50 protein-coding genes and 1 other RNA gene (2 of these 51 running past the window's edge) are annotated in these 56,959 nt (G+C 66.4%); 20 read left to right on the top strand and 31 right to left on the bottom strand.

Annotation, left to right across the window (positions count from 1 at the left end):
* The 6 genes from ACM14_RS10330 to ACM14_RS10305 form a co-directional block, all read left to right on the top strand.
* Positions 1-542 carry the 3' portion of an SDR family oxidoreductase gene (locus ACM14_RS10330; protein ID WP_065346096.1) on the top strand. Its footprint begins 244 nt before the window's first position, so 542 of the gene's 786 nt are visible here — the last part of the coding sequence; the start codon falls outside the window, past its left edge; the stop codon is at positions 540-542.
* A gap of 65 nt (positions 543-607) precedes the next feature.
* Positions 608-1,744 (top strand): GTP 3',8-cyclase MoaA, encoded by a 1,137-nt coding sequence (moaA, locus tag ACM14_RS10325; protein WP_012206684.1) that lies wholly within the window; start codon positions 608-610, stop codon positions 1,742-1,744.
* A gap of 85 nt (positions 1,745-1,829) precedes the next feature.
* A complete protein-coding gene (gene mobA, locus ACM14_RS10320) occupies positions 1,830-2,525 on the top strand; it encodes a molybdenum cofactor guanylyltransferase MobA (protein ID WP_065346095.1) in 696 nt (231 codons plus the stop codon).
* A gap of 52 nt (positions 2,526-2,577) precedes the next feature.
* Positions 2,578-3,924, top strand: coding sequence for a gephyrin-like molybdotransferase Glp (gene glp, locus ACM14_RS10315; protein WP_065346094.1), 1,347 nt, complete (start codon positions 2,578-2,580; stop codon positions 3,922-3,924).
* 12 nt (positions 3,925-3,936) lie between these two features.
* Positions 3,937-4,269, top strand: a complete 333-nt coding sequence (locus ACM14_RS10310) for a thioredoxin family protein (RefSeq protein WP_012206687.1) — start codon at positions 3,937-3,939, stop codon at positions 4,267-4,269.
* 46 nt (positions 4,270-4,315) lie between these two features.
* Complete coding sequence (locus ACM14_RS10305; RefSeq protein WP_225970995.1) at positions 4,316-5,047, top strand: TetR/AcrR family transcriptional regulator; 732 nt, start codon at positions 4,316-4,318, stop codon at positions 5,045-5,047.
* 53 nt (positions 5,048-5,100) lie between these two features.
* Here the strand turns inward: ACM14_RS10305 and ACM14_RS10300 are convergent, their stop codons facing one another.
* From ACM14_RS10300 to ACM14_RS10270, 7 genes are all read right to left on the bottom strand, one after another.
* Positions 5,101-6,078 (bottom strand): tripartite tricarboxylate transporter substrate binding protein, encoded by a 978-nt coding sequence (locus ACM14_RS10300; protein ID WP_013801486.1) that lies wholly within the window; start codon positions 6,076-6,078, stop codon positions 5,101-5,103.
* Between the two features lie 53 nt (positions 6,079-6,131).
* On the bottom strand, positions 6,132-6,953 hold the full coding sequence (locus tag ACM14_RS10295; protein ID WP_012206690.1) for a TauD/TfdA family dioxygenase: 822 nt from the start codon (positions 6,951-6,953) through the stop codon (positions 6,132-6,134).
* Positions 6,954-6,993: 40 nt separating this feature from the next.
* On the bottom strand, positions 6,994-9,243 hold the full coding sequence (locus ACM14_RS10290; protein WP_065346093.1) for a xanthine dehydrogenase family protein molybdopterin-binding subunit: 2,250 nt from the start codon (positions 9,241-9,243) through the stop codon (positions 6,994-6,996).
* Positions 9,221-9,667: a (2Fe-2S)-binding protein gene (locus tag ACM14_RS10285; protein WP_012206692.1), complete on the bottom strand. Its 447-nt coding sequence runs from the start codon at positions 9,665-9,667 to the stop codon at positions 9,221-9,223. Before ACM14_RS10285 ends, ACM14_RS10290 begins: the two co-directional genes overlap by 23 nt.
* Positions 9,668-9,718: 51 nt before the next feature.
* Positions 9,719-10,804 carry a porin gene (locus ACM14_RS10280; protein WP_065346092.1) on the bottom strand — a complete coding sequence of 362 codons (1,086 nt, stop codon included), beginning with the start codon at positions 10,802-10,804 and terminating at the stop codon, positions 9,719-9,721.
* Between the two features lie 225 nt (positions 10,805-11,029).
* Positions 11,030-11,476, bottom strand: coding sequence for a ribonuclease HI (gene rnhA, locus ACM14_RS10275; RefSeq protein ID WP_012206694.1), 447 nt, complete (start codon positions 11,474-11,476; stop codon positions 11,030-11,032).
* A complete protein-coding gene (locus ACM14_RS10270; RefSeq protein WP_013801481.1) occupies positions 11,473-12,303 on the bottom strand; it encodes a class I SAM-dependent methyltransferase in 831 nt (276 codons plus the stop codon). Before ACM14_RS10270 ends, rnhA begins: the two co-directional genes overlap by 4 nt.
* Here ACM14_RS10270 and gloB point away from each other — a divergent pair.
* Positions 12,302-13,075: a hydroxyacylglutathione hydrolase gene (gene gloB / locus ACM14_RS10265; protein WP_065346091.1), complete on the top strand. Its 774-nt coding sequence runs from the start codon at positions 12,302-12,304 to the stop codon at positions 13,073-13,075. The genes ACM14_RS10270 and gloB overlap by 2 nt on opposite strands.
* Complete coding sequence (locus ACM14_RS10260) at positions 13,075-14,610, top strand: transglycosylase SLT domain-containing protein (RefSeq protein ID WP_065346090.1); 1,536 nt, start codon at positions 13,075-13,077, stop codon at positions 14,608-14,610. Before gloB ends, ACM14_RS10260 begins: the two co-directional genes overlap by 1 nt.
* A 67-nt stretch (positions 14,611-14,677) precedes the next feature.
* Here the strand turns inward: ACM14_RS10260 and ACM14_RS10255 are convergent, their stop codons facing one another.
* The 5 genes from ACM14_RS10255 to dnaX all read right to left on the bottom strand — a co-directional run bounded on the left by ACM14_RS10255 (position 14,678) and on the right by dnaX (position 19,644).
* Positions 14,678-15,706, bottom strand: coding sequence for an ABC transporter substrate-binding protein (locus tag ACM14_RS10255; protein ID WP_225970996.1), 1,029 nt, complete (start codon positions 15,704-15,706; stop codon positions 14,678-14,680).
* Positions 15,707-15,858: 152 nt separating this feature from the next.
* Positions 15,859-16,290: an MAPEG family protein gene (locus ACM14_RS10250; RefSeq protein ID WP_065346089.1), complete on the bottom strand. Its 432-nt coding sequence runs from the start codon at positions 16,288-16,290 to the stop codon at positions 15,859-15,861.
* A 45-nt stretch (positions 16,291-16,335) separates the two neighbouring features.
* Positions 16,336-16,926 (bottom strand): recombination mediator RecR, encoded by a 591-nt coding sequence (gene recR, locus ACM14_RS10245; RefSeq protein ID WP_012206700.1) that lies wholly within the window; start codon positions 16,924-16,926, stop codon positions 16,336-16,338.
* A gap of 145 nt (positions 16,927-17,071) precedes the next feature.
* On the bottom strand, positions 17,072-17,404 hold the full coding sequence (locus ACM14_RS10240) for a YbaB/EbfC family nucleoid-associated protein (protein ID WP_012206701.1): 333 nt from the start codon (positions 17,402-17,404) through the stop codon (positions 17,072-17,074).
* 47 nt (positions 17,405-17,451) lie between these two features.
* Positions 17,452-19,644: a DNA polymerase III subunit gamma/tau gene (gene dnaX / locus ACM14_RS10235; protein ID WP_065346088.1), complete on the bottom strand. Its 2,193-nt coding sequence runs from the start codon at positions 19,642-19,644 to the stop codon at positions 17,452-17,454.
* Between the two features lie 100 nt (positions 19,645-19,744).
* Between dnaX and ffs the strand changes: the two genes are divergently transcribed.
* An RNA gene (gene ffs, locus ACM14_RS10230) (signal recognition particle sRNA small type) lies at positions 19,745-19,841 on the top strand.
* Positions 19,842-19,906: 65 nt separating this feature from the next.
* Here the strand turns inward: ffs and ACM14_RS10225 are convergent.
* Entirely contained in the window at positions 19,907-21,283 is a 1,377-nt protein-coding gene (locus ACM14_RS10225; protein WP_065346087.1) for a TIGR03862 family flavoprotein, read from the bottom strand.
* Between the two features lie 271 nt (positions 21,284-21,554).
* Between ACM14_RS10225 and trxA the strand changes: the two genes are divergently transcribed.
* Positions 21,555-21,887: a thioredoxin TrxA gene (gene trxA / locus ACM14_RS10220; RefSeq protein WP_012206704.1), complete on the top strand. Its 333-nt coding sequence runs from the start codon at positions 21,555-21,557 to the stop codon at positions 21,885-21,887.
* Positions 21,888-22,153: 266 nt separating this feature from the next.
* Positions 22,154-23,416, top strand: coding sequence for a transcription termination factor Rho (gene rho / locus ACM14_RS10215; protein WP_012206705.1), 1,263 nt, complete (start codon positions 22,154-22,156; stop codon positions 23,414-23,416).
* Between the two features lie 73 nt (positions 23,417-23,489).
* Here the strand turns inward: rho and ACM14_RS10210 are convergent, their stop codons facing one another.
* Entirely contained in the window at positions 23,490-24,899 is a 1,410-nt protein-coding gene (locus ACM14_RS10210; RefSeq protein ID WP_065346086.1) for a CoA transferase, read from the bottom strand.
* Positions 24,900-25,000: 101 nt separating this feature from the next.
* On the opposite strand from ACM14_RS10210, the gene ACM14_RS10205 reads away from it, so the two are divergent.
* From ACM14_RS10205 to ACM14_RS10190, 4 genes are all read left to right on the top strand, one after another.
* Positions 25,001-26,194 carry a citrate synthase family protein gene (locus tag ACM14_RS10205; RefSeq protein ID WP_065346085.1) on the top strand — a complete coding sequence of 398 codons (1,194 nt, stop codon included), beginning with the start codon at positions 25,001-25,003 and terminating at the stop codon, positions 26,192-26,194.
* Between the two features lie 114 nt (positions 26,195-26,308).
* Positions 26,309-26,554: a type B 50S ribosomal protein L31 gene (locus tag ACM14_RS10200; protein ID WP_013801474.1), complete on the top strand. Its 246-nt coding sequence runs from the start codon at positions 26,309-26,311 to the stop codon at positions 26,552-26,554.
* Positions 26,555-26,709: 155 nt separating this feature from the next.
* Positions 26,710-28,449: a hypothetical protein gene (locus tag ACM14_RS10195; protein ID WP_065346084.1), complete on the top strand. Its 1,740-nt coding sequence runs from the start codon at positions 26,710-26,712 to the stop codon at positions 28,447-28,449.
* A complete protein-coding gene (locus tag ACM14_RS10190) occupies positions 28,446-29,813 on the top strand; it encodes an MATE family efflux transporter (RefSeq protein ID WP_065346083.1) in 1,368 nt (455 codons plus the stop codon). The genes ACM14_RS10195 and ACM14_RS10190 overlap by 4 nt, the downstream gene beginning before the upstream one ends.
* A 30-nt stretch (positions 29,814-29,843) precedes the next feature.
* On the opposite strand, the gene phoR is transcribed toward ACM14_RS10190, so the two are convergent.
* The 7 genes from phoR to pstS all read right to left on the bottom strand — a co-directional run bounded on the left by phoR (position 29,844) and on the right by pstS (position 36,639).
* On the bottom strand, positions 29,844-31,238 hold the full coding sequence (gene phoR, locus ACM14_RS10185) for a phosphate regulon sensor histidine kinase PhoR (protein ID WP_063325285.1): 1,395 nt from the start codon (positions 31,236-31,238) through the stop codon (positions 29,844-29,846).
* A 117-nt stretch (positions 31,239-31,355) separates the two neighbouring features.
* Positions 31,356-32,051, bottom strand: coding sequence for a phosphate regulon transcriptional regulator PhoB (gene phoB, locus ACM14_RS10180; protein ID WP_012206712.1), 696 nt, complete (start codon positions 32,049-32,051; stop codon positions 31,356-31,358).
* A 20-nt stretch (positions 32,052-32,071) separates the two neighbouring features.
* The gene (phoU, locus tag ACM14_RS10175; protein ID WP_012206713.1) at positions 32,072-32,773 is read right to left on the bottom strand and encodes a phosphate signaling complex protein PhoU; all 702 of its coding nucleotides are present in this window, start codon (positions 32,771-32,773) and stop codon (positions 32,072-32,074) included.
* A 13-nt stretch (positions 32,774-32,786) separates the two neighbouring features.
* On the bottom strand, positions 32,787-33,569 hold the full coding sequence (pstB, locus tag ACM14_RS10170; protein ID WP_012206714.1) for a phosphate ABC transporter ATP-binding protein PstB: 783 nt from the start codon (positions 33,567-33,569) through the stop codon (positions 32,787-32,789).
* Between the two features lie 38 nt (positions 33,570-33,607).
* A complete protein-coding gene (gene pstA, locus ACM14_RS10165) occupies positions 33,608-34,471 on the bottom strand; it encodes a phosphate ABC transporter permease PstA (protein ID WP_034398840.1) in 864 nt (287 codons plus the stop codon).
* Between the two features lie 17 nt (positions 34,472-34,488).
* Positions 34,489-35,427 (bottom strand): phosphate ABC transporter permease subunit PstC, encoded by a 939-nt coding sequence (pstC, locus tag ACM14_RS10160; protein ID WP_012206716.1) that lies wholly within the window; start codon positions 35,425-35,427, stop codon positions 34,489-34,491.
* A 171-nt stretch (positions 35,428-35,598) separates the two neighbouring features.
* Entirely contained in the window at positions 35,599-36,639 is a 1,041-nt protein-coding gene (pstS, locus tag ACM14_RS10155) for a phosphate ABC transporter substrate-binding protein PstS (RefSeq protein ID WP_012206717.1), read from the bottom strand.
* A 245-nt stretch (positions 36,640-36,884) separates the two neighbouring features.
* Between pstS and ACM14_RS10150 the strand changes: the two genes are divergently transcribed.
* Positions 36,885-38,369, top strand: coding sequence for a Ppx/GppA phosphatase family protein (locus ACM14_RS10150; RefSeq protein ID WP_065346082.1), 1,485 nt, complete (start codon positions 36,885-36,887; stop codon positions 38,367-38,369).
* 68 nt (positions 38,370-38,437) lie between these two features.
* Here the strand turns inward: ACM14_RS10150 and ppk1 are convergent, their stop codons facing one another.
* Complete coding sequence (gene ppk1, locus ACM14_RS10145; protein ID WP_065346081.1) at positions 38,438-40,891, bottom strand: polyphosphate kinase 1; 2,454 nt, start codon at positions 40,889-40,891, stop codon at positions 38,438-38,440.
* Between the two features lie 212 nt (positions 40,892-41,103).
* Here ppk1 and ACM14_RS10140 point away from each other — a divergent pair, with 212 nt between their 5' ends.
* Positions 41,104-42,084, top strand: a complete 981-nt coding sequence (locus ACM14_RS10140; RefSeq protein ID WP_065346080.1) for a Ppx/GppA family phosphatase — start codon at positions 41,104-41,106, stop codon at positions 42,082-42,084.
* Between the two features lie 119 nt (positions 42,085-42,203).
* Positions 42,204-44,057, top strand: coding sequence for an EAL domain-containing protein (locus ACM14_RS10135; protein WP_065346079.1), 1,854 nt, complete (start codon positions 42,204-42,206; stop codon positions 44,055-44,057).
* Positions 44,058-44,164: 107 nt separating this feature from the next.
* On the opposite strand, the gene glmM is transcribed toward ACM14_RS10135, so the two are convergent.
* The 4 genes from glmM to ACM14_RS10115 all read right to left on the bottom strand — a co-directional run bounded on the left by glmM (position 44,165) and on the right by ACM14_RS10115 (position 49,247).
* A complete protein-coding gene (gene glmM, locus ACM14_RS10130) occupies positions 44,165-45,508 on the bottom strand; it encodes a phosphoglucosamine mutase (protein ID WP_065346078.1) in 1,344 nt (447 codons plus the stop codon).
* A gap of 16 nt (positions 45,509-45,524) precedes the next feature.
* Positions 45,525-46,361, bottom strand: coding sequence for a dihydropteroate synthase (folP, locus tag ACM14_RS10125; protein WP_065346077.1), 837 nt, complete (start codon positions 46,359-46,361; stop codon positions 45,525-45,527).
* Between the two features lie 139 nt (positions 46,362-46,500).
* Positions 46,501-48,423 (bottom strand): ATP-dependent zinc metalloprotease FtsH, encoded by a 1,923-nt coding sequence (ftsH, locus tag ACM14_RS10120; protein ID WP_016447469.1) that lies wholly within the window; start codon positions 48,421-48,423, stop codon positions 46,501-46,503.
* 170 nt (positions 48,424-48,593) lie between these two features.
* On the bottom strand, positions 48,594-49,247 hold the full coding sequence (locus tag ACM14_RS10115) for an RlmE family RNA methyltransferase (protein ID WP_043819011.1): 654 nt from the start codon (positions 49,245-49,247) through the stop codon (positions 48,594-48,596).
* A 31-nt stretch (positions 49,248-49,278) separates the two neighbouring features.
* Between ACM14_RS10115 and ACM14_RS10110 the strand changes: the two genes are divergently transcribed.
* Complete coding sequence (locus tag ACM14_RS10110; protein ID WP_013801462.1) at positions 49,279-49,752, top strand: YhbY family RNA-binding protein; 474 nt, start codon at positions 49,279-49,281, stop codon at positions 49,750-49,752.
* 13 nt (positions 49,753-49,765) lie between these two features.
* Entirely contained in the window at positions 49,766-50,560 is a 795-nt protein-coding gene (locus ACM14_RS10105; protein ID WP_063325290.1) for a hypothetical protein, read from the top strand.
* 77 nt (positions 50,561-50,637) lie between these two features.
* Here the strand turns inward: ACM14_RS10105 and ACM14_RS10100 are convergent, their stop codons facing one another.
* The 5 genes from ACM14_RS10100 to ACM14_RS10080 form a co-directional block, all read right to left on the bottom strand.
* Positions 50,638-51,081, bottom strand: a complete 444-nt coding sequence (locus ACM14_RS10100; RefSeq protein WP_063325291.1) for a DUF4149 domain-containing protein — start codon at positions 51,079-51,081, stop codon at positions 50,638-50,640.
* Positions 51,082-51,125: 44 nt separating this feature from the next.
* Positions 51,126-51,602, bottom strand: a complete 477-nt coding sequence (gene greA / locus ACM14_RS10095) for a transcription elongation factor GreA (RefSeq protein ID WP_012206729.1) — start codon at positions 51,600-51,602, stop codon at positions 51,126-51,128.
* 254 nt (positions 51,603-51,856) lie between these two features.
* Positions 51,857-55,105 carry a carbamoyl-phosphate synthase large subunit gene (gene carB, locus ACM14_RS10090; RefSeq protein WP_013801459.1) on the bottom strand — a complete coding sequence of 1,083 codons (3,249 nt, stop codon included), beginning with the start codon at positions 55,103-55,105 and terminating at the stop codon, positions 51,857-51,859.
* A complete protein-coding gene (gene carA, locus ACM14_RS10085; RefSeq protein ID WP_065346076.1) occupies positions 55,098-56,270 on the bottom strand; it encodes a glutamine-hydrolyzing carbamoyl-phosphate synthase small subunit in 1,173 nt (390 codons plus the stop codon). The genes carB and carA overlap by 8 nt, the downstream gene beginning before the upstream one ends.
* Before the next feature lie 174 nt (positions 56,271-56,444).
* Positions 56,445-56,959: the 3' portion of an RNA methyltransferase gene (locus tag ACM14_RS10080; protein ID WP_065346103.1), read on the bottom strand. Its footprint extends 277 nt past the window's final position; only the last 515 of its 792 coding nucleotides appear in the window; the start codon falls outside the window, past its right edge — the gene reads right to left on this strand; its stop codon occupies positions 56,445-56,447.

Here is a 56,959-nt window from a genome sequence, read left to right as displayed (position 1 = left end):
GGCTCGACGCCTTCGTCAACAACGCGGGCTGGACGCACCGCAACCGCCCCATGCTCGAAGTCAGCGAGGCCGAGTTCGACCGCGTCTACGCCATCAACGTCAAGAGCATCTACCTCTCTGCCGTGCACGGCGTGCCCGCCATGCGCGCCAACCCGGCGCTGGCCGATGGCCGCCCTGGCGGCGGCAGCTTCATCAACATCGCCTCCACGGCCGGCCTGCGCCCTCGGCCGGGGCTGACCTGGTACAACGGCTCCAAGGGTGCCGTCATCATCACCAGCAAGTCCATGGCGGCCGAGCTCGGGCCCGAGAACATCCGCGTCAACTGCATCAACCCCGTGTTCAACCCGGACACCGGCCTGGCCGCCGAGTTTGCCGGCGGCCCCGTGGACGAGGAGCGCCGCGCGCGCTTTCTGGCGACCATTCCGCTGGGCCGCTTCTCCACCGCAGGGGACGTGGCCAATGCCGCGCTGTATCTGGCCAGCGACGAGGCCGCCTTCATCAGCGGCACCTGCATCGAGGTGGACGGAGCGCGCTGCGTCTAGACACAGATCAAGAACTGCAGGCTTGCGCAGTGCCTGGACATAGGCATTCGGGCAAAATCGCAGGCATGGCAGAACGAGTGATCCCCCTGGTCGACGAGCGCGCCCCCACGCGCCCGGCCGCCGTGCCAAGTCTGCTGCAGACGCCCACCGGCGATCTGCAGGACAGGCTTGGCCGGTCGCTGCGCGACCTGCGCATCAGCATCACCGACCGCTGCAACTTCCGCTGCAGCTACTGCATGCCCAAGGAAGTCTTCGACAAGAACTACAGCTACCTGCCGCACGGCTCGCTGCTGAGTTTCGAGGAAATCACGCGCACGGCGCGCCTGTTCGTGCAGCACGGCGTGCAGAAGATCCGGCTGACGGGTGGCGAGCCGCTGCTGCGCAAGAACGTGGAAACGCTGGTGGAGCAGCTCTCCGCCCTGCGCACGCCCGGCGGCCAGCCGCTGGACCTGACGCTGACCACCAACGGCTCCCTGCTGGCCCGCAAGGCCCGCGCGCTCAAGGACGCCGGCCTGAACCGCGTCACCGTGAGCCTGGACGGGCTGGACGACGCGGTGTTCCGCAGCATGAACGACGTGGACTTCCCGGTCTCCGACGTGCTGGCCGGCATCGAGGCGGCCCAGGCCGCAGGCCTGACCAACATCAAGGTCAACATGGTGGTCAAGCGCGGCACCAACGAAGACCAGATCCTGCCCATGGCACGCCACTTCCAGGGCACGGGCGTGACCTTGCGCTTCATCGAATACATGGATGTGGGCGCGACCAACGGCTGGCGCATGGACGAGGTCCTGCCCTCCGACGAGGTCATCGCCCGGCTGCGCGCTGAACTGCCCCTGGTGCCGCTGCAGCCCAGCGCCACCGGCGAGACGGCCGTGCGCTGGGGCTATGCCGACGCGCGCGGCCTGCACGACCCGTCGCTGGGCGAGGTCGGGGTGATTAGCAGCGTCACCCATGCCTTTTGCGGCGACTGCAACCGCGCACGCCTGTCCACCGAAGGCCGGCTGTACCTGTGCCTGTTCGCCTCCGAAGGCTGGGACCTGCGCAGCCTGCTGCGCAGCGGCGCCAGCGATGCAGAGGTCGCCTCCGCGCTGGCCCCCATCTGGCAGCAGCGCAGCGACCGCTACTCCGAGCTGCGCGCCAGCCTGCCGGCCAGCACGGGCACGCAGCGCAGGCGCATCGAGATGAGCTACATCGGCGGCTGATCCGTGCGGCGTGCGCGGGGCGTCGGCGCCCTGCCATCGCCGCCCCGCCCCCTACTCCTTTTCCCGCTGCTCCCTCCCGCCCCACATGCCCCCTTCTTCCCAGCCCGCTGTCCAGCCCGCCCCCCTGCCCCTGAACGACATCACGGGCTGCGTGCTGGCAGGCGGGCGCGGCATGCGCATGGGCGGCATCGACAAGGGGCTGCAGCCCTTTCTGGGCCAGCCGCTGGCGGCCCATGCGCTGGACCGCCTGGCGCCCCAGGTCGGGCATCTGCTGATCAACGCCAATCGCCATGCCGAGGCCTATGCGCAATTGGGCGCGGCCCACGGTGCGCCGGTCTGGCCCGATGCCGAACCCGACTATCCCGGCCCGCTGGCCGGCTTCCTGAGCGGCCTGATGCACTGCCGGACGCCCTGGCTGGTCTGCGTGCCCTGCGATACGCCGCTGTTCCCGCTGGACCTTGTGGAGCGGCTTGTGCAGGCGGCGCTGTCGCAGCAGCCTGCGGCCGACATCGTCGTCGCCCATGGCTGGGAGCACTCGCTTGACGCAGATCAATCCCTGCTGCGGGCCCAGCCCGTGTTCTGCCTGATGCGGTCATCGCTGCGTGATAGTCTGCAATCGTTCATACGCTCGGGCGGCCGCAAGATCGATGCATGGACGGGCCAGCACCGCTGCGCCACGGCCCTCTTCGACCGTGCAGGCGACAGCCCGCTGGCCTTTGCCAACGCCAACACGCAGCAGGAGCTGCAGGCGCTGGCGCGCGCCGCAGCCACCCCGTCGTAGTGCCCCGCGCCGCCGGCCCGCACGCCGCCTTGCCCAACCGGATTCCGTTCTGATGACAGCATCCTTCCAGCCCGCATCCCCCACCACCGCATCCACCCAGGACCTGAGGGTCGATCAGGCCCTGTCACAGCTGGCCAGCCTGCTGCAGCCCCTGGGCCCGGTGGCAGAGGTGGAGACGCTGGCGCTGGCCGATGCGCTGGACCGCGTGCTGGCCGAAGACATCGTCTCCCCCGTCGATGTGCCAGCGCATGACAACGCCGCCATGGATGGCTATGCCTTCGATGGCGGCCAGCTGCAGGCTGCTCACGCCGGTTCGCCCGCTGCACCGCTGGTGCTGCGCGTGGTCGGCCAGGCCCTGGCCGGCAAACCCTGGCACGGCACCGTGCAGGCGGGCGAGTGCATCAAGATCATGACCGGCGCCGTGTTGCCTAGCGGGCTGGACACGGTGATCGCGCATGAACGCACCGTGTCCGCAGGCACTGACCACATCGGCATTCCGGCAGGCAGCGTGCGTGCCGGGGACAACCGGCGCCTGCGCGGCGAGGACCTGAGCCTGGGCCGCGTGGCCCTGGCGGCGGGCCAGCGCCTGCATCCCGCGGCCCTGGGCCTGATTGCAAGCCTGGGCCAGCCCCACGTGCGCGTGCGCAGGCGGCTGCGCGCGGCCTATTTCTCCACGGGCGATGAAATCCTCCACCCCGGCACGGCGCCGCGCGAGGGTGCGGTCTACGACAGCAACCGCTTCAGCCTCATCGGCCTGCTGCAGCGCATGGGCGTGCAGGTGCTGGACCTGGGCGTGGTGGCCGACGAGCCCGAGGCCCTGCAGGAGCGCCTGCGCGAAGCCGCCTCCCTGGCCGACGTGGTGCTGACCAGCGGCGGCATCAGCGCAGGCGAGGCCGACCACACGCGCGCCATGCTGCAGCGCATGGGCTGCGTGCACTTCTGGCGACTGGCCATGCGGCCCGGCCGGCCGCTGGCCGTGGGCCTGCTGCAGCCCGATGCGGGCACGCCGTTTGCCGCAAGCCGCACGCCTGCACGCACCACGGTGCTGATCGGCCTTCCTGGCAATCCCGTGGCCGCCATGGTCAGCTTTCTGGTCTTTGTCCGTCCGGCGCTGTTGCAGCTCATGGGCGCTGCGCAGGCAGTTGCCGAGGCGGCCGCCCTGCCCCAGGCCGTGGCTGCCCATGCGCTGTCCAAGCGGCCGGGCCGCACCGAGTACCAGCGCGGCCTTCTGTCCACAGGCGCCGATGGCCGCTGCCTGGTGCGCACCACTGGGCCGCAGGGTTCGGGCGTGCTGCGCTCCATGGCCGAGGCGGACTGCCTCATCGTGCTCGAACATGAGCGCGGTGCCGTGCAAGCCGGCGAAACCGTGTCCATCCTGCCGCTGCAGGCCTTTCCCTGACAGGAGATTCCCATGCCCTTCCAGTCCAAGCACCTGACCGACGCCCCCGATCGCAGCACCGTCGACACGCTGCCCGGCGCTACCTTGCTGGAGTTCGGCACCGCCTGGTGCGGCCACTGCCAGGGCGCGCAACCGCTGATTGCCCAGGCGCTGGAGGCCGCCCCGCAGGTGGCCCACATCAAGGTGGAAGACGGCCCCGGCCGGGCCCTGGGTCGCAGCTACCGCGTCAAGCTCTGGCCCACCCTGATCTTTTTGCGTGACGGGCAGGAGGTGCAAAGGCTGGTGCGGCCCCAGCAGGCCCGCGAGATCGCGGACGCGCTGGCCCGCATCACCGCCCAGCCCTGACGCTTGCGGCGCGGCCGCTGCCTGTGTATCGCCGACAATGGCCCGCATGCCGCCTCAAAAGAAGCCAACCGAATCCGCGCCCAAGAAGCCCCGCCGCAACAGCGGCCGCCCGCTGGCCGACGATGCCGTGGGACGGGACATCATCCTGCAGACCACGGTCAACCTGCTCAAGACCCGCACGCCGGAGCAGCTGAGCATTCTGGAAATCGCGGCGGCAGCCGGTGTCACGCGTGCCCTGGTGCGCTACTACTTCAGCAGCCTCAAGGGCTTGCTGCAGGAGGTGACGGAGTCACTGATGCGCGAGTTGCAAAACCGCATGGAAGTGGCGCTCAGGACGCAGGGCACGGTGGAAGAGCGCGTCTACCAGCGCCTGCTGCTGCGGCTGGATTTCATGCGCGAGCACCCGCAGTTCGAGCGGCTGGCGCTCTCCGAGATCTACCACTACGAAAGCGAAGAAGAGCCGCCGCCCTCGGGCACGCCGCTGCAGCGCATCACGCGGCGCGGGCTGGAGCTGACCTCGACCATGCTGATGGACGGAGCACAGGCCAGCCACCCGGCACAGGTGGACCCGCGCTTCATCCACCTGGCCATCCTCAGCATTTCGGCCTTCCTGCCCACGGCACGGCCGCTGCTGGCCGAACTGTTCGGTGAGGGACCCGAGGCAGACCAGCAGATCGAGCGCTACCTGCGCTTCATGTCCCACCTGCTGGCCGAGCGCATCAGGCAGGATGCGCCGGCGCAAGACCACCCTCCTTCCCCGGGCCACCACCCGGGATGACTTGCGCCGGCGCCCGCTGCTTCCTCCCTCCTTTCGTTCAGCGCCTGTTCAATCTAGTCCGGCTGTATGCCCAGCTCCTTGACCAGCCGCCCGAAGCGCTCGAAATCGCCGGCATTGGTCTTGCCCAGGCGCTGGGGCGGGCCGCCCACAGGGACGGTTCCCAGCGTGGCCATGCGCGCCACCACGTCGGGCATCCTGAGGATCTCGTTGAGGTGCGTATTCAGCAGCTTGACCACCTCGGCGGGCATGTTCCTGGGGCCGAACAGGCCGTACCAGGCGGTCAGCTCCACGTCCTTGTAGCCCAGCTCGGCCAGCGTGGGCACGTCGGGCGCCAGCGGTGAGCGCTGGGCATCGGCCACGGCCAGCGCCACCAGCTTGCCGCCGGGCAGATAGGGAGCGATGGAGCCCAGCGTGCTGTAGGTGAAGGGCACATGGCCGCCCACCACATCGGTGACGGCCGGGGCCACGCCCTTGTAGGGTATGGCCTCGAAGCGGGCGCCCGTGGCGCGCCGGACCATCTCGCCGAGGAAGTGCATGGGCGAGCCGTTGCCCGGCGTGGCATAGCCCAGCGAGCGGCCTTGGCTGGAGGAGATGGCCTCCTTGAAGCTGCGCACGCCCGCACCGGGCCCGGCGACGAGGAACAGCGAAGTGGAGCCGACCTCGATCACGGGCGTGAAGCCATTGAGCACGTCGTAGCCGTGGCCCGCGCCCAGCTTGAGCACCAGTTGGGCCATGGCAAAGGTATTGGGCGCCAGCAGCAGCGTGTAGCCATCGGCCGGTGCCTTGGCCACGAAACTGCTGCCTATGGTGCCGCTGGCGCCCGCGCGGTTGTCCACGAGCACGGACTGGCCGATGCGGGCCGACAGCTTCTCGCCCAGCAGCCGCGCCAGCGCGTCGGTATCGCCGCCTGCGGGGTAGGCCACGACGATGGTGACCGGCTTGTGGGGGTAGGTCTGGGCCTGCGCCGGACCGGCGAGCAGCGCCAGGGCCATGGCCGCGCCCAGGGCGAGCGTTCTGCGTTTCGCTTTCATGGAGAGGGCTTTCATCGTGGTTTTTTCATTGTCAGCAAAGGTCGTTGCCGGGCTCAAGCCTGGCGTATCGCCACACGGTGCATCCGCCGCGCTGCGGGGTGGTAGTCATTGACCGCGTAGTGCTGCGTGGCCAGGTTGTCCCAGATGGCCACCGAGCCCTTGCGCCAGCGAAAGCGAACCTGCCATTCAGGCACCTTGGCCAGGCCGCTGAGCATGGCGATCAGGGCCGCGCTCTCGTCGCTGGTCACGCCTTCTATGTGCGTGGTGTAGAGCGAGTTCACAAAGGCCACGGGCAGCCCGGTGACCGGGTGCTCCAGGACCACGGGCTGCTCCAGCGGCGGATGCTTGAGGCGGGTGGCGCGATAGGCCTCGCCAGACGGATCTCGGCGCATCAGGCTTTGCCTGAGCGCTGGCGCCTCCCAGTTGTGGGTGGCGCGCAGCTTGCGCAGATAGGCCTGCAGCTCGGGCGCCAGCGAGGCGAAGGCCGTGGTCATGCTGGCCCACATGGTGTCGCCGCCCGTGGGCGGCACGTCCACGGCGTAGAGGCAGGCACCGGCGGGCGGCTTGGTCTGCCAGGTCAGGTCGGCATGCCAGATGTCGGTGCCGGTGCGCGTGCCCTGGCTGATCAGCAGCTCGACATGGGGATCGTCCGGGTGCGAGGGAAAGGTGGAGGACACGGGCTCTACCTTGCCGAACACCTGGGCCACGCGCACCTGCTGCGCAGGGTCCAGCGTCTGGTCGCGGAAGAAGATGACCTGGCGCTCGGCCAGCAGCCGGCGCAGCGCGTCCGCATGGTCATGCACCTGCGCCGGGTCCGAGAGATCGATGCCGTAGATCTCCGATCCTATGCACGGGGTGATGTGTTCGACTTGCATGAAATTCCTTTTCTCGAAAAAAGCGGGGTTGGAGTGGTGATCAGGTGGACGCGATGTCCTGCGGCAGCGGCATGGAGCGGAACCGGCGGCCGGTGGCATGGAACAGGGCCGTGGCCACGGCAGGCGCCGTGGGGCCCAGGGCCACTTCGCCGCAGCCCTGGGGCGGCCGGTCGCTTTCGACCAGGACCACCTCCACGCGGGGCATTTCGGACAGTTGCAGCAGCGGGTAGTCGTGGAAATTGCTTTGCTGCACCACGCCCTTGTCAAAGCCCAGCCGGCTCTTGAAGGTGTTGGTCAGCGCAAAGCCGATGCCGCCTTCGACATTGGCCTTGACCAGTCCCGGGTTGACCACGCGGCCCGCGTCGATGGCGCAGATGGCGCGCTCCAGCCGCACGCGGCCTTCCACAACACGCAATTCCATGACCAGCGCGACGAAGGTCTGGAAGCTCTCGCCCCGCCCCGTGTAGACGTTGAAGGTCATGGCGCGGTGCAGGCCTGCCGGCGCGGGCTGCTCCCAGCGCGCGGCCTTGGCCGCCGCATCCAGCACGCCCAGCGCCAGCGGCTGGCCGGCCAGCAGGCGGCGCCGGTACTGGTAGTCGTCCACGCCTGCCGCATGGGCGAGTTCGCTGATGAAGCTCTCCAGGAAGAACACGCTGGACGTGGTGCCCACGCTGCGCAGATAGCTCAGCGGTATGGGCTGCTGCACGTCCACGGCATCCACCAGCAGGTTGGGCACGCCGTAGATCAGGTCGTAGATGGACTCGACCATGGTCTCGTCCCAGCCGCCGGCATCGGCCATCTTCTTGGGGTTGATGGCGCCGTACAGCGATTGGCCCGAGATGCGCGCATGCAGCGCGGCCGGCAGGCCGTCGGCGCCCAGCACGGCACTCAGCCGCCCCGAGGCACCGGGCCGGTAGTAGGAATGCCGTATGTCGTCCTCGCGCGAGCGGATGACCTTGACGGGCCGGCCCACGGCCTTGGATGCCGCTGCCGCATGCAAGGCGAAGTCGGGCATGTACTTGCGCCCGAAGCTGCCTCCGAGGAAGGTGGTGTGCACGATGACCTTGTCCGCAGGCACGCCGCAGGCCTTGCCCAGTTCGCCACGCAGGAAGTCCTGGCCCTGGTAGGGCCCCCAGGTCTCGACCTCACCGTCGCGCACATGGACAGTGGCGGCCAACGGCTCCATGGTGGCGTGCGTGATGTAGGGCGAGTGGTAGTCGGCCGTGATCGGCTTGCCCGCCGCCAGCATTTCGCGCGGCTTGCCCAGGCTGCGGGCAACGACGGCCTTGTCGCTGGCCAGGCCTGCGACGAACTGCGCATGGATGCGCTCGCTGTCCACGCCGGCCGCCGCGCCGGCGTCGAATTCGATGTCCAGCGCGTCGGCGGCCTGCTTGGCGATCCAGTACGAATCGGCCACCACGACCACGGTGCTGGGCTCGGGGTCGGGCCACTGCGTGGTGCGCACGATGGCATGCACGCCGGGGCGCGCGCGCACCTCTGCCTCGTTGCGGATGCGCACGATGCGCCCCGTCACGCTGGGCGCCATGCGCACGGCGCCGATCAGCATGCCGGGCACCTCGACATCGATGCCGAAAACCGCGCTGCCATCGACCTTGGCCGGGGTGTCCACCCGGCGCAGGTTGCGGCCGATCAGGCCCTGCTCGGAAGCCGACTTCATGCGCGGGCGCGCGGCGATGGACAGCCTGGAGGCATCGGCCACGATCTCGCCGTAGCCCACGCTGCGGCCCGTCGCGGAGTGCAGCACGCGGCCGGCGCGCGTGCTGCACTGGGATGCCCGCACGCCCAGCCGGGCCGCGCCGGCACGCAGCAGCACATCACGGGCCTGGGCACCGGCCAGGCGCATGCGCTCGTAGAAATAGTTCATCGACATCGACGCGCCCACGAACTGCTGGAACGGCATCTCGCCCGCATCGTTGCGATAGGCGTCGCGCCCCGTGACGAAGCGCACGGTCACGCTGGCCCAGTCGGCATCGAGCTCGTCGGCCAGCACCTGGGGCAGGCCCGTGTAGATGCCCTGGCCCACCTCGCACTGCGACACGCCGATCACCACCTGCCCCGAAGGCTCGATCCAGACCCAGTCGCCGATGGAGGAGGCCGTTGCTGCCGCTGCACCGGCCTCCGCTGGCGCGGCCTGCGCCAGCGGAATCAGCAGGCTGCCGGCAGCAGGCGCCACCAGCAGCGCAGCAGCGCTCTGGAGCAGATGCCTGCGCCGCAGCGAGATGGCAGAGCCGGCCGTGCGGCCCCGTTCATTGCTTGGACGCTGCGGCATGGATGGCCTCCCGGATGCGGTGGTAGGTGGCGCAGCGGCACAGATTGGTCATGGCCTCGTCGATCTGCGCATCGGTAGGCTGTGGATGGGTCTTGAGCAGCGCGGCAGCGGCCATGACCATGCCGGACTGGCAGTAGCCGCACTGCGGCACGTCCTTGTCCATCCAGGCCTTCTGGATAGGGTGGGAACGGTTGCTGGACAGCCCTTCGATGGTCGTGACCGCCTTGCCGCCCACCGTCGAGACGGGCAGCACGCAGGAGCGCACCGGCTCGCCATCGACATGGACCGTGCAGGCCCCGCACATGCTGATGCCGCAGCCGAACTTGGTGCCGGGCAGCTTGAAGTGATCGCGCAGCACCCACAGCAACGGGGTCTGCCCGTCGCCGTCAAAGGCCACGCTTCGGGAATTGAGGGTGAATTTCATCGTGGGGTCTCCAATGCGCCCGCATCGACCGGGCTGCATGTCTCATGCCTCTCAGAACGAGTGGTGTATGCCTGCCGCAATCACGGTCTGCGTGCGCCCGCTGGCAACGCCCACGGAGTTCATCGCCGCCACGCCATCCGAGGCGCGCTGGTGCGTGACCGAGGCATGCAGCTGCGTGCGTTTGGAGAAGGCGTAGCGCGCGCCCAGGTGGACCTGGTTCCACTTCGTCTGCTCGAAACGGCTGAAGGAGTAGCCCGTGTTGATGGTCACGGACTGGCTGGTCTGCCAGGCCAGGCCCAGGTCGAGCGCGCTCATGTTGCTGGAGGCTGCGCCGTACTTGAGCGTGGAGCGCGTCAGCAGCGCGTTGAGCCGGACCGGAAGCGCATCGAGCTGGTAACCGCCGCCGATGCCCAGCACCTGGAAGGTGTCGAGCACCAGCGGCCGGCCCGCCACCAGGTCCTGGCCCAGCGCGTTCGCCAGGCCCGTGCGCCCGGCGATATCGAAGGCACGCCCACGCGCATCGGTGTAGGCCACGGCCAGATTGAGCTTGGCACTGGAATAGCTGCCCATGACGCTGTAGGTACGGTTGGCCTGCGAGCGGCCCGGCACCTCGCCAAAGCCGTACTGCGCGCCGAACTGCATGCCGCCCATCCTGGGCGTCAGGTAGACCACGGAGTTGTCCACGGGGAACTGGCTGGACAGGCCGTCCAGATTGCCCGGGTGGTACAGATAGAAGTTGTAGAGCTGATAGCCGTTGCCCCACTGGCTCAGCGTACCGGCCGTGAAATCGACCTGGCGACCCAGCCGCACCGAGCCCATCGACGCGCTGTCCAGACCCACCCAGGAAGCCCGGTTGAAGTAGCTGGTCGGCGAGATCGGCGAGCCGATGTCCGTGAGGAATCCGTTCTCCAGCTGGAACGAGGCCTTCATGCCGCCCCCCAGATCCTCCGACCCGCGCAGGCCCCAGAGGTCAGGCTGGGAAATGGCCGAATCCATGCGCGTCAGCCGGCTCCCGCGCACATCGCTGATCCAGGGCATGGTCAGGTCCATGCTGCCGTACAGCGTCACCGAACTCTGGGCCAGCGCCGCTCCCGCGCCGCCCAGCATCGCCAATGCGGCAATTGCTTTGTATTTCATCGCAAGGCTCTTTCATCGTGAGATGGTTTAAAAATTCCACAAGTGGCAATTTTGAACACCACGCCACGGAAGATGCCTGGCAAGGCGCGAACTAATTTCCACTTATGGAAATATTAGCTGCGCGGGCCGAATTCTGGTTCTGGGGTTTTCATCTACCGCGTTGTAGGTAGGTCTCGGGAGGTGGAAGCAAGGGACGGGCATTGCACCCGCCCCCGCACCAGGCGCTCAGCGCCCCAGTGCCTGGTCCACACCCTTGTTGGCCAGGGCGTCTGCCCGCTCGTTGCCAGGGTCGCCTGCGTGGCCCTTGACCCAGCGCCAGTCGATGCGGTGGCCGCCGCCCTGGACCAGGGCGTCCAGCCGCTGCCACAGCTCGACGTTCTTGACCGGCTCCTTGGAGGCCGTCTTCCAGCCCTTGGCCTTCCAGCCATGGATCCATTCGGTGATGCCCTTGAGCACGTACTGGCTGTCGATGTAGAGCACCACATCGCAGGGCCGCCTGAGCGCGGACAGCGCCTCGATCACGGCCATCATCTCCATGCGGTTGTTGGTCGTGTTCAGCTCGCCGCCGAACAGCTCTTTCCTGGCGCTGCCGGACTCCAGCACTACGCCCCAGCCACCGGGACCCGGATTGCCCTTGCAGGCACCGTCCGTGTAGATAACAACTTGATTCAAAAAATTTCCTTGGGTTGAATGGCCCGGCCTTCAGGCCGGTTGGAATGCGGATCGCTGCCCTGCACCGCCTGCGCCGGCATGCGGTGGGCCACAGGCACGGAGGCGCCCGACACGGCTGCGCGGCCACGCCAGGCAGGCTCCAGCATGCGTGCGCCCGGCACGCGCTTGACGGCCACCACGCAGTACACGCCGCCCAGCATGGGCCAGCCCAGCCGCCCCACGCGGTCCATGAACTGCCAACGGCGCAGCCAGCGATCCGTCTGCACGGCAGGACGATAGCAGCCGAACTGCACGGCCTCGATCTCGAAGGCCAGCAATCGCAGCCAGTCGCGCAGCCGCCAGTAGCCCACGCCCCAGCCCACATCGGGCAGATACACGCCGCGCTCGGCACGGCGCTGCACGCCCAGCAGACTGGCGGGGTTGAGCCCGCACACGACGATACGGCCCTCAGGCATCAGCACCCTGGCCGCCTCGCGCAACACGGCATGCGGGTCCGGCGAGGTCTCCAGCGTATGGGGCATGACGACGAGGTCGAGGCTGGCCTCGGAAAACGGCAGCGCGGCCGGATCGGCCAGCAGCGCCACGGGCACCTCCAGCGGCGGCACTGCCTCGGCTGGCACCGCATCCTGCATGGAATCCAGTGCCAGCCAGCGATGCGGCATGCGATTGGCGCGCAGGCCCTGGAGCATGGGCATGCCCAACTGCAGGCTGTGATAGCCGAAAATATCGGCCACCGCCTCGTCGCAGCGCTGCTGCTCCCATTCCAGCAGGTAGTGGCCGAGGGCAGATTGCGTCCAGTGATGCGTCCCTATAATTTTGCTGCTCATGAACCTGTTGCCCATCCCCGCTTTTTCCGACAACTACATCTGGCTGCTGTACGACGCAGGGCAGGCCCTGGTCGTCGATCCCGGCGATGCAGCGCCCGTGCTGGCCAGCCTGCGCCAGCTGGACTTGCAGTTGCAGGGCATTTTAGTCACCCACCACCATGCCGATCATGTCGGCGGCGTGGCGCAGCTGCGCCAGGCCACGGGCGCCCAGGTCTGGGGCCCCGCCTACGAGCAGTTGCCCGAACCCGTGCAGCGTGTGCAGGGTGGCGATACCGTGCAGGCCCTGGGCGGCCCCTGGCAGGTCATTGACGTGCCCGGCCACACCAGCGGCCACATCGCCTTCTACAGCACGGCGGCGCAGGCGCAGCCCGTGCTGTTCTGCGGCGATACGCTGTTTTCAGGGGGGTGCGGGCGCCTGTTCGAAGGCACGCCGCAGCAGATGCAGCAATCGCTGGACGATCTGGCCGCGCTGCCGGACAACACCCTGGTCTGCTGCGCACATGAGTACACAATGTCCAACCTGCGCTTTGCGCAGGCCGTGGAACCAAAAAACCAGGCCCTGGCTCACTACCAGAGGCATTGTCAGGCGTTGCGCGAGGCCGGCCGGCCCACGCTGCCTTCCCTGATGGAGACCGAGCGCTCCATCAATCCCTTTCTTAGAACGCGCGAATCCGCAGTGGCCGCCGCCGCCGCAGGCTTCGACGCACAGGTGAGACAGCAGGACCCCGCCAGCGTGCTGGCCGGCCTGCGCCAATGGAAAAACGTCTTCTGATGAAACTGCTACACACCCTGCTGCTGGGCAGCCTGCTGGCTCTTGCGGGCTGCGCCACCACCAGCAGCCCGGACCTGGCCAGCACGGCCCCCGCCCCCAGCACCGCACCGCACTCCCCGATGTACCCCAACGGACCGCTGAGCCCGCTGGGCACAGGCAGCGCCGGCAACGGCGGCGTGGCCTCGCTGGAGACCACGGGCGATCTGTGGGTACGCATTCGCCAGGGCTTCGCCATGCCCGACCTGGACCAGGATCTGGTCAAGGACCGCGAGCAGTGGTATGCCAGCCGGCCCGACTACATACAGCGCATGACCGAGCGCTCCAGCAAGTACCTGTTCCACATCGTCGAGGAACTGGAGCGGCGCAACATGCCCACCGAGCTGGCGCTGCTGCCCTACATCGAGAGCGCCTTCAACCCGCAGGCCGTCTCCACCGCCAAGGCGGCCGGCATGTGGCAGTTCATGCCGGCCACCGGCACCTATTTCGACCTCAAGCAAAACGCCTTCCGCGACGACCGCCGCGACGTGCTGGCCTCCACGCGCGCCGCGCTGGACTACCTGCAAAAGCTCTACGACATGTTCGGCGACTGGCACCTGGCCCTGGCCGCCTACAACTGGGGCGAAGGCAGCGTGGGCCGCGCCATCAAGCGCAACGAGAAGCTGGGCCTGCCCACGGGCTACACCGACCTGCAGATGCCGGCCGAGACCCGCATGTACGTGCCCAAGCTGCAGGCCGTCAAGAACATCGTGGCCAACCCCGATGCATTCAACACCGAGCTGCCGCTGATCGAGAACCACCCCTACTTCCAGACCGTCACCATCACCCGTGACATCGACGTGGAACTCGTGGCCAAGCTGGCCGACGTGTCGACCGATGACTTCAAGGCGCTCAATCCCAGCTTCCGCAAGCCGGTGATCTTTGCGGCCGGCACGCCGGAAATCCTGCTGCCCTGGGACAACGCCAAGGTGTTCCGCCGCAACATGCAGGCCTTCGACGAAGGCCAGTACGCGAGCTGGACCGTGTGGACCGTGCCTTCCACCATCAGCGTGGCCGAGGCGGCCCAGCGCGTGGGCCTGGGCGAGTCCGACCTGCGCGCCCTCAACAACATCCCCCCGCGCATGCTGATCAAGGCCGGCTCCGCGCTCATGGTGCCGCGCGGCGCCAACGTGCGTGCCGACGTGGCCGGCCACGTGGCCGACAACGGCCAGATCAGCTTTGCCCCCGAGATCGTCACGCGCCGCACCACCATCAAGGCACGCAAGCGCGACACGCTGATCAGCGTGGCCAACCGCTACGGCGTCAGCGCATCCAATCTGGCGGACTGGAATGACCTGAAGTCCTCCGCCACCCTGCATGCCGGCCAATCGCTGGTGGCCTACCTGCCGGTGCGCGCCAGCAGCGGCGGCAATGCCCGGGCGGCCAAGTCCACCGGAACCGCGCGCAAGGTGGCCGTGCAGCCGCAAAGCCGCAACGCCAAGGTGTCGGTCACCACGGCGCCGCGTGGCGGCAAGCCATCCAAGGTGAAAAAGCGCTGAAGGCGCCAACACTGCACTCCTCCAAAGAGCCCGCTTTCGCGGGCTCTTTTGCGTGCGGCCCGGGGGCTCAGGTGTGGAAACGCTGGCGGGACTGCCGCACGAATTCGTTGGTGAACGAGCGCTCCAGGTCGATACCGCTGCGCGCCAGCGCAGGGTTGAGCCGGACCAGGGCGCGCAGGGCCGTGGCAGGCCCGTCATCGGGCATCAGGCCATCAGGCGAGATCGTGGTGCGCATGTGCTCGAAGGCCGACAGATAGGCGCGCCGCGAGCCCAGCAGATAGGGTGCAGGCACGGCCCTGAGCACATCCATGGGCGCGGCGGTCTGCAGCCACTTGAGCGATCGGACCATGGCATTGCTCAGCGCCTGGGCCTTGGCAGGGTTCTTGCGCAAAAAGGCCTGGGTCGCGTACAGCGTGCCCGAGGGCATGGAGCCGCCGTACAGCTGCGCGCTGCTGCGCAGATCACGCAGGTCTCTGACGATGCGCACGGCTCCCTTGTCCTCCAGCACGCTCATCAGCGGGTCCGCATGGCAAAGCGCATGCACGCGCCCGGTGCGCAGCGCCTCCATGGCGTCAGGCCCCGAGCCCACACCCACCAGTTGCACCAGATCGGCCTCCAGACCATCGCCCAGCAGCATCAGTTGCACGGCCCGGGCCGTGGATGCGCCCAGCGAGGACACGCCCACGCGCCGCCCGCGCAGGTCGGCCAGCGTCTGGTAGCGCGGCATCCAGCGCGAGGACACGCCCAGCGCAATCTGCGGCGCACGCCCCTGCACGACAAAGGCACGCAGCACACTGCCGCGCTGCTGCGCGACAAGCGTGTGTTCATAGGCACCCGCGCACACATCGGCGGCGCCCGATTCCAGCGCCTGCAGCGACTGAGACCCGCCCGGATAGTCATCGATGCGCACGGTCAGGCCCTCGGCCTCGAAGTACCCCAGTTGCTGGGCAATCACCAGTGGCAGGTAATACAGCAGGCCCTGACCGCCCACGGAAATCGTCACCAGCTCGGCCGAACCGAGGGAAGGAAACGACCAAAGGGAACCCAGCCCCATGAGGCTCAACAAGGTTCGGCGATCAAGCACGTGGGAAGACATGGTGGTTATTTTGCTGCAGTGCAACACGATCATGCCCAGAGCCCGCATGCACAGCATCGGTGCTTGCCCGTATGTGAAACACCGTAGGCTTCAGGGCCAGCACGGCGCGCGGTGAACACGCGCCCGGCCCTCACCCAGGTCTCACCCAGGCCTCAGCGGTAGCCTGCGAAAAACAGCAGCAGATTCACCACCAGCGCCAGCGCCCAGGCCAGACTGCGCAGCGTGGCGCGGTCCGTCACATAGAGGGCGATGTAGGCAATACGCAACACAACAAAGGCCACGGCCAGGCCATCGACACGCGCGGACGGTGCACCCAATTGCCAGGCAACCAGCAAGGCGCCAATGAAGAAAGGCAGGCACTCGAAGCTATTGGCCTGCGCCGCGTTGGCCCGTGCCTGGTAGCCCGTCTGCTGCGCCAGCCAGGCCCGGGGTTCGTGGTTGTCGAAACCGCGCTGCCCCGGCCGGTGCTTCATGCCGGGCGCCTTGGCGATGTAGGCGCAGGCCAGCGGCAGCAGGGCCGCCACCAGCAGGCACCAATGCGCTATGGAGAAGCCGCCAGGCGGCAGGATGACAGAGGTCGGCATACAGGCTCCTGATGAAAAGACAAGAAACGCCAGCCGCCTCGGCCACTACCGGCGGTCCACCAGCGCATGGGCGATCGTACCCAGGTCCACGTACTCAAGTTCGCTGCCTATGGGCACGCCGCGCGCCAGCCGCGTCACATGGATGCCGCGCGCCTTCAGGGCCTCGCTGATCGCATGGGCCGTGGCCTCGCCTTCCGCCGTGAAGCTGGTGGCCAGGATCACCTCCTGCACCTTGCCGTCCCCGGCACGCTCCAGCAGGGATGACAGGTTCAGATCGCGCGGACCTATGCCGTCGAGTGGCGACAGCCGCCCCATCAGCACGTAGTAATAGCCCTGGTAGGCACCCGTGCGCTCCATGGCCGCCATATCGGCGGGCGCCTCCACCACGCACAGCCGGGCCGCGTCACGCCCTTCATCCTGGCAGATGGAGCAGATGCGGCCTTCGGTGAAGGTATGGCAGCGCTCGCAGTGGGTGACCGACTCCACGGCCGTGGTCAGGGCACGGGCCAGCTGCCGCGCGCCGTCCTGGTCGCGCTGCAGCAGGTGGAAGGCCATGCGCTGCGCCGACTTGATGCCCACACCCGGGAGCCTGCGCAAGGCCTCGATCAGGCCATCGAGCGATTGCACGTCCGACATGGCAGCTTCCTTTCAATGGAGAAGGTTCTCAGAAAAAAAGCGATCTGCAGGGGCAGATCGCTCGATGGCCACTCCACACGAGTGGGCAGCTGGAGAAGCCGGCATGGCCTCTCCAGGCTGTTCGGCACAACCGCTGGGGCCTGCCTCAGAACGGGAACTTCATGCCGCCCGGCAGGCCGGGCATGCCGGCCGTGAGCTTGCCCATCTTCTCGTTGGAAGTCTCTTCGGCCTTGCGCACGGCGGCGTTGAAGGCGGCAGCCACCAGGTCTTCCAGCATGTCCTTGTCTTCGGCCAGCAGGCTGGGGTCGATGGTGATGCGCTTGACGTCGTGCTTGCAGGTCATGACCACCTTCACGAGGCCCGCGCCCGATTCACCTTCCACCTCGATGTTGCCCAGTTCATCCTGGGCCTTCTTGAGGTTGTCCTGCATGGCCTGGGCTTGCTTCATCAGGCCGGCCAGTTGTCCTTTGTTGAACATGTGAGTTCCTTCTTCTGTAGGGTAAAAACGAAACGCTCTAGAGCGTGTCAGGGCTGAATGGATACGGGCTTGATACTGCCGGGCACGATTTTCGCGCCATGGCTGCGGATCAGGGTCTGCACCAGAGAATGATTCATCACGATGTCTTCTGCAATGCGCTGGCGCTCATGGCTGGCCACCGCATTGCGCCGCGCGGGGCTGTCCACCACGGCGCCCTGCTCCACATGCAGTTGCCGCGCCAGGCCAGCGGCCTCCAGCGCCGCACGCAGGCGCTCGCGCGTGGCGGGCTGGGCCAGCGAGCTGCTTTCCACGCGCAGCGTCCATGCATCGCCATCGCGCGCCACCAGTTGCGACTGCAGCGCCAGTTGCCGTGCCAGCGCCGTGACGGCCTCGGCCTGCACCAGTTGCTGGACGGCAGCGTGCCAAACATCGCCATCGGGCGTGCGCTCCACGGTCGGCGCGGGTGGCGCACCGGGGGACTGGCGGCCACGTTCGGGAGCGAAGTCCTGCGCATCGATCTGAGTGTCGATCTGCGGTTCGGCCTGCCGTGCCACGGCAGCGGCAGGCGGCTCCAGGGCCAGATCTCCGTCATCGCTCCAGCGGCCTTCGTCGGCCCAGCCTTCATCGGGCATCCCGGCCCAGGCACCCTCGTCGGGCGCATCGGTATCCTGCGCCTGCGGCGCCTCATCGGCAGAAGAGTCTTCGTCTTCCTGCACATCGTCCACGGGCTCATCCAGGGGCTCCTGGGCGACACCGGCGGCCGGCTTCACCTCTGGAGCAGCGGAAGGCCTGGCCTCCTGGACAGGCGCAAGCACGGGTTCCGGCCTGGCAACTGCGGCCACGGCCACGGGCGCCTGAACAGGCGCTGGAGCCGCAACGGCTTGCACCACGGGAGTGACCACGGCGGGCGCAGCGGTCACGGGAGATGCGACAGGCGCGACAGGAGCAGGAGGCGCGACCGGGACGGGCATGGCCGCCTTGGCTAGGACAACAGGAGCCTCGGGCACAGCGGGAGCCTCAGGCACAGCGGGCTGTGCGGGCCGCGCCTGCGCCACGGGCGCGGGAGATTCAGGCTTCGCCGTGGAGGGGGTCAGCGCTGGAGTTTTTTTTTCAGCCGCGCCCGGGGCGGGCTCTGCAGATTGCGGCTTGAACGCCAGCAGCCGCAGCAGCGCCATGGTCAGCGCCGCGTACTCGTCGGGTGCCAGGCCCAGTTCGGCCCGGCCATGCAGGCAGATGCTGTAGAGCAGCTGGGTTTCGTCGCGCGGCATCAGCACCGCAAGGCGGGCGATCTCTGCGGCTTCTGGATCGCTGGCGTCAGCGGCCATCTGCGGCACGGCCTGTGCCACGGCCATGCGCTGCAGCACGGCGCACATTTCCTCCAGCGTGGAGGCGGCGGACAGGCCATTGCGGCGCAGCGCGTCGGAGGTTTCCACCACCACCTGGCCGTCGGCCTGGGCGAGTGCCTCGATCAGGCGGAACACATGGCTGCGGTCCACGCTGCCCAGCATCTGGCGCACCGTGGCCTCCTGCAGCTGTCCGCTGCCAAAGGCAATCGCCTGGTCGGTCAGCGACAGCGCATCGCGCATGGAGCCACGCGCGGCGCGCGACAGCAGGCGCAGGGCCTGGGGCTCGGAGGCCACGCCTTCCTGCCCCAGCACCTGGCCCAAATGCTCCAGCACGGTCTCGGGCGCCATGGGCCGCAGGTTGAACTGCAGGCAGCGGCTGAGCACGGTCACGGGCACCTTCTGCGGATCGGTGGTGGCCAGCACGAACTTCAGGTATTCGGGCGGCTCCTCCAGCGTCTTGAGCATGGCGTTGAAGGCCGTGTTCGTGAGCATGTGCACTTCGTCGATCATGAAGACCTTGAAGCGTCCCTGCACCGGCTTGTAGACAGCCTGCTCCAGCAGGCTCTGCACCTCGTCCACGCCACGGTTGGAGGCAGCGTCCAGCTCCGTGTAGTCGGGAAAGCGCCCGCTGTCGATTTCGGTACAGGCCGCACAGACGCCGCAGGGCGTTGCCGTGATGCCGCCCTGGCCATCGGCGCCCTGGCAGTTGAGCGACTTGGCCAGAATGCGCGAGACCGTGGTCTTGCCCACGCCGCGCGTGCCGGTGAACAGATAGGCATGGTGCAGGCGCTGCTGCGTCAGGGCATTGGTGAGCGCCTGAACGACATGCTCCTGCCCCACCATTTCAGAGAAATTGCGGGGGCGGTATTTGCGGGCCAGCACAAGATAAGACATCCCGCGATTCTACGGGGCTGGGCGCCCTTGCCCGAGGCCACCCGGGTTTGGCCGGCCATGTCGTCCGGGCGGCCCGGTGTTTGCCCCTATAATCGAGAGTGACGGGCCTCCTCGCATGGGGAAGCGGCCAACCGGGTCAGGTGGGGAACCAAGCAGCCCTAACCGTGAAACCAGTGCCGAGGGCAAGGCTCGTCACCTTCATTGAACAGCAGGCCCTGCGGGCGCCTGCCCCGTCCAGGCCCGCTGCGGCACCCTCTTCTCCTTAACGCTCTGCGCCATCCGCCTTGAGATAGCGCGCAACGCCTTGCGCCGCCTGCAGGCCGCTGGCCATGCACGCCGTCAGCAGGTAGCCGCCCGTGGGAGCCTCCCAGTCCAGCATCTCGCCGGCGCAGAAAACGCCAGAAGCGGCTGCGCACATGCCGTTGGCGTCCAGAGCTTCCAGCCGCACGCCACCTGCCGTGCTGATGGCCTCGTCAATGGGTCGGGCCGCCACCACGGTGATGGGCAGGGCCTTGATGGCATGGGCCAGCCGCACAGGGTCGGCCACACCTTCCTTGCCCAGCACCTCATGCAGCACGGCGGCCTTGATGCCGTCCAGGCCCAGGCGCCCCTTCAGATGGCTGGCCAGACTGCGCGAGCCGCGTGGATGGCGCACTTCCACCAGCACGCGCTCGGGCGTCAACTGGGGTAGCAGGTCGAGATGGACGGTGGCCTGCCCATCGCGCGCAATGGCTTCGCGCAACGCCGCAGAGACGGCATAGATCAGGCTGCCTTCCACGCCCGCGGTCGTGGCAACGAATTCGCCCTTGCGCGAGAAAACGTGGCCCTTGCCATCATCAAAGGACAGCGCCACCGACTTGAAGGGCTGGCCCGCAAAGCGCTCGGTGAAATAAGGACTCCAGCCGCGCGCAGGCTGGGGGCTGGCACCCAGCAGCTCGGCCATGAACTCCCGGCGATCGATCTGTCCGCCCGAAGCCGCGCCATCCAGACCCACATCGAACCCGCAGTTGGAAGGCTTCAACGCAGCGACTTCAACACCGCGCTGCTCCAGCAAGGGCAGCCAGGCGCCATCCGAGCCCAGGCGCGCCCAGCTGCCACCGCCCAATGCCAGCACCACGGCCCTTGCCCGCACCTGCAGCCGCCCTTCGGGTGTATCAAAGCCCAGCGCATCGCCGTCCTGCCAGCCCACCCAGCGGTGGCGCGTGTGCAGCACCACGCCCTGGGTCTGCAGACGCACCAGCCAGGCACGCAGCAAGGGCGCAGCCTTCATGTCCTTGGGGAATACGCGGCCCGAACTGCCCACAAAGGTTTCCACGCCCAGTTCACCAGCCCAGGCACGCAGTTGATCCGGCGACAGCAGCTCCAGCCAGCGCGACACCTCGGCACTGCGCTCGCCGTAGCGGGAGACAAAGGCGGGCAGGTTTTCGGAATGGGTCAGGTTGAGCCCGCCCTTGCCTGCCATGAGGAACTTGCGCCCAGCGGAGGACTTGGCCTCGAACACATGGACATCCAGCCCCTTGCCGGCCAGCCCTTCGGCCGCCATCAGGCCCGCAGGCCCCGCACCGATCACCGCCACATCGCAGTCCATCGTGCGCGCTGCCGCACCGGGTTCAAAAGCATCCATCACATCAGTTTCCATTCCATGCTCGCATTCAACTTGGCGCTGCCGGCCGGCACATATGCCTGCAGCGCGGGCGCGCAGAATACCCTGCCGCAGGCCGGTCTGCGCGCAGGCGCCACTAATTCCCGGAGTCCCGGCAACCCTGTCGCCACCCCATAAACAGCTATGACAGTCATAGCATTGAGCTACCGCCCATACGGTGCAGCAGGTGATAGGTTTCTGTCACAATCTTTTTGCGGTGCGGATTTTCCTGCGCCTTCCTCATTGCGAAAAATCAAGGACTCCACCCATGGCCAGCGAACTGATCAAACACATCTCCGACGCAAGCTTTGAAGCCGACGTCTTGCAGCCTGGCACCACGGTGCTGGTCGATTACTGGGCCGAATGGTGCGGCCCCTGCAAGATGATCGCCCCCATCCTCGACGAAGCAGCGCAGACCTACAAGGAAAAGCTGTCCATCGCCAAGATGAATGTGGACGAGAACCGCGAGATCCCTGCCAAGTTCGGCATCCGCGGCATTCCCACGCTGATGCTGTTCAAGGATGGCCAGCTGGCCGCCACCAAGGTGGGCGCCCTCAACAAGGCACAGCTGTCCGCTTTCCTGGAACAGCACCTGGCCTGATTCCCCCGACGGCCCCGCACACGGGGCCGTCACAGATGCGGGCCGGCGTTGGCCGCAGCACCGCATCGCACTGGCGCATAAACGAGGCGCCAGCGCAAATTTCCCTGTGACCTTCGGATTTTTTCCTGTCATAATGCCCTTCATCACCGGCCTTATGCATTGAAGGCCGCGCTGAGACCCTCAGGCAAGCCAGCCCACTTCCACAGTGTTTCGCTTGGCTCAACGCCTTCCCCTGGTTTCTTTCCACTCCGTTCTGGAGTCACTCCATGCACCTTAATGAACTCAAGGCACTGCACGTGTCTGAAGTCCTGAAGCAGGCCGAAGCGCTTGAGATCGAAAACGTCGGTCGCATGCGCAAGCAAGAGTTGATGTTCGCCATCATCAAAAAGCGAGCCAAGGCAGGCGAACAAGTGTTCGCCGACGGCGTGCTGGAAATCCTGCCGGACGGTTTCGGCTTTCTGCGCAGCCCCGACACCAGCTATACGGCCAGCACCGACGACATCTACATCTCTCCCAGCCAGGTCCGCCGCTTCAACCTGCACACCGGCGACATGATCGAAGGTGAAGTGCGCACGCCCAAGGATGGCGAGCGCTACTTCGCACTGACCAAGCTCGACTCCGTCAACGGCGGCTCGCCCGAGCAGAACAAGCACAAGGTGCTGTTCGAGAATCTGACCCCCCTGTTCCCCACCCAGCAGCTGCGCCTGGAGCGCGAGATCAAGGGTGAGGAGAACATCACCGGCCGCATCATCGACATCATCGCCCCCATCGGCCGCGGCCAGCGCGCGCTGATCGTCGCACCGCCCAAGAGCGGCAAGACCATGATGATGCAGAGCATCGCCCATTCCATCACGGCCAATCATCCCGACGTGCACCTGATGGTGCTGCTGGTCGATGAGCGCCCCGAAGAAGTGACCGAGATGCAGCGCTCGGTCAAGGGCGAAATCATCGCCTCCACCTTCGACGAGCCCGCCACGCGCCACGTGCACGTGGCCGAGATGGTGATCGAACGCGCCAAGCGCCTGGTCGAGCTCAAGAAGGACGTGGTCATCCTGCTGGACTCCATCACCCGCCTGGCCCGCGCCTACAACAACGTCGTGCCCTCGTCGGGCAAGGTGCTGTCGGGCGGCGTGGACTCCAACGCCCTGCAGCGTCCCAAGCGCTTCTTCGGCGCGGCACGCAATGTGGAAGAAGGCGGCTCGCTGACCATCATCGCCACGGCCCTGGTCGATACCGGCAGCCGCATGGACGAAGTGATCTTCGAAGAGTTCAAGGGCACGGGCAACAGCGAACTGGCCCTGAACCGCCGCCTCTACGAAAAGCGCGTGTTCCCCGCCATCGAACTCAACAAGAGCGGCACACGCCGCGAAGAACTGCTGCTGGCTCCCGAGATCCTGCAAAAGACCCGCATCCTGCGCCAGTTCATGTACAACATGGACGAGATCGAGGCCATGGAGCTGATGATCAAGAACATGCGGGCCACGAAGACCAACGTGGACTTCTTCGACATGATGCGCCGCGGCGGCTGATCGCACAGATCCAACCCACGGCACCCACAGACGCCTCGCTCACGCGGGGCGTTTTGCATTCCAGCCGCCCGTCTCACCACGCTGCGACAGACGTGCCCAGCGCACAGGCCGCGCGCTCCCAATGCATGGGCGCACCCGCCACCTCCACCGGCGCCCGCAGACGCCGCGCCGCGCCCCAGGAGGTCGCCTCGATCGCCGCGCTGAAATCCTCGGCACCGTTCACCGGCGCCAGCGGGCAGGCATCCGGGTCGCCCACGCCGTGCCCTGCCAGAAGATGGGCCGTGCGCGCCAACGAGGCGCGCACCGTGCTGCCGCCCTGCCCCTGCATGCGCCGCACCAGCGCCATCACCACGGCGGCAGCCATCAGATAGCCGGTGGCGTGGTCCAGCGCCTGCAGCGGCAGCGGCGTGGGTCGGTCACGGCCCAGCCGGTGCATGCCTGCATCGGCAATGCCGGCGCTCATCTGCACCAGGCTGTCGAAGCCGCGCCGCTGCTGCCAGGGCCCGCTCCATCCATAGGCGTTGAGCGACACATCGATGAGCGAGGGATTCAGCCGACGGCGCCACGCGGCCCCGAATCCCAGCCCCTCCAGCGCACCGTCCCGGTAACCATGGGCCAGCACGTCGGCACCGGCCAGCAGTTGCTCGAACACGGCACGATCCTGGGGCGCCCGCAGGTCCAGCCGGGCGCAGCGCTTGCCCAGCGTGACTTCAGGCACCGTACCCGGCTCCTCCCAACCGGGCGGATCGATGCGCAGCACCTCGGCACCATGGCCCGCCAGCCAGCGCGTGGCGGCGGGACCGGCCAGGATGCGCGTCAGATCCAGCACGCGCAGCCCCTGCAGCGGCCGCTGCGCCGATGGCTGCCACGCACCAGCACTGAAACTGAAGGGCTGGCCCTGCTGAGAATGCACCTGCCACGCCAGCAAAGGCTCCTGCTGCACGGCCTGCCCCTGCGGATGCGCAGCCCAGACAGCCAGCCCGCGCATGGCGGCGGCACAGCCACCCTGCGCGACAACGGCCGACTCCAACTCATGCGCCGCCCAGCGCCTGACCGCCGTCGCTACAGCCTCCCGATCGGCCGGCGTGTCGAGCACGGCCAGCGCCGCTGCGCGGTGGTGGGGCGCATTGGTATGCAGGCGGATCCAGCCATCGGCCGTGCGGTAGTCACCGGCCACGGCGTCCCACAGCGCGGGCATCTCCCAGCCCAGTGGATGCAGGCTGCTGCCGAACCACAGGGACGCGAGCCTGCGGTCCACCACCACCTGCGGCGCGGCAGCGCCGCATTGGGCCACCAGCTCGGAGATGGCAAGGCCTGCCACACCCAGGCTGGCCGCCGCCAGATCAGAGACCGGAAACACCGAGGCCAAGGCGCCTTGCCCGCGCATCTCCAGGCGGTGCAGCGCGCCGTGGGCACCTTCCAGTGCCGCCCAGATCTGGGCGGCGCAGTGATCAAAAGCGGAAGAGGATGGAAGACTGGACATGGAGCACTCCTGGCAACGGAAACAAGGGTTGGAACTCGCACCATAGATTTCCAGAAAATATTGTCAATATTGATTAAATAAATCAACATATCATCACACCCATGCCCGACTACCTGAACTCGACCGAAGCCACCGCACTGCTGGGCGTGAGCCGCGCCACGCTGTATGCCTATGTCAGCCGGGGTCTGCTGCACGCCCATGCGGCAGACACGCCGCGCGAAAGCCGTTACCTGCGCGAAGAGGTCGAGCAGCTCGCGCGCCAGCGCGGCCAGGGCCGCAAACCCCGCGAAGTCGCCCAGGCCGCGCTCAACTGGGGCCTGCCGGTGCTGGAGTCATCGATCACGCTGATAGAACAGGGCCGCCTCTACTACCGTGGCGAGGACGCCGTGGACTGGGCACGCTCGCACACGCTGGAAGAGACCGCCGCCCTGCTCTGGCAATACCCGGCCGATGCCGCCTTCGCCGCACACGCCGTGGAGGCCGCCCCAGTGTTGCCCGACCTGCAGCAGCGCATGGCCGGCCAGCCTTGCGAAAACACATTGCTGGCCCTGTTCACCGTCGCCAGCGATGATGCGGCCACCGCCGCATGGCAGCAATCGCCAGAACGGCTGGCGGCAGGCTGCGGAGCGCTCCTGCGCCTGCTGGCGGCCTGCCTGCTGGGCACGGCGCCGGACAAGACCCCCATCCACCTGCAATGCGCCCAGGCCTGGGGTCTGGACGCACAAGGCGCCGACCTGGTGCGCATGGCCCTGGTGCTGTGCGCCGACCATGAACTCAACGCCTCCGGCTTCACGGCGCGCTGCGTGGCATCCACGGGCGCCAGCCTGCGGGCGGCCGTGGTGGGAGGCCTTGCCGCCCTGACGGGCGGGCGCCACGGCGGCACGACCGCGCGCGTCGAGGCGCTCTGGGACGAGCTGGGCGAGGCGCAGGCCCCGGCACGCCTGCGCCAGCGCCTGGCGCGCGGCGAGACCCTGCCCGGCTTCGGCCACCACCTCTACCCCGAAGGCGATGTGCGCGCCGCCCTGTTGCTGGAAATGCTGCCCAGGCAGGGACCGGCGGCGGCCCTGGCGGCCGAAGTGATGGCACTCACCGGCCTGGCCCCTTCGGTCGATTTCGCATTGGTGGCCCTGCGGCGGCACCTGCAGTTGCCAGCGGGCAGCGCCTTCGGGCTGTTCGCGCTGGGCCGCTGCGCAGGCTGGCTGGCACAGGCGCTGGAGCAGCGCGCCACACGGCAGATCATTCGGCCACGCGCGGCGTACACAGGGCTCAGGCCCGCCGGCTTGGCACGCAATTGAGCACTATGCGATAATGCAGGGCTTTTTCTTGCGGAAAGTACGCTTGATTTGAACCGCTACAAAGGTTGCAGCGGGTCAGGCACGGCTACCGCACTTGCATCAGAAGGAAAGATCATGAAAGAAGGCATCCACCCCAACTACCGCGAAGTTCTGTTCGTGGACCTGTCCAACGGCTTCAAGTTCGTGACCCGCTCCTGCGTGAACACGAAGGAAACCGACACCTTCGAAGGCAAGGACTACCCCCTGTTCAAGCTGGACACCTCGTCCGAGTCGCACCCGTTCTACACCGGCACGCAAAAGTCGGTGGACAACATGGGCGGCCGTGTGGAGCGCTTCCGCAACCGTTTCGGCAAGAAGTAAATCCTGCTTCTCCGGCCAGAAGGGCAGCACGGGCAACCGCGCTGCCCTTTTGTTTTTCGCAGTCCGGCCAATCCATGGCGGCCCGGCATGCCCCATTCTTTTCGAGGCCTTTGCTTCGCGTATTCTTGCGCCCTCCGTTGCAGAAAGTCCTGTGAGTGAACCAGCCCACCCCTGCCATCGTTGCCCAAAGCGCCGTGCGCCGCCTGCCCCGCTGGTCGCTGCTGCTGCTGTGCCTGGCCTATGTCGTGCCCGGATATGTGGGGCGCAGCCCCTGGCGCATGGCCGACATGGAGGCCTTCGGCTACATGCGGGAGCTGGCCCTGGGCCATACCTCGTGGCTGGCACCGCGCATGGCGGGCCTGCTGCCCGAATCCGAGGGCCTGCTGTCGTACTGGCTTGGCGCACTGGCCATGCAGGGAGCGCCTTCCTGGCTGCATCTGGAGATGGCGGCACGCCTGCCCTTCATCGCCATGCTGGTGCTCACGCTGACGGCCACCTGGTGGGGCGTGTACTACCTGGCGCGCACGCCGGGCGCGCGCCCCGTGGCCTTTGCCTTTGGCGGCGAGGCACAGCCCACCGACTATGCGCGCGCCATGGCCGATGGCGGCCTGCTGGCCCTGGTGGCCTGCCTGGGCCTGGCCCAGCTTTCCCATGAAACCACCAGCTACATGACCCAGCTCGGCTGCGCGGCCCTGCTGTTCTTTGCCGCCGCAGCCATGCCCTACCACGGCCGCACCGCCATGCTGGCGCTGCTGCTGGGCCTGCCGGGCCTGGCGTTGAGCGGCGCGCCGACCGTGGCCACGCTGTTCGGCCTGGGCGGTGCGACCATGGCGTTTTTCTCGCGCACCTGGGGTGACGAGCCCTCGCCCGCGCCGCGCGAGGCGCGCATCTGGACCGCGCTGTGGCTGGGCGTCACGCTGCTGGCGGCTGCACTGTCCTTGTGGCTGGACCAATGGGCCTGGCGCCTTGTGGACAGCGGCACCGCCAAGGAATGGCAAAGCCTGGTCAGGCTGCTGCTGTGGTTCAGCTGGCCGGCCTGGCCGCTGGCCATGTGGACCCTGTGGGTCTGGCGCCGCCAGATCGCCGCGCCTCGCCGCTATCCCCATCTGGCGCTGCCGCTGTGGTTTGCCGTCATTCCGGTGATCGCTTCGCTGAGCACGCTGCCTGCGGACCGCGCCCTGCTGCTGGGCCTGCCCGCCATCGCCACGCTGGCAGCCTTTGCCCTGCCGACGCTGCGCCGCAGCATCAGCGCCTTGATCGACTGGTTCACCCTGCTGTTCTTCAGTGCCGCCGCCATTGCCATCTGGGTGATCTGGCTCTCGCTGCAGACGGGCGTTCCCGCCAAGCCGGCTGCCAATGTGGCCAGGCTGGCTCCGCAGTTCACGCCGGAATTCTCGGTGTTCTCCTTCGCCGTGGCGGTTGCCGCCACCTTGGCCTGGTGCGTGCTCGTCGCCTGGCGCACATCGCGCAACCGCGCCGCCATCTGGAAGAGCCTGGTGCTGCCGGCCAGCGGCGCCACGCTGGGCTGGCTGCTGCTGATGACGCTGTGGCTGCCGCTGCTGGACCACGCGCGCAGCTTCGAGCCGCAGATGCGCCAGGTGCTGGCCGAACTGCCCAAGGACGGCAGCTGCGTGCAAACCTATGGCCTGCCCCGCGCCCACATTGCGGCGCTGCGCTACTACGGCGACATCGACACCCAACGCCTGAGCATGGCCGGCGCCGCACGCTGCGACTGGATGGTGGCCGAGGAAGAAACCTGGCTGGATCCGCACAGCGCGCGCCTGCAGGGCACCTGGGAAACCGTGGCCCGCGTGGTGCGCCCCACCGATCGCAAGGACTTCCTGCTGGTCTTGAAGCGCAGGCCCGAGCCGAGCCGCGCCCAGGCCAGGCCATGAGCCAGCCCGCGCGCGCACCACTGGGCACCGAACGGCGCACCATCGCCCAGCACGCGCTGACCGTGCTGGCCGGGCAGCTGGCGGTGATGGCCTTCGGCGTGACCGACACCATCGTGGCGGGCCGCTACGCCGAAGAAGCGCTGGCAGCGCTGTCCGTGGGCTCGGCCATCTTCGTGAGTGTCTATGTCTCGCTGATGGGCATCTTCCAGGCCCTGCTGCCGCTGTGGGCCGAGCATCGCGGCGCCGGACAGCCCGAGGCCATAGGCCGCACGCTGCGTCAGGCCATGTACATGCTGCTGGCCGCCTGCGCCCTGGGCATGGGCGTGCTGCTGTTTCCCGATGCGCTGCTGCGCTGGGCCGATGTGCCGCCACCGCTGCAGGTGGAGGTGCGGGCCTATCTTTCGGTGCTGGCCTGGAGCCTTCCGGCCGCGCTGCTGTTTCGCATCTACAGCACACTGAACCAGGCGCTGGGCCATCCCCTGCTGGTGACCTGGCTGCAGCTGCTGTCGCTGCTGCTGAAAATCCCCCTGTCGATCTGGCTGGCCTTTGGCGGCGCCGGCCTGCCTGCGCTGGGCGCCGAGGGCTGTGCCTGGGCCACGCTGGTGGTGAACTACGCCATGGTCGCCCTCGCATTCGTGCTGATGCGCAGCCAGAGCCTGTATGCGCCCCTGGCGCTGTGGCAGCGCATGGAGCCCCCGAACTGGCCGCAACTGGCGCAGTTCGCTCGACTGGGCGTTCCTGCAGGGCTGGCAATTTTGGTGGAGGTGACCTCGTTCACGCTGATGGCCTTGTTCGTGGCGCGCCAGGGCACGCTGTCATCGGCCAGCCACCAGATTGCTGCCAATCTTGCGGCGCTGTGCTACATGGTGCCCCTGTCGCTGGCGATTGCCACCAGCGCGCGGATCAGCTACTGGCGCGGCGCGGGGGACGAGGCCATGGCGCGCCGCCTTGTCACCATGGGCTGGCGGCTTGCGGCAACGGGTGGACTGGTGCTGGCCTCGGCACTGTTCCTGTCCCGCGAGGGCCTGGCCCGCATCTACAGCAGCAACCCCGAGGTGGTGGCCACTACCGCCAGCCTGCTGGCCTGGGTGGCTGCCTACCATGTGGCCGACGCCGTGCAGACCTTCTGCCTCTTCGTGCTGCGCTGCTACCGCATCACCGTGGCGCCGCTGGCCATCTACTGCCTGCTGCTGTGGGGCGGCGGACTGGCCGGCGGATACTGGCTGGCCTACGGCACGGACAGCGCCCTGCCCGCCTGGCTGCACCATGGCACGCCCGCCCCGTTCTGGGCCAGCAGTGCCTGTGCGCTGCTGGTGACGGCCCTGGTGTTCAGCGCCATCGTGCGCAAAGCCACAAGCCGCTGAACGGCAACGGCCGTTCACACGGGGACACGCCTATGCGGCGCGGCTTTCGCGGGCCTCGCCGACTTCGCGTGCGCCTGGGGCCGCGATGCGGACACGGCTGGCCGGAAAGGTCACGGAAAACTCCGACCCCTGGCCCGGCGCGCTGGTGATGCCCAGCTTAGCGCCATGGCGCTGCAGCACATGCTTGACGATGGCCAGGCCCAGGCCCGTGCCGCCGGTGTCGCGCGAACGGCTGCGGTCCACACGGTAAAAGCGTTCTGTCAGACGCGCCAGGTGCTTGGGTTCGATGCCTGGCCCGGAGTCCTGCACGGCAAAGCGTGCCGATCCATCAGGCAGGCTCTCCCAGGTCACCTCGATGCGCCCGCCTGCCGGCGTGTAGCGCATGGCGTTGGCCAGCAGGTTGGAGAAAGCGCTTTGCAGCTCGGCGCTGGCGCCGGCCACCTCACCGGCCTGCGCCAGCATCTCGGCCGACGGAAAGCTCAGCGCATGCGGCAGGGATTGCTTGCGCGTGAGCATGGAAGACAGGCCGCGCGCCTCGTTCTCGCAGCGCTGCATCAGCTGGGCCACGGGCACCCATTCGTTGCTGCTGGGCAAGGGGCTGCCCTCCAGGCGCGACAGCGCCAGCAGGTCTTCCACCAGATGCTGCATGCGCTCGGCCTGCTGGGCCATCAGTCCCAGGTAGCGGTTGCGCTCCTCGGGCTCCAGCGGCAGGTTCTGCAGCGTCTCCACAAAGCCCACGAGCACGGTCAGCGGCGTGCGGATTTCATGCGAGACATTGGCCACGAAGTCTCGGCGCATGGCCTCGGCCTGCTCCACCGCGGTGACATCGCGCGCCAGCAGCAGCTTGCGCCCTTCGCCATAGCCATACAGCTGCACCGACAGCTTGACGGGCCGCGAGGCCGTGCTTTCGCGGCCCTGCATGACCAGGTCGCGTGAGAAATCCTGGGTGGCGAAATAGGCGCTGAACTCGGGGTCGCGCACCAGGTTGCCAATGCTTTGCAGCAGGTCGCGTTCGGCATCGAAGCCGAACTGCCGCGCCGCGATCTGGTTGCACCATTCGATGCGCCCATCGGCGTCCAGCAGGACCACGCCATTGGGGCTGGCCTGCAGGGCGGAAAGAATGTCGTTGAGGCGCTGATCGCCCTGCTGCACCTGCTGCACGCTCTGGCGCAGCCACCGGCGCATGCGCACGCTGGCTTCCCCCCAGATGCCGCTGAGCTCGGGCGCCTCCCGCAGCTCCGACTGGCGCAGCCAGGACAGCAGGCGCATGGCGTTCCAGCTGTCCACCAGCCACCAGATCCAGCCCGCGCACAGCGCCCCCGTCAGTGCCGCCACGGCCTGGGCGGCCATGCCGGGGCTGGAGGCGGACATGACGCCCCAGAGCCACCAGCCCAGCAATGCGCCCGCGATCTGGGACGCCAACAAGCGAAAACCTCGCCAACCCATACTTGCGCCTTCTTTGCGTTGTATTCGCTGCCCGGGGCAGCGGCGCCCTGGCATGACCCGTGAAGGCCATGCGTGGATTCATGCGGAAAAAAGGCCTCAGGCCAGCGCCTGCGCGCTGAGCCGGTAGCCGGCGCCGCGTACCGTTTCAATCAATGCCCCGGCCATGCCCAGCGCCTCGCGCAGCCGCTTGACGTGCACGTCCACCGTGCGCTCCTCGATGAAGACGTGATCGCCCCAGACCTTGTCCAGCAACTGGGCACGGCTGTGCACGCGCTCGGGGTGCTTCATCAGGTAGTGCAGCAGCTTGAACTCGGTGGGGCCCACCTTGATCATGTCGCCCTGCCAGCTCACGCGGTGCGCGGCGGCATCGAGCACCAGCTCGCCGATATTGACCTTGTCCTGAATCTGCTCGGGCGCACGGCGCCGCAGCACGGCACGGATGCGCGCGAGCAGCTCCTGGGTCGAGAAGGGCTTGGTGATGTAGTCATCGGCGCCCGCATCGAGCCCCGCCACCTTGTCGGGTTCATCGCCGCGCGCCGTGAGCATCAGAATGGGCACGGCCTTGGTGCGGCTGTCCGCGCGCCATTTGCGCGCCAGGGACAGGCCGCTGGCGCCGGGCAGCATCCAGTCAAGCAGGATCACGTCGGGCAGCACGGCATCCAGCTCGCGCTGAGCCGTCACGCCATCCTCGGCCCAGACCGGCTGGAAGCCGTTGTGCCGCAGGTTGACAGCGATCAGCTCCGCGATGGCGGGCTCGTCCTCGACGATGAGGACCATGGGCATCTTCTTCATCCGTTGTTCGCCTCCGGCACTTACAGCACTGCCGACTCAATGGCATCCATGGTCTGGTGACGGACATCCTTGCCCTCCACCAGATAGATGATCAGCTCGGCCACATTCTTGGAATGGTCGCCGATGCGCTCGATGGCCTTGGCCAGGAACAGCAGGTCCAGGCTGGCCGAGATGGTGCGCGGGTCTTCCATCATGTAGGTGATGAGCTTGCGCACGAAGCCGTCGAACTCCTGGTCGATCAGATCATCTTCCTTGAGGATGGCCACGGCAGCCTTGGTGTCCAGGCGCGCAAAGGCATCCAGCGTCTTGCGCAGCAGGCCCGAGGCCATCTCGGCCGCCGTGCGCAGGTCGCCCGTGGGCAGGGAGCGCGCAGCACCGCTTTCGATGATGGACTTGACCATCCGCGCCATCTTGTGCGCTTCGTCACCCATGCGCTCCAGATTGGCCGTCGCCTTGGAGAAGGCGATCAGCAGGCGCAGGTCGCGCGCCGTGGGCTGGCGCCGGGCGATGATGGACGAGAGCTCGTGGTCGATCTCCACTTCCATGGCGTTGACGCGCTTTTCCGCGGCATCGACCTGCTCCACGGCCTCGATGCTGAAGCGCGACAGCGCATAGACCGCCTGGCGGATCTGGGACTCGACCAGGCCGCCGAGCTCCATGACGCGCGCAGAGACGCGGTTGAGTTCGCTGTCGAACTGGCTGGAAAGGTGTTTTTCGTTCATCGATTGCTCCTGCTCAGCCGAAGCGGCCTGTGATGTAGTCTTCCGTTTCCTTGCGCTGGGGCTTGAAGAACATCTGCTCGGTGTCTCCGAATTCCACCAGATCGCCCAGGTACATGTAGGCCGTGTAGTCGCTGCAGCGCGCTGCCTGCTGCATGTTGTGCGTCACGATGACGACGGTGTAGTCGTTCTTCAGCTCGGCAATCAGCTCCTCGATCTTGGCCGTGGAGATCGGGTCCAGGGCCGAGCAGGGCTCGTCGAGCAGCAGCACTTCGGGCTTGATGGCAATGCCGCGCGCGATGCACAGGCGCTGCTGCTGGCCGCCGGACAGTCCCGAGCCGCTTTGCTGCAGCTTGTCCTTGACCTCGCCCCACAGGGCCGCCTTGCGCAGTGCCCATTCCACACGGTCGTCCATATCGGAGGAGCTGAGGTTTTCAAACAGCTTCACGCCGAAGGCGATGTTGTCGTAGATGGACATGGGAAACGGCGTGGGCTTCTGGAAGACCATGCCCACCTTGGCGCGGATCAGCGCCACGTCCTGCTTGCTGGTCAGCAGGTTCTCGCCGTCCAGCATGATCTGGCCTTCGGCGCGCTGCTCGGGGTACAGCTCGAACATGCGGTTGAAGGTGCGCAGCAGCGTGGACTTGCCGCAGCCCGACGGGCCGATGAAGGCCGTGACCTTCTTTTCGGGGATGTCCAGGTTGATGCCCTTGAGGGCGTGGAACTTGCCGTAGTAGAAGTTCAGGTCGCGAACCGTCAGCTTGGAGGAGTTCAGCGCGGTGGAAGAGGTCGCAGTCATTGCGTGATCCTTGTCCTTGTTGATTGCTTATTGCTGCATTACTTCTGGCGGGTCAGGAACCGCGCCAGGATATTGAGACCGAGCACCGCCACGGTGATCAGGAACACGCCGGCCCAGGCCAGTTGCTGCCAATTCTCGTAAGGGCTCATCGCGAACTTGAAGATCGTCACCGGCAGGCTGGCCATGGGCTTGGACAGGTCGGCATTCCAGAACTGGTTGTTCAGCGCCGTGAACAGCAGCGGAGCGGTTTCCCCGGCAATGCGGGCCACGGCCAGCAGCACGCCGGTGATCACGCCGGCACGCGCTGCACGCAGCGTCACCATAATGATGACCTTCCACTTGGGCGTGCCCAGTGCATAGGCCGCTTCGCGCAGGCTGGCAGGCACCAGCACCAGCATGTTCTCGGTGGTGCGGATGACCACGGGAATCACGATCAGCGCCAGCGCCACCACGCCCGCGTAGCCGGAAAAGCTCTTGAAGCGCGCCACGACCACGGTGTAGACGAACAGGCCGATCACGATGGAAGGCGCCGACAGCAGGATGTCGTTGACGAAGCGCGTGGTATTGGCCAGCCAGCCGCGCGCATCGTATTCGGCCAGGTAGACACCGGCCATCACGCCGATGGGCGTGCCGACGAAGGTGGCCAGCGCCACCATGATCAGCGAGCCGAAGATGGCGTTGGCAATGCCGCCCGCCTCATTGGGCGGAGGCGTCATTTCGCTGAACAGCGCCAGGCTCAGGCCGCCGATACCCAGCGTGATGGTTTCCCACAGGATCCAGACCAGCCAGAACACGCCGAAGGCCATGGCAGCCAGCGACAGGGTCAGCGCCACCTGGTTCACGCGCTTGCGCTTGGCGTACTTGGCCTGGCGCACACGCGTCAGTTCGGCGGCATTGATCATCTTGGTGGAGGTGCTGCTCACGAGCGGGCTCCTTCATTCTTCTGCAGACGGTTGAGCAGCACCTTGGAGCAGGCCAGCACCACGAACGTGATGAAGAACAGCACCAGGCCCAGATAGATCAGCGAAGCCTGGTGCAGGCCTTCGCCCGCTTCGGCAAACTCGTTGGCCAGCGCCGAGGTGATGCTGTTGGCAGCCTCGAAGACAGACAGCGAGTTGAGCTGGTTCATGTTGCCGATCACGAAGGTGACGGCCATGGTCTCGCCCAGCGCACGGCCCAGACCCAGCATCACGCCACCGAGCACGCCGGTCTTGGTGTAGGGCAGCACGACCTTCCAGACCACTTCCCAGGTCGTGGAGCCCAGGCCGTAGGCCGACTCCTTGAGCAGGGCCGGCGTGACTTCGAACACATCGCGCATCACCGAGGCGATGAAGGGGATGATCATGATGGCCAGGATGATGCCGGCCGACAGGATGCCGATGCCCACGGGCGGGCCGGACACGAAGGCTTCCAGATAAGGAACGCCCTGAAACAGCTTTTGCAGCGGCTGCTGCACATAGGTGGAGAGCACGGGACCGAAGACCATCAGGCCCCACATGCCGTAGACGATGGAGGGCACGGCGGCCAGCAGCTCGACGGCGGTGCCCAGCGGGCGCTTGAGCCAGGCGGGCGACAGCTCGGTGAGGAACAGGGCGATGCCAAAGCTCACGGGCACCGCAATCAGCAACGCGATGGCCGAAGTGGCCAGCGTGCCGTAAATCATGACCAGGCCGCCATATTCGTTGCGAACGGGGTCCCAGACGCTGCGGCCCAGAAAGCTCAGGCCGTATTCATAGATGGCGGGCCAGGCGCCGACCAGCAGCGAAGCCAGGATGGCCAGCAGCAGGCCCAGCGTCAGCAGCGCGGCCAGACGCGCGAGAGCGCCAAACAAGCGATCCGCCACGCGCCCCGACAGCATCGGGGGGCGTAGCGGAGAAGGTGTGCGTCGCTGGGAAGCCTGTGCGGAGGCTGCCAGCGAGTTCGAGGGCGACGTTGTGGACACGTGAGGCGCCTTTATTCGCGGTTTGTGGGGAGATCAGGGGGGCCATGATGCACCTGCCGGCGGTGCGCCACGGCCCCTTTTCAGGGTTTACTTCAGGGAAATCGCAGTACCCGAGGCGTCCTTGACTTGACCCCAGGATTGGAAGATCACGTTCTTGACGGCGTCAGGCATGGGCACGTAGTCCAGGTCGGTGGCGGTCTTGTCGCCGGACTTGTAGGCCCACTCGAAGAACTTCAGCGAGGCAGCGGCCTGTGCGGGCTTGTCCTGGGCCTTGTGCATGATGATGAACGTGGCCGAGGTGATGGGCCATGCATCCTTGCCGGGCTGGTTGGTCAGGATCTGGTAGAAGCTCTTGGCCCAGTCGGCACCGGCTGCAGCGGCCTTGAAGGTGGCGTCGTCGGGCGACACGAAGGCGCCGCCAGCGGTCTGCAGCTGCGTGTAGGTCAGCTTGTTTTGCTTGACATAGGCGTACTCGACGTAGCCGATGGAGTTGGGCAGGCGGCCCACGAAGGCGGCCACGCCTTCATTGCCCTTGCCGCCGGCACCCGTGGGCCAGTTCACGGCCTTGCCTTCGCCAACCTTTTCCTTCCACTCGGCATTGACCTTGGACAGGTAGTTCGTGAAGCCGAAGGTGGTGCCCGAGCCGTCAGCACGGCGCACGGGAGCGATCGTGGCGTCAGGCAGGGTCACGCCGGGGTTCAGGGCCTTGATGGCCTCGTCGTTCCACTTGGTGATCTTGCCCAGGTAGATGTCACCCAGCACCTGGCCGGTCAGCTTGAGCTGGCCGGGCTGGATGCCCTTGATATTGACCACGGGCACGATGCCGCCGATCACGGTGGGGAATTGCACCAGGCCCTTCTTGGCCAGTTCGTCGTCCTTGAGCGGCTCGTCCGAAGCACCGAAGTCCACGGTCTTGGCTTCGATCTGCTTGATGCCGGCGCTGGAGCCCACGGACTGGTAGTTGATCTTCACGCCGGTGGCCTTGTGGTAATCGGCGGCCCACTTCGAGTACAGCGGCGCAGGGAAGCTGGCGCCGGCGCCGGTGGCTTCCTGCTGGGCCAGGGCCTGGCCCATACCGCCCGCAGACAGAGCACCAGCCACCAGAATGTGAATCACAGACAACTTCATGTACAGACCTCTTAGGGGTTGAAAGATGCGATGGCTGGACTGTAAGAAGGCTTTGTGACATTGATATGACACAGAGAAAAGGCGTCACAAATGCTGGGCCATAGTCTGTAAGACCCGGGTCATCGCGGTGTCACAATTCCGTCTTAGTCTTGTGCCTCGCACGAGCTGGCACCAGACAAGCGCAGCCCTGCCACCCGGCACCGCTGCGCACTCCTGCTCGACGAATCTTGATTGGCGTTTCTTTCATGGCACCAGAATCCCTGCTCGCCGCCGTTGACCTCGGATCCAACAGCTTTCGCCTAGAAATAGGCCGCGTCGGCAGCCACCAGCGCATAGAGCGCGTGGAATATCTCAAGGAGACCGTGCGCCAGGGCAATGGGCTCAACGAGCACCATGAGCTGACCGACGAGGCCATGCAACGCGGCTGGGACTGCCTGGCACGCTTTGGCGAGCGACTGGCCGGCTTTCCTGCCGACCAGGTCCGCGCCGTGGCCACCCAAACCCTGCGGGAGGCCCGCAACCGCGATGTCTTCATCGCACGCGGCAGCGCCCTGCTGGGCTTTCCCATCGAGGTCATCTCGGGCGAGGAAGAAGCCCGGCTGATCTATCGCGGCGTCTCCAGCCTGTTGCCGCCCTCGCAGCAGCGGCGCCTGGTGGTGGACATTGGCGGCCGCTCGACCGAAGTCATCATCGGCCAGCATGGCGAGGCGCGCCAGGTGGCCTCCTACCCCATAGGCAGCGTCGCCTGGAGCACGCAGTTCTTTGGCGAAGGCACGCTGTCGCGCGCACATTTCTCGGCCGCCATCAAGGCCGCGCAGGCGGCCCTCACCCAGACCGTCTCGGCCTACCCGGCCACTGCATGGGACTGCGCCTATGCCTCGTCAGGCACGGCCAACGCCGTGGGCGACATCCTGGCTGCCAACGGATATTCCGGCGGGCTGATCACGCCCGACAGCCTGCGCTGGCTGCATGAGCAGCTGATGGAGGCCGGCCATGTGGACCGCATCCGGCTGGCCGGACTCAAGGAAGACCGCCGCGCCGTCATCGCCGGAGGCCTGAGCATCCTGATTGCGGCCCTGGGCCTGCTGGGCATCAATGAACTGGAAGTCGCCCAGGGCGCGCTGCGCCAGGGCGTTTTGCACGACCTGCTGGAGCACGAGCCCCCCGCCGACCGCGAGGCAGCCGAAATTGCCGCGCTGCAGCAGGACTTCGGCATTGACGCACCGCATGCGCTGCGCGTGCGCAAGGTGGCACGCTGGGCCTGGCAATCGCTGCACGCACAACAACCGCCCGATGCCCTGTCCACGCATGCACTGGACACGGCCGCCAGCCTGCACGAGATCGGCATGCGCATCTCACTGAGCGCCTACCACCGGCACGGCGCCTACATCACCGAGCACTGCGGTGCCGCGACATGGCCTGTGGAGCTGCGCGCGCGCATCACCCAGCTCGTGCTCGGCCACCAGGGCAAGCTGCGCAAGCTGGAAGCCGCCATCGAGGACCAGGCCGTGGCCTGGCCCCTGCTCGCACTGCGGCTGGCCGTGCAGCTGTGCCATGCCCGGCGTGACCCCGATCTGCAGGGCATGCGCCTGCATCGCTCGGACAGCGTCTTTCACCTGACCGTGCCGGAAGGCTGGGCCAAAAGCTATCCCCAGTCCGCCCAGTTGCTGCGCACCGAGGCCGTGGCCTGGCAGAAGACGCCCTGGACCTTGCAGCTGCATCTGCACTGAGCACGGCCACCCGCTTCGGCTTGCGCCGGGATGGCGCGGGGCGGCCGGCCCGCCGGCCGTGACGCAGCTCAGACCTGGGGCCCGTAGCGCTCCATCAAGGCGCGCTGCGCACCCAGGCCCGTGGTCGGATAGGGTGCACGCTGGTAGGCACCATTGGCCTCCAGGGTCCAGGCATCGCGGTTGTCATACAGGCCAGCGACCAGGCATTCGTCTATCACCTGCTGGCGCAGCACGGGGTCGCGCACGGGCCAGGCCAGTTCCACCCGGCGCATCATGTTGCGGTTCATCCAGTCGGCGCTGGACAGCAGCAGCTCCTGCTGCTTGCCCCAGGCAAAGTAGAAGACGCGCGAGTGCTCCAGGAAACGGCCGATGATGGAGCGCACGCGGATGTTGTCGGTCCAGCCCTTGCGCTGCGGCGGCAGCATGCAGGCACTGCGCACGATGAGATCGATGCGCGCGCCCTGCTGGCCGGCACGCACCAGGGCCTGCATGAGCAGCTCGTCGGTCAGCGCATTCATCTTGAGCACGATGCGCGCCTCTTCGCCGCGCTGCGCCGCCTCGCCCACCTGGTTGATCAGCGCCAGCATGCGGTCGTGCAGCTGGAACGGCGCAATCACCAGCTGGTGCAGCTTGGGCAGGCGGTTGTGGCTGGACAGGTGGCTGAACACGGCATCCATATCGGCCGTGATCTGCGCATCGCAGGTCAGTTGGCTGATGTCCGTGTACAGGCGCGCCGTGCGCACGTTGTAATTGCCGGTGGACAGGTGTCCATAGCGCTTGAGCTGCCCGCTGCGCTTTTCGCGGCGCGTGATCAGCAGCATCTTGGCGTGCGTCTTCAGGCCCAGCACGCCGTAGACCACCTGGGCGCCCAGGGCCTCCAGCTTCTCGGCGGAGTTGATGTTGGCCTCTTCGTCAAAGCGGGCCTTGAGCTCCAGCACGGCCAGCACCTCCTTGCCGCGGCGCACGGCCTCGGCCAGCAACTGCATGATTTCGGAGTCGGACCCGGTGCGGTAGATGGTCTGCTTGATGGCCAGCACCTCGGGGTCGTTGACGGCCTCGCGCAGCAGCTCCAGCACGCCGTCGAAGCTCTCGAAAGGCTGGTGGATCAGCACGTCACGCTTGCGGATCTGGGCCATCACCGAGCGGCCCGGCTGCAGCTGGCGCGGCCATGCCGGCCGCCACGGCGGGAACAGCAGCGCGGGGTCATCCACCAGATCGACCAGCTGCGACTGGCGCACCAGGTTCACGGGCCCCTTGACGCGGAACAGCGCCTCGGTCGGCAGGCCGAACTGGCCCAGCAGCAGGTCGGACAACATGGGCGAGCAGGCAAAGGACACCTCCAGCCGCACGGCCTGGCCGTAGTGGCGGTGGTGCAGACCCTGGCGCAGCGCCATGCGCAGGTCGCTGACATCGTCCTCATCCACCGCCAGGTCCGAATGGCGGGTGACACGGAATTGCGCGAACTCCGCCACCTCACGCCCCGGGAACAGCTCGACCAGATGGGCGCGCACGATGCTGGAGATGCTCACGAACAGGCGCTGCTTGCCCGCGATCTTCTCCGGCAGGCGCACCAGGCGAGGCAAGGCGCGCGGGACCTTGACGATGGCCACCTCGTTGGCGCGGCCAAAGGCATCGACACCCTTGAGGCGCACGATGAAGTTCAGCGCCTTGTTGGCCACCTGGGGAAATGGATGGGATGGGTCCAGGCCCACCGGCATGAGCAGGGGCTGGACTTCGCGCAGAAAGTATTCGCGCACCCATTTGCGCTGGGCGCTGCTGCGCTCGCCATGGGAGACCACGCGTATGCCCTGCCCCGCAAAGGCAGGAATCAGCGATTGGTTGTACAGCGTGTACTGGCGCAATACCAGCTCATGCGCCTTGTCCATCAGCGAGCGAAAGCTCTGCAGCGTATACAGGCCCTTGGCGTCGCCGGCCTTGGCCGCCGTCACATGGGGGGCGCAGCGCACCTCGAACCATTCGTCGAGATTGGAAGAGACGATGCACAGGTAGCGCAGCCGCTCCAGCAGCGGCACATCCTCGCGCACAGCCCAGTCCAGCACGCGTTCGTTGAACGCCAGGATGCAATGGTCGCGGTCCAGAAACTGTTGTTGCTGCTGCTGTTGCTCTTGCACTTCACCGCTTTCGGCTGTGGCGTACAGGCCAGTGTATGCCGCGGCGACCAGCCCCGCAGCAGAGACCGGGGCAGACGCCGGCATCGCCTGGCCCTGCAATTCCAGCAGGGCGGTGGAAAGGCTTTTGGCCAGGGGCATCATCGGGACATTCAAGGGTGCAGAGACGGGTATGGGCGCTGTCTCGCGGGCCATGCCCAGCGAGGCCGGCCCTGCGGGCATGGTGCGCAGCCCCTGTTCATGTTCTGGTTCGGCAGGCGCGGCAGAGGCGCTGGCGGGAATCGGCGTGAATGTCTGGGGCATGGATGCAGGGGCCCGGCCTGTGCAGGACCCGGTAGTCACCCCGTGGACCGGGGATTCGGGCAGTCTGCCCCGGATTTGTGACATGTTCATGACATAAATCCCGCCCACGCATGACACCTGTCATACAAGCGACTTCCGGCAATGAAGGGCTGCGCTGGCGCTGTCATGCAAAGGTCATGACGAGGTCACGCAGCCACGAGGGCCGCGCCGTATCGCCAGGGTGCTAAGCTCACTGCCATCCCCCTGGATGGCGTTGGCTGCTGCAAACCTGCCGCAGCCGTGTCGTCGTCCGCCTTTCGCGCATGCCCTCTTCCAATCCCCCCGAAAGCCGCCTGGCCGCCATCGACATTGGCTCCAACAGCTGCCTGCTGGCCATGGCCCGCAGCGACGGCGCAAAGGTACAGCTGTTCAGCCACCGCAAGGAAGCCATACGTCTGGGCAGCGCCCTGGACGCACAGGGCGCCCTGAGCCTGGAGGCCATGCAGCGTGGCTGGGCCTGCCTGGAGCGCTATGCGCAGGTCCTGGGCGACCTGCCCCGCCACCGCGTTCGTGCCGTGGCCACGCAGACGCTGAGAGAAGCATCGAACCGCCAGATCTTCCTGGACGAGGGCCAGCGCATCCTGGGCTGCGCCATCGAAGTCATCGACGGCGAGGAAGAAGCACGCCTGATCTATCGCGGCGTCGCCCAGTTGCTGCCGCCCGGTCCCCAGCGGCGGCTGGTGGTGGACATCGGTGGCCGATCGACCGAACTGTGCCTTGGCCAGCAGCGGCAGGTGCTGCAGGCACGCTCCTTCGCCTTCGGCAGCGTGACCTGGGCATTGCGCCACTTTCCCGATGGAGAACTGTCGGCCCAGGCACTGTCCCAGGCCGAAGCGGCGGTGGCCGACATCATTGCGCCCGAAGCCGCGCGGTTTGCCGCCGGGCAGTGGAGCCATGCCTATGGGTCCTCCGGCACGGCCGGTGCCATCGTCAAGGTGCTGGCCCACGCACCCGATGGCACGGCCGGCTGGATCACGCGGCAGGGACTGGACTGGCTGCAGGCGCAGTTGCTGCGGGCAGGGCATGTCAGCCGCGTGAACATGGACGGGCTCAAGGAAGAACTGCGTCCCATGATCGGCGGCGGCATGAGCGTGATGCGGGCGATCTTCTCCAGCCTGGGCATCGAGCGCATGCGCGTGACACATGGCGCACTGCGGCATGGCGTGCTGTATGAGCTGGCCGATCGGCTGGATGCCGAAGCCTCCGGAAAACACAGGCGCAGGCAAGTTGCACCCGGCCCGTGACGGCCCATGATGGCCCAGGCCCTGCTTGCGTCAGGGAAGGCCGATAGAGTGTTTTTCGCACAAGTGCTACACTTTGTAAGCTTCCCACCCTCCCTTCATTACCGCCCCACCGCTTCGCCATGTCCGCGCCGACGATTGCGTACGACCCTGTACTCGAACGTCCGTCTTCGATGATGGCGGCGTCCCTGCAACGCAGCCTGCGCGAGCAGCAGGCCCTGCTCGACAATGCCGGCGTCGGCATCGTCTTCATTCGCCAACGCGTCATCGTCCGCTGCAACCAGTGCTACGCCGACATCTTCGGCTACGCGGGCGAGCATGCGCTGGTGGGCATCAACAGCGAACACCTGCATCCCAGCCGCGATGAGCTGCGCAGCCTGGGGCGCGAGGCCTACCGCACGCTGAGCGCCGGCCTGTCCTTTCGCACGCAGCGCCGCCTGCGCCGCAAGGACGGCAGCCTGTTCTGGGGAGAGCTCACGGGGCGGCTCATCAATCCGGGCGATGCGCGCGAGGGATCGATCTGGATCGTGAGCGATATCGACGACCGCCTGCGTGCCCAGCAGGCCCTGAGCCAGGCCCACGAACTGCTGGAGCAGCAGGTGCGCGACCGCACACGCGAACTCAGCGCCACGGTGGAGAACCTGCACCGGGAGATTGCCGACCGCAAGCTGGACCAGGAACGCATCTACTGGATGGCGCACTACGACGCGCTCACCGGCCTGCCCAACCGCACGCTGCTGGCCGAGCGCAGTGCCCGCGCCATCGAGCTGGCCAAGGCCAACGACACGCCGCTGGCCGTGATGTTCCTGGACCTGGACCACTTCAAGCATGTCAATGATTCGCTGGGCCATCGCGTGGGCGATGCCCTGCTGGTGGAGATTGCCCGACGCCTGCGTGCCGTCGTGCGCGACCGCGATACGGTGGCCCGCATCGGCGGCGACGAATTCGTGCTGCTGCTGCCCGGCGCCAATGCCCAGGGCGCGGCCCGCGTGGCCGGCAAGCTGCAGGAGGCGTCGCGCCAGGCCTACCAGATCGACCGCCATGAGCTGCCCATTGCGCCGTCCATGGGCATTGCGCTGTACCCGCGCGACGGCCACGACATCGACTCGCTGACCCAGGCCGCCGACGCGGCCATGTACCACGCCAAGCAGGCCGGCCGCAACACCTACCGCTTCTTCACGCCGCAGATGCAGGCCCAGTCCCTGCGCGCCCTGCAGCTGGAGAACGCGCTGCGCCGGGCGCTGGAGCGCAATCAGCTGTATCTGCACTATCAGCCGCAGATCACGCTGAGCACGGGCCGTGTGCGCAGCGTGGAGGCGCTGCTGCGCTGGGAGCACCCGGAACTGGGCTCGGTCTCACCGGCCGAGTTCATTCCCGTGGCCGAGGACAGCGGCCAGATCCTGCAGATCGGCGAATGGGTGCTGCGCAGCGCCATGCAGCAGTTGCAGGTCTGGCGCAATGCGGGCCTTTGCGACCTGAAGGTGGCCGTGAATCTTTCGGCCATCCAGTTCCATCAGCAGCAACTGCCCGAGATCATCAACCGCATCCTGCTCGACAGCGACCTGCCGGCCGATTCTCTGGAGCTGGAGCTGACCGAGGGCGTGGCCATCCATGATCCGCGCCAGGCGACAGCCACCATGGACCGGCTGCGCGAGCACGGCGTGCGCCTGGCCATGGATGACTTCGGCACCGGCTATTCATCCCTGAGCCAGCTCAAGCGCTTTCAGATCTACAAGCTCAAGATCGACCAGTCCTTCATCCAGGACCTGGACCACGACAGCAACGACCGCGCCATTGTCAGCGCCATCATCCGCATGGCCCAGGCCCTGGGCATGCAGACCACGGCCGAGGGCGTGGAGACCGAGGCACAGCTGGAGTTCCTGCGCGAGCAAGGCTGCGATGAGGCCCAGGGCTACCATTTCAGCCGCCCGCTGGCACCAGAGGCGCTGGAGTCCTTCTTGCGCAGCCAGGGCTGACCGGGCCGCATCACCGCGCGCATCGCATCACCTCGCGCACCGGAATCCAGACGAAAAAAGCCGGGGCATGAAGCCTCGGCCTTCCATGCACAGGAGCGTGCAACCGCTCAGGCAACCGGCGAATTCTTGGCCACGCTGGCCAGGCGCTCGGCACAGCGGCTGGCCTGATCGCCATCGCGCGCCTCCACCATCACGCGCAGCAAAGGCTCGGTGCCGCTGGCGCGGATGAGCACACGCCCCGTATCGCCCAGCTCGGCCTGGACGGCCTCGGTGGCCTCTTCCAATTGGGTGTTGCGCTTCCAGTCCTGGCCCGGCTGCAGCCGCACGTTGAGCAGCACCTGGGGAAACAGCTGCACGGACGACAGCCACTGCGACAGGCTCTTGCCCGAGCGCACGCAAGCTTGCAGCACCTGCAGCGCGCTGACCAGGCCGTCGCCCGTGGTGTGCTTGTCCAGCGCCAGCAAATGGCCCGAGCCCTCACCGCCCAGGATCCAGCCCTGGCGGTGCAGCTCTTCCAGCACATAGCGGTCGCCGACCTTGGCACGCACAAAGCCCACGCCCTGGGACTTCAGCGCCACCTCCACGGCCATATTGGTCATCAGCGTGCCCACGGCGCCCGGCACGGCCTCGCCGCGCGCCAGCCTGTCGGCTGCCAGCAGATACAGCAGTTCGTCGCCGTTGTAGAGCCGCCCTGCCGCATCGACCAGCAGCAGCCGGTCGGCATCGCCATCCAGCGCCACGCCGAAATCGGCCTTGTTGGCGCGCACGGCCAGCACCAGAGCCTCAGGGTGCGTGGCACCCACGTCTTCGTTGATGTTGAGTCCATCGGGCGCACAGCCTATGGCCACCACATCGGCCCCCAGTTCATGGAAGACCTTGGGTGCGATCTGATAGGCCGCGCCATGGGCCGCATCGACAACGATCTTCACGCCCTTGAGCGTGAGTGCATGGTCAAAGGTGCTCTTGCAGAACTCGATGTAGCGGCCCGCCGCGTCTTCAAGGCGCCGGGCCTTTCCCAGAGCGGCAGAGTCGGCCCACACGGGATCTTCGGTCAAGGCCTGCTCGACCTCTTCCTCCCAGGCATCGGGCAGCTTGGTGCCCTGGGCGCTGAAGAACTTGATGCCGTTGTCGTAGTAAGGGTTGTGGCTGGCGCTGATGACCACACCCAGGCTGGCGCGCTGGGCGCGCGTCAGGTAGGCCACGCCCGGGGTGGGCAGGGGACCGAGCAGCATCACGTCCACGCCGGCCGAGTTGAAGCCGGACTCCAAGGCACTTTCCAGCATGTAGCCCGAGATCCGGGTGTCCTTGCCGATCAGCACCATCGGGCGGGCTTCCTTGCGCCGCAGCACACGGCCCACGGCGTGCGCCAGGCGTAGCGCGAAGTCGGGGGTGATGGGCGAGCGGCCCACCAGGCCGCGAATTCCATCGGTACCAAAATATGTGCGTGCCATAGTGCTCCTTTGTTGTTCAGTTGTTGTCGTGCATGGTCTGCCAGACCGTCAATGCCGCCACCGTATCGGCCACGTCGTGCACGCGCACCACGCGCGCGCCCCGCTCCACCGCCAGCAGCGCCGCCGCCACACTGGGCACCATGCGCTGGCCCTGCGCAAGGCCACTGACCTGCCCGAGCGAGCCCTTGCGCGACCAGCCCGCCAGCAGCGGGAAGTCTAGGCCCAGCAATTCCTGCTGGCGCGCAAGCAGCGAAAAATTCTGTGCCACGCTTTTGCCGAAGCCGATGCCGTAGTCCCAGACAATGCGCTCGCGCGCCACACCCCGAGCCAGCAGGGCATCGCTGTGCAACTGCAGGAAATCGCGCACGGCGGGCACGGCATCGCCTTGCATGGGCGTGGTCTGCATGTCCTGCGGCGTGCCATGCATGTGCATGAGACAGATGCCGCAGCGCGGGTGCGCGGCCACCACCTGCTGCGCGCCCGGCTGGCGCAGCGCCCAGATGTCGTTGACGATATCGGCCCCAAGGTCCAGCACGGCCTGCATGACCTCGGGCTTGTAGGTATCGACGGAGACAGGCACGCCCAGTTGCACCGCGCCCTGCACCACGGGCAGCACGCGCCGCAATTCCTCGTCCAGCGGCACGGCCGGTGATCCGGGCCTGGTGGACTCGCCGCCGATGTCGAGGATGTGCGCGCCTTCACCGATCAGCTGCTCTGCATGCCGCAAGGCCCGCTCCACCGTGTTGTGCCGCCCACCATCGGAAAACGAGTCGGGCGTCACGTTGACGATGCCCATGACCAGTGGACGCTGAAGGTCTAGAACAAAGCGCGAAGTCTGCCATTGATGCGGCATGGGATTTCCTGAAGGTAGGCGCTTGCCGGACCGGGTCCCTCGCTCGGCCGTTGCGGGCGATTGAGCACATCCTGCAAGCAAAGCAAAAGGGCCCCTCGGGGCCCTTTGCATGGGATTGGCAGATTCTGCGGCAAGCAGATCAGGCCGTGGTGGGCGCAGGGTCGGCATCCACTGCCGGCGTGCCGCCGGACGAGTTGCCACCGTCGGAAGACGGCGGGTTGCGCGGCACCCAGTCCTTGGGAGGACGCGGCTCGCGGCCGGCCATGATGTCATCGAGTTGCTCGGCGTCGATGGTTTCCCAGTCGAGCATGGCCTTGGCCATGGCATGCATCTTGTCGGAGTTGTCCTCGATCAGCTTGCGCGCCAGTCCGTACTGCTCGTCGATGATGCGGCGAACCTCCTGGTCCACCTTCTGCATCGTCTGCTCGCTCATGCTGTTGGTCTTGCTCATCGAGCGACCCAGGAAAGGCTCGCCTTCCTGCTCCGCATAGACCATGGGACCCAGCGCGTCGGTCATGCCGTAGCGCGTGACCATGTCGCGTGCGATCTGCGTGGCCCGCTCGAAGTCGTTGCTCGCGCCCGTGGTCATCTGGTTCATGAACACTTCTTCGGCAATGCGTCCACCGAACAGCATGGCGATCTGGTTGAGCATGAACTCCTTGTCGTAGGAGTAGCGGTCCTTCTCGGGCAGGCTCATCGTCACGCCCAGCGCACGGCCGCGCGGGATGATGGTGACCTTGTGCACGGGATCGCACTTGGGCAGCAGCTTGCCGATCAGTGCGTGGCCCGCCTCGTGGTAGGCCGTGTTGCGGCGCTCTTCCTCGGGCATGACCATGCTCTTGCGCTCGGGGCCCATGATGATCTTGTCCTTGGCCTTCTCGAAGTCCTGCATCTCGACGGTACGCGCATTGCGGCGCGCGGCCATCAGGGCGGCTTCGTTGCAGAGGTTGGCCAGATCGGCACCCGACATGCCGGGCGTGCCGCGGGCGATCACGCCCGGATTCACGTCCTGGCCGACAGGAATCTTGCGCATGTGCACATTGAGGATCTGCTCGCGGCCGCGGATATCGGGCAGCGTCACATACACCTGGCGGTCGAAACGGCCGGGGCGCAGCAGCGCCGCATCCAGGATGTCCGGACGGTTGGTCGCAGCCACGACGATCACGCCGAGGTTGGTCTCGAAGCCGTCCATCTCGACCAGCATCTGGTTCAGGGTCTGTTCACGCTCATCGTTGCCACCGCCCAGGCCTGCGCCGCGCTGGCGGCCCACGGCGTCGATTTCATCGATGAAGATGATGCAGGGTGCATTCTTCTTGGCGTTCTCGAACATGTCGCGCACACGGGCAGCGCCCACGCCGACGAACATTTCCACGAAGTCGGAGCCCGAGATGCTGAAGAACGGAACCTTGGCTTCACCAGCGATGGACTTGGCCAGCAGCGTCTTGCCGGTACCCGGAGGCCCGACCAGCAGCAGGCCACGCGGAATGCGGCCGCCGAGCTTCTGGAACTTGTTGGGGTCCTTCAGGAAGTCCACGACTTCCTTGACCTCTTCCTTGGCTTCGTCGCAGCCTGCAACGTCGGCAAAGGTCACGGTGTTGTTGTTCTCGTCCAGCATGCGGGCCTTGCTCTTGCCGAAGCTGAAAGCACCGCCCTTGCCGCCGCCCTGCATCTGGCGCATGAAGTACACCCACACGCCGATCAACAGCAGCATGGGACCCCAGCTGACGAGCAGGGTCATGAGGACCGAGCCTTCTTCGCGGGGCTTGACGTCGAACTTGACGTTGTTGTTGATCAGGTCACCCACGAGCCCGCGATCCAGGTAGGTGGCTGTAGTGCGCACCTTGCGGTCATCGTTGGTCGTGGCCACGATCTCGGTGCCGCCGGGGCTTTCCTGGATGGTGGCGCTCTTGATGCGGTTGCTTCGCACCTCTTCCAGGAACTCGGAGTAACCGACATGGGACGCGCCGGCGCCGCCACGGGTGTCAAATTGTTTGAACACCGTAAACAGCACCATGGCGATGACCAGCCAGACGGCAATTTTTGAAAACCACTGATTGTTCAAGCGGGGCTCCAATGGGGATACAGATAAAACGACTTCCAGCGTGCTCGAAGCGTATTTGCGGTTCATTTTAGGTGTTTCAAGCTGGCTGGTCGCCTATATCCCTCTATAGCAGCCATAGCTTGAATGCGGTCTTGACCCGCGTCAGGGCCGCGCCGGGCGGCTGTGCAGGGCTACTTGAGCCCCATGCCCACCAGAAACGTCTCCGAAGACTTGTCGCGCGAGGACTTGGGCTTGATCGGCTTGACCACCTTGAAGGTCTGCCGGAACAGCGCTACCAGGTCGTCGTAGGCCCCGCCGTGGAAGAGCTTCACGACCAGGGCCCCTTCAGGTTTCATATGGTGGATGGAGAAATCAACCGCCAGCTCCACCAGCAGCGCAATGCGCGCCGCATCCGTCGTCCCGTTGCCCGACAGGTTGGGAGCCATGTCGGAGACCACCACATCGGCCTTGCCGCCGCCCAGCGCTTCCTGCAGCTGCGCCAGCACCGGCTCCTCGCGAAAATCGCCCAGAATGAACTGCACGCCCTCGATGGGCTCCATGGGCAGCAGATCCAGCGAGATGATCCGGCCATTGAGCGCGCCCACCGCCGCGCCTTCTGGCGACAGGCAGCGGCGCACATACTGGCTCCACGCCCCGGGCGTAGAGCCCAGGTCCACCACCGTGGCACCCGGCCGGATGAGCTTGAGCTGCTCGTCTATCTCCTTGAGTTTGTAGGCCGCGCGAGCGCGGTAGCCGTCCTTTTGGGCGGCTTTGACGTAAGGATCGTTGACGTGGCTGTTGAGCCAAGCCTTGTTGACCTTCTTGCTTTTTGTTTGGACTTTCATGCTGGATTCTTTCAGCCTCGATAATACGGCCATGCCCCAAATTCAATTGACTCCCGCCGAGCGCCGGGAACACCGCGCCAACGCACACCACCTGGACCCCGTGGTCCTCATCGGAGGTGACGGCCTGACGGCTGCCGTGCAAAAGGAGGTCAACGCCGGCCTTAACGCACATGGCCTGATCAAGGTCCGTGTCTTCAACGACGACCGCGCCGCACGCGAGCAGATGTATCTGCAGCTGTGCGACGAACTTGGCGCTGCACCCATTCAACACATCGGCAAGCTGCTGGTGCTCTGGCGCCCCATGCCGGAGAAGGAAAAAGCCGTCGACGAGAACCGCATGCCCGGTCCTCGCGATGTCAAGCTGCTCAAGTTCAGCAAGCGCTCGGGCCAGAAGCCCGAAGTCAAGCAGATCCGTGTGCTGGGCAACCAGCGCCTGACGGCAGGTGGCCAGGTCAAGCGCGCCAAGCCCAAGCAAAAGTCGGTCAAGAAGCGCCAGGCAGACTGAGTCAGCCGCATCCATGACCGTAGCATCCCATGCCGCCAGCGTGGCCCAGGCCGCGCAACCGCCCTCCGCCTCCCCCTCTGCGCAGCAGCGCTTCGTGATCTGCATGAAGTGGGGCAAGAAGTACGGTCCGGAGTATGTCAACAGGCTCTACGCCATGGTGCGTCGGCATCTGAAGGGCGATTTTCGCCTTGTCTGCCTGACCGATGACGGCGTGGGGATTCGTGACGAAGTCGAATGCCTGCCCATTCCGCCGCTGAACCTGCCCGCCGGCATTCCCGAGCGTGGCTGGAACAAGCTGGCCACCTTCAGCGCCGACCTGCATGGCCTGCGCGGCACGGCGCTGTTTCTTGACGTGGACGTGGTCATCACCGGGCCGCTGGACGATTTTTTCACCGAGCCCGGCGAATTCCTGATCATCCACGACTACAAGCGTCCCTGGCGCATCACGGGCAACTCCTCGGTGTACCGCTTCGAGCTGGGTGCCCACCCCGAGGTACTGGACTACTTCCGCACGCATTTCGAAGAGATCCGCAGCAGCTTCCGCAACGAGCAGGCCTACCTGTCCGACATGCTGCACAAGCAGGGCAAGCTCAAGTACTGGCCGCAGGCCTGGTGCCCCAGCTTCAAGTACCACTGCATTCCCGCATGGCCGACGAACTACTGGAAGCCGCCCTTCGTGCCGGATGGTGCACGCGTGGTCATCTTCCACGGAGAATGCAACCCGCCCGACGCGTTGGCCGGCCGGCGCAATCGGCGCTTTCGCTATATCCAGCCTGCTACCTGGGTGGCCGAGCACTGGCACGAGTGAGCAGCTCGGCCCACAAAAAAACGCCCGCGCTTGCGGGCGTTTTCGTTTGGCATGGCACCGAACCGGCAGGACCGGGCTCAGGCCGTGGCCTCGGCTTTCGTTTGAGACGGACTGCCTATGCGCCACAGCACGACGAGCGCACACAGCCACTGCAGCGCATACATCACCGTGCCCACGCTGTGCCACAGCTTGAGGTTGTCGCGTGCAACGATGCGCGGCGACACGCCGTACTGGACCAGAAATGCCAGCAGCATGCCTGCGATCACAAAGCCCAGACAGGCCTTGGCCCAGGGCTGCAGGACCTGCTCCTTGCTGCGCCGGGACAGGACCAGCAGCAGGGCCGCGCAGGCGATGGACACCCAGGTCTGCGCAGCAAACAGCTTGGCTGCCATGAAGCCCGCGACAGCCGGCGTGGGCAATTGGGCGAACAGCATGGGTACGGCCATGAAGCCGATGGCCGACAGGCTGCCCCACCACAGGGCAGCAGCCAGCAGGGGAATGCGCTCGTACAGGTTGCTCATGGGCTTAGGCCTTCCTCAATGATCGAGGCACAGGCGCCGACGCATCAGAGGTAGCGCACCGACACCACTTCATAGCGGCGCTCGCCGCCTGGTGCCTGCACGACGGCGGTATCGCCCTCTTCCTTGCCGATCAGCGCGCGCGCGATGGGGCTGGAGACGTTGATCAGGCCCAACTTGAGGTCGGCCTCGTCCTCGCCGACGATCTGGTACTTGACCGTGTCGCCGCTGTCTTCATCCTCGAGCTCCACCGTTGCACCGAAGACCACGCGGCCACCGGCATCCACGGAAGAGGGATCGATGATCTGGGCAGCCGACAGCTTGCTCTCGACCTCGGCAATGCGGCCTTCGATGAAGCCCTGGCGGTCCTTGGCGGCCTCGTATTCGGCGTTTTCGCTCAGGTCGCCCTGGGCACGTGCCTCGGCGATGGCCTGGATGATGGAGGGACGCTCCACGGTTTTCAGGCGGTGCAGTTCGTCCTTGAGCTTCTCGGCTCCGCGCTTGGTGATGGGAATGGTGGCCATTGAAAAGTCTCCATGTTCAGCGAACGCCGCGCGCTGCGCGGTTTCTTTGGTACAGGCGGGCCGGCGACTTTGCGGCTGGACCTGCACCCCAAAAGCAAACCGCCGCACGTTGCCGCGCGGCGGTTTCATCGAATGATTCGTTCCATTATGCCGTGTTTACCCACCCGAAATGGTGGGATAACCCGGCGGCACTGTCGGACAGTGCCGCTCGCTGCGCGCCATCAAAAAACAGGCGCAGCGGCAATGGAAGGATCTCAGGCAGCCTGCAGTTGGGCGTGCAATTCCTGGACCGAGTGCACGTCCATGTTGCCCATGGACTTCATGCCTTCGACGGCAGCTTCTGCACCGAAGATGGTCGTGAAGGTGGTCACACGCGCCAGCAGAGCGCTGGTACGGATGGCACGCGAGTCGGCGATGGCATTGCGGCGCTCCTCCACCGTGTTGATGACCATGGCGATCTCGCCGTTCTTGATCATGTCCACGATGTGGGGGCGGCCTTCGGTCACCTTGTTGACGAGCTGCACCTCGATGCCGGCCTCGGAGATGGCCGCTGCCGTGCCGCGCGTGGCGCACAGCACAAAGCCCATCGCAGCCAGCTCCTTGGCCACGGCCACGGCACGCGGCTTGTCGGCGTTCTTCACGGTCAGGAAGACCTTGCCCTGGGTCGGCAGCGTGACGCCGGCGCCCAGTTGGCTCTTGACGAAGGCTTCGCCAAAGGTCTTGCCCACGCCCATGACTTCGCCGGTGGACTTCATCTCGGGGCCGAGGATGGTGTCCACGCCAGGGAACTTCACGAACGGGAAGACGGCTTCCTTGACGCTGAAGTACGGCGGCGTGACTTCCTTGGTGATGCCCTGCTGGGCCAGCGTGTCGCCGGCCATGCAGCGCGCAGCCACCTTGGCCAGCTGGATGCCGGTGGCCTTGGAGACGAAGGGCACGGTGCGCGAGGCGCGCGGGTTGACTTCCAGCACGTAGATCACGTCGCCGTCGGCCGTTTCCTTGATGGCGAACTGCACGTTCATCAGGCCGACCACGCTCAGCGCGTTGGCCATGGCGGCAGTCTGGCGCTTGATCTCGGCCACGGTCTCGGGCTTGAGGTAGTAAGGCGGCAGCGAGCAGGCGGAATCGCCCGAATGCACGCCAGCCTGCTCGATGTGCTCCATCACGCCGCCGATGAAGACGGCGCCTTCGCGGTCGCGCACGCAGTCCACATCGCACTCGATGGCGTTGGACAGGAAGTGGTCCAGCAGCACGGGCGAGTCGTTGCTGACCTTGACGGCTTCGCGCATGTAGCGCTCCAGGTCGCGCTGCTCGTGCACGATTTCCATGGCACGGCCGCCCAGCACATAGCTGGGACGCACGACCAGGGGGTAGCCCAGGCCGGCCGCCTTTTCCAGCGCTTCGGGCTCGGTACGGGCCGTGGCATTGGGCGGCTGGCGCAGGCCCAGCTCATGCAGCAGCTTCTGGAAGCGCTCGCGGTCTTCGGCCGCGTCGATCATGTCGGGCGTGGTGCCGATGATGGGCACGCCTTCCTTTTCAAGACCCAGCGCAAGCTTCAGGGGCGTCTGGCCGCCGTACTGCACGATGACGCCAACAGGCTTCTCGACAGCCACGACTTCGAGCACGTCTTCCAGCGTCAGCGGCTCGAAGTACAGGCGATCCGACGTGTCGTAGTCGGTGGACACGGTCTCGGGGTTGCAGTTGACCATGATGGTTTCATAGCCGTCCTCGCGCATGGCGAGCGCAGCATGCACGCAGCAGTAGTCGAACTCGATGCCCTGGCCGATGCGGTTTGGGCCACCGCCCAGCACCATGATCTTTTTCTTGTCCGTCGGCTCGGCTTCGCACTCCTCGTCATAGGTGGAGTACATGTAGGCCGTGTCGGTGGCGAACTCGGCAGCGCAGGTGTCCACACGCTTGAACACGGGGCGCACGCCCAGTGCCTTGCGTGCCTCGCGCACGGCCTTCTCATTGCTGTGCAGCAGCTTGGCCAGGCGACGGTCGGAGAAGCCCTTTTGCTTGAGCGTGCGCAGCGTGGTGGCGTCCAGTGCGGCCAGCGCGGCATCGCCCTTTTCCTCGTAGACCTGGTCCAGTTCGAGTTCGATCTTCACGATCTCTTCGATCTGCACGAGGAACCACTTGTCGATCTTGGTGATGTTGTGCACCTCGTCCAGCGTCCAGCCGGCAGCGAAGGCATCGCCCACATACCAGATGCGGTCCGGACCTGGCTCGCCGAGTTCCTTTTCGAGGATTTCGCGGTCCTGGGTCTTTTCGTTCATGCCGTCCACGCCGACTTCCAGGCCGCGCAGCGCTTTCTGGAAAGACTCCTGGAAGGTACGGCCAATGGCCATGACCTCGCCCACGGACTTCATCTGCGTGGTCAGGCGGTTGTCGGCAGCGGGGAACTTCTCGAACGCGAAACGCGGGATCTTGGTGACCACGTAGTCGATCGAGGGCTCGAACGAAGCGGGCGTCTTGCCGCCCGTGATGTCGTTCTTGAGTTCGTCCAGCGTATAGCCCACGGCCAGCTTGGCAGCGACCTTGGCGATGGGGAAGCCCGTGGCCTTGGAGGCCAGCGCCGAGGAACGCGACACGCGCGGGTTCATCTCGATGACGATCATGCGGCCGTCCTTCGGATTCACCGAGAACTGCACGTTGGAGCCGCCCGTGTCCACACCGATCTCGCGCAGCACCGCCAGCGAGGCGTTGCGCATGATCTGGTATTCCTTGTCGGTCAGCGTCTGCGCGGGTGCCACGGTGATCGAGTCGCCGGTGTGCACGCCCATGGGGTCCAGGTTCTCGATGGAGCAGATGATGATGCAGTTGTCCGCCTTGTCGCGGACGACTTCCATCTCGTATTCCTTCCAGCCGAGCAGCGATTCCTCGATCAGCAGCTCATTGGTCGGGGACGCTTCCAGGCCGCGCTTGCAGATGGTCTCGAACTCTTCGGGGTTGTAGGCAATGCCGCCGCCCGTGCCGCCCAGCGTGAAGCTGGGGCGGATGACGGTGGGAAAGCCCATTTCCTTTTGCACGGCCCAGGCTTCGTCCATCGAATGGGCGATGCCCGAGCGCGCCGAACCCAGGCCGATGCGCGTCATCGCATCCTTGAACTTGAGGCGATCCTCGGCCTTGTCGATGGCCTCGGGAGTTGCGCCGATCAGCTCGACCTTGTACTTGTGCAGCACGCCGTTGCGCCACAGATCCAGCGCGCAGTTCAGCGCGGTCTGGCCGCCCATGGTCGGCAGGATGGCGTCGGGACGCTCCTTGGCAATGATCTTCTCGACCGTCTGCCAGGTGATGGGCTCGATGTAGGTGACGTCGGCCGTGGCCGGGTCGGTCATGATCGTGGCAGGGTTGCTGTTGATCAGGATGACCTTGTAGCCCTCTTCGCGCAACGCCTTGCAGGCCTGCACGCCGGAGTAGTCAAACTCGCAGGCCTGGCCGATGACGATGGGACCGGCGCCAATGATCAGAATGCTTTTGAGGTCGGTGCGCTTAGGCATTTTTGTGTTTCTCCATCAGCGCCGTGAAGCGGTCAAACAGGTAGGCGATATCGTGCGGGCCGGGCGAAGCCTCGGGGTGGCCCTGGAAGCAGAACGCAGGCTTGTCCTTGTGCTCAAGGCCTTGCAGCGTGCCGTCGAACAGGCTGATGTGCGTGGCGCGCAGCGTGTCGGGCAGGGACTCCATCTCCACGGCAAAACCGTGGTTCTGACTGGTGATGCTGACCCGGCCGTTGTCCAGGTCCTTGACGGGATGGTTGGCGCCGTGGTGGCTGTTGGCCATCTTGAAAGTCTTGGCGCCAGCGGCCAGGGCCATGATCTGGTGACCCAGGCAGATGCCGAAGACGGGCTTGCCGGACTCCACCAGCTCCTTGGTGGCGGCAATGGCGTAGTCGCAGGGCTCCGGGTCGCCAGGGCCGTTGGACAGGAAAACGCCGTCGGGGTTGAGTGCCAGCACATCCTTGGCGGGCGTCTTGGCCGGCACCACGGTCAGCTTGCAGCCGCGCTCGGCCAGCATGCGCAGGATGTTGAACTTCACGCCGAAGTCATAGGCCACCACATGGAAACGCGGGGCCCGCTGCTGGCCGTAGCCTTCGCCCAGCTTCCACTCGGTTTCCGTCCATTCGTACTGCTGGGCGGCGCTCACCACCTGGGCCAGATCCAGGCCCTTCATGCTGGGGGCCGCCTTGGCTGCAGCCAGTGCCTCGTCGATGCGCGCCTGGGTCACTTCTTCGCCAGCGGCCAAACCGACGATGGCGCCGTTTTGTGCGCCCTTGTCGCGCAGCAGCCGTGTGAGCTTGCGCGTGTCGATGTTGGCAATCGCCACCGTGCCGCTGCGCGTGAGGTAGTCGGGCAGGGTCTCGGACTTGCGGAAGTTGCTGGCCAGCAGCGGAAGGTTCTTGATGATCAGGCCCGCCGCATGGACCTTGCCAGCCTCGACATCCTCTGCGTTGACGCCGTAGTTGCCGATGTGCGGATACGTGAGCGTCACGATCTGCTGGCAGTAGCTGGGGTCGGTGAGGATTTCCTGGTAGCCGGTGATTGCCGTGTTGAAAACGACTTCACCAACCGTGGTGCCTTGCGCACCGATCGAGTTGCCAACAAAGACCGTGCCGTCTGCGAGCGCCAGGATGGCGGATGGGAATGCTCCCTTGAGAGACAAAAGCACTGGGTTCTCCGGTTCTAATTACGGTTACGCCCAGCGTGCCGCACGGACGGATCCGGGCGGGTTATAGCTTGTCTGCAGGGGGTGGCGAGGAAGCGTCGCTAGGCGTAGTGTGGAATGCTTGAAAGCCGCCCATTATAGGCTGGTCGTGCTTCAGCCTCCTGACAGGAGGCGGGATTACCCTTGACGTGAGCCGGCACTCACGCTGCTTGCGTGCAGGCATATCGCCGCTGCTGCAGCCACGTTCAGCGACTCCTCACCGCCTGGCTGGCCGATGCGCACATGCTGCGCTGCCCGCTGCATCAGCGCCTCGCCAACACCCTGCCCTTCATGGCCCATGGCCCAGGCACAAGGCCAGGGCAGCGCGGCATTGTGAATCAGTTCGCCCTGGTGGGAACTGGTCACGATCAGGGGCAAGCCAAGCGCATCCAGGTCTTCGGGCGAGGCCGACTCGACCAGTTGCAGACCGAAATGCGCCCCCATGCCGGCGCGCAGCACCTTCTGGCTCCACAGCGCAGCCGTGCCCTTCAGGGCCACGACCTGGCTGAAACCGAAGGCAGCGGCACTGCGCAGGATGGAGCCCACGTTGCCTGCGTCCTGCACGCGGTCCAACACCACCGTGGCCACGCCTGCACGGATGATCTCCGATGCCTGCCAGTCCATCAGAAAACCGATGCGCGCCGGAGACTCCA

This window comes from Delftia sp. JD2 (assembly GCF_001682645.1).
GTDB lineage: Bacteria > Pseudomonadota > Gammaproteobacteria > Burkholderiales > Burkholderiaceae_C > Comamonas > Comamonas acidovorans.
The sequence above is the reverse complement of the archived record's forward strand: the minus strand, read 5'-3'. Positions and strand labels throughout refer to the sequence as shown.

Coding starts and splice junctions, on each gene's coding strand:
- mobA (WP_065346095.1), top strand. CDS start 1,830: ATGCCCCCTTCTTCCCAGCCCGCTGTCCAGCCCGCCCCCCTGCCCCTG.
- ACM14_RS10295 (WP_012206690.1), bottom strand. CDS start 6,953: ATGCAAGTCGAACACATCACCCCGTGCATAGGATCGGAGATCTACGGC.
- ACM14_RS10115 (WP_043819011.1), bottom strand. CDS start 49,247: ATGAAAGTCCAAACAAAAAGCAAGAAGGTCAACAAGGCTTGGCTCAAC.
- ACM14_RS10240 (WP_012206701.1), bottom strand. CDS start 17,404: ATGTTCAACAAAGGACAACTGGCCGGCCTGATGAAGCAAGCCCAGGCC.
- ACM14_RS10280 (WP_065346092.1), bottom strand. CDS start 10,804: ATGAAATACAAAGCAATTGCCGCATTGGCGATGCTGGGCGGCGCGGGA.
- ACM14_RS10105 (WP_063325290.1), top strand. CDS start 49,766: ATGACCGTAGCATCCCATGCCGCCAGCGTGGCCCAGGCCGCGCAACCG.
- phoB (WP_012206712.1), bottom strand. CDS start 32,051: ATGAAGAAGATGCCCATGGTCCTCATCGTCGAGGACGAGCCCGCCATC.
- ACM14_RS10210 (WP_065346086.1), bottom strand. CDS start 24,899: ATGTCCAGTCTTCCATCCTCTTCCGCTTTTGATCACTGCGCCGCCCAG.
- ACM14_RS10255 (WP_225970996.1), bottom strand. CDS start 15,706: ATGTCTTCCCACGTGCTTGATCGCCGAACCTTGTTGAGCCTCATGGGG.
- recR (WP_012206700.1), bottom strand. CDS start 16,926: ATGTCGGACGTGCAATCGCTCGATGGCCTGATCGAGGCCTTGCGCAGG.
- ACM14_RS10205 (WP_065346085.1), top strand. CDS start 25,001: ATGCCCGACTACCTGAACTCGACCGAAGCCACCGCACTGCTGGGCGTG.
- glp (WP_065346094.1), top strand. CDS start 2,578: ATGACAGCATCCTTCCAGCCCGCATCCCCCACCACCGCATCCACCCAG.
- carB (WP_013801459.1), bottom strand. CDS start 55,105: ATGCCTAAGCGCACCGACCTCAAAAGCATTCTGATCATTGGCGCCGGT.
- ppk1 (WP_065346081.1), bottom strand. CDS start 40,891: ATGAACATGTCACAAATCCGGGGCAGACTGCCCGAATCCCCGGTCCAC.
- ACM14_RS10110 (WP_013801462.1), top strand. CDS start 49,279: ATGCCCCAAATTCAATTGACTCCCGCCGAGCGCCGGGAACACCGCGCC.
- greA (WP_012206729.1), bottom strand. CDS start 51,602: ATGGCCACCATTCCCATCACCAAGCGCGGAGCCGAGAAGCTCAAGGAC.
- ACM14_RS10135 (WP_065346079.1), top strand. CDS start 42,204: ATGTCCGCGCCGACGATTGCGTACGACCCTGTACTCGAACGTCCGTCT.
- ACM14_RS10310 (WP_012206687.1), top strand. CDS start 3,937: ATGCCCTTCCAGTCCAAGCACCTGACCGACGCCCCCGATCGCAGCACC.
- ACM14_RS10150 (WP_065346082.1), top strand. CDS start 36,885: ATGGCACCAGAATCCCTGCTCGCCGCCGTTGACCTCGGATCCAACAGC.
- ACM14_RS10300 (WP_013801486.1), bottom strand. CDS start 6,078: ATGAAAGCGAAACGCAGAACGCTCGCCCTGGGCGCGGCCATGGCCCTG.
- ACM14_RS10270 (WP_013801481.1), bottom strand. CDS start 12,303: ATGAGCAGCAAAATTATAGGGACGCATCACTGGACGCAATCTGCCCTC.
- pstC (WP_012206716.1), bottom strand. CDS start 35,427: ATGCTGTCGGGGCGCGTGGCGGATCGCTTGTTTGGCGCTCTCGCGCGT.
- dnaX (WP_065346088.1), bottom strand. CDS start 19,644: ATGTCTTATCTTGTGCTGGCCCGCAAATACCGCCCCCGCAATTTCTCT.
- rho (WP_012206705.1), top strand. CDS start 22,154: ATGCACCTTAATGAACTCAAGGCACTGCACGTGTCTGAAGTCCTGAAG.
- ACM14_RS10100 (WP_063325291.1), bottom strand. CDS start 51,081: ATGAGCAACCTGTACGAGCGCATTCCCCTGCTGGCTGCTGCCCTGTGG.
- folP (WP_065346077.1), bottom strand. CDS start 46,361: ATGCCGCATCAATGGCAGACTTCGCGCTTTGTTCTAGACCTTCAGCGT.
- pstS (WP_012206717.1), bottom strand. CDS start 36,639: ATGAAGTTGTCTGTGATTCACATTCTGGTGGCTGGTGCTCTGTCTGCG.
- glmM (WP_065346078.1), bottom strand. CDS start 45,508: ATGGCACGCACATATTTTGGTACCGATGGAATTCGCGGCCTGGTGGGC.
- gloB (WP_065346091.1), top strand. CDS start 12,302: ATGAACCTGTTGCCCATCCCCGCTTTTTCCGACAACTACATCTGGCTG.
- ACM14_RS10225 (WP_065346087.1), bottom strand. CDS start 21,283: ATGGAAACTGATGTGATGGATGCTTTTGAACCCGGTGCGGCAGCGCGC.
- pstA (WP_034398840.1), bottom strand. CDS start 34,471: ATGATCAATGCCGCCGAACTGACGCGTGTGCGCCAGGCCAAGTACGCC.
- pstB (WP_012206714.1), bottom strand. CDS start 33,569: ATGACTGCGACCTCTTCCACCGCGCTGAACTCCTCCAAGCTGACGGTT.
- ACM14_RS10260 (WP_065346090.1), top strand. CDS start 13,075: ATGAAACTGCTACACACCCTGCTGCTGGGCAGCCTGCTGGCTCTTGCG.
- ACM14_RS10200 (WP_013801474.1), top strand. CDS start 26,309: ATGAAAGAAGGCATCCACCCCAACTACCGCGAAGTTCTGTTCGTGGAC.
- phoU (WP_012206713.1), bottom strand. CDS start 32,773: ATGAACGAAAAACACCTTTCCAGCCAGTTCGACAGCGAACTCAACCGC.
- ACM14_RS10305 (WP_225970995.1), top strand. CDS start 4,316: ATGCCGCCTCAAAAGAAGCCAACCGAATCCGCGCCCAAGAAGCCCCGC.
- trxA (WP_012206704.1), top strand. CDS start 21,555: ATGGCCAGCGAACTGATCAAACACATCTCCGACGCAAGCTTTGAAGCC.
- ACM14_RS10140 (WP_065346080.1), top strand. CDS start 41,104: ATGCCCTCTTCCAATCCCCCCGAAAGCCGCCTGGCCGCCATCGACATT.
- ACM14_RS10250 (WP_065346089.1), bottom strand. CDS start 16,290: ATGCCGACCTCTGTCATCCTGCCGCCTGGCGGCTTCTCCATAGCGCAT.
- ACM14_RS10190 (WP_065346083.1), top strand. CDS start 28,446: ATGAGCCAGCCCGCGCGCGCACCACTGGGCACCGAACGGCGCACCATC.
- moaA (WP_012206684.1), top strand. CDS start 608: ATGGCAGAACGAGTGATCCCCCTGGTCGACGAGCGCGCCCCCACGCGC.
- ACM14_RS10290 (WP_065346093.1), bottom strand. CDS start 9,243: ATGCCGCAGCGTCCAAGCAATGAACGGGGCCGCACGGCCGGCTCTGCC.
- ACM14_RS10285 (WP_012206692.1), bottom strand. CDS start 9,667: ATGAAATTCACCCTCAATTCCCGAAGCGTGGCCTTTGACGGCGACGGG.